At 63.4% G+C, this 57,671-nt stretch carries 50 protein-coding genes and 1 pseudogene; 12 read left to right on the top strand and 39 right to left on the bottom strand.

Features of this window, described 5'->3' with window-relative positions:
• Positions 1–570: 570 nt before the first annotated feature.
• On the bottom strand, positions 571–1,398 hold the full coding sequence (locus AC1DZY_RS22950; protein WP_476822476.1) for a transglutaminase-like domain-containing protein: 828 nt from the start codon (positions 1,396–1,398) through the stop codon (positions 571–573).
• Positions 1,399–1,480: 82 nt separating this feature from the next.
• On the opposite strand from AC1DZY_RS22950, the gene AC1DZY_RS22945 reads away from it, so the two are divergent.
• From AC1DZY_RS22945 to AC1DZY_RS22935, 3 genes are all read left to right on the top strand, one after another.
• Positions 1,481–2,755, top strand: a complete 1,275-nt coding sequence (locus AC1DZY_RS22945) for a sensor histidine kinase (protein ID WP_476822475.1) — start codon at positions 1,481–1,483, stop codon at positions 2,753–2,755.
• A gap of 90 nt (positions 2,756–2,845) precedes the next feature.
• The gene (locus AC1DZY_RS22940) at positions 2,846–3,022 is read left to right on the top strand and encodes a hypothetical protein (protein ID WP_476822474.1); all 177 of its coding nucleotides are present in this window, start codon (positions 2,846–2,848) and stop codon (positions 3,020–3,022) included.
• Between the two features lie 27 nt (positions 3,023–3,049).
• The gene (locus AC1DZY_RS22935) at positions 3,050–3,409 is read left to right on the top strand and encodes a response regulator (RefSeq protein ID WP_476822473.1); all 360 of its coding nucleotides are present in this window, start codon (positions 3,050–3,052) and stop codon (positions 3,407–3,409) included.
• Here AC1DZY_RS22935 and AC1DZY_RS22930 read toward each other — a convergent pair.
• From AC1DZY_RS22930 to AC1DZY_RS22800, 27 genes are all read right to left on the bottom strand, one after another.
• Positions 3,406–4,401, bottom strand: coding sequence for a sensor histidine kinase (locus tag AC1DZY_RS22930; protein WP_476822472.1), 996 nt, complete (start codon positions 4,399–4,401; stop codon positions 3,406–3,408). The two genes, AC1DZY_RS22935 and AC1DZY_RS22930, sit on opposite strands and share 4 nt — an antisense overlap.
• A gap of 225 nt (positions 4,402–4,626) precedes the next feature.
• A complete protein-coding gene (gene hflX / locus AC1DZY_RS22925) occupies positions 4,627–6,018 on the bottom strand; it encodes a GTPase HflX (RefSeq protein WP_476822471.1) in 1,392 nt (463 codons plus the stop codon).
• Between the two features lie 425 nt (positions 6,019–6,443).
• On the bottom strand, positions 6,444–7,073 hold the full coding sequence (locus AC1DZY_RS22920; protein WP_476822470.1) for a hypothetical protein: 630 nt from the start codon (positions 7,071–7,073) through the stop codon (positions 6,444–6,446).
• A 44-nt stretch (positions 7,074–7,117) separates the two neighbouring features.
• Positions 7,118–7,480 carry a hypothetical protein gene (locus AC1DZY_RS22915; protein ID WP_476822469.1) on the bottom strand — a complete coding sequence of 121 codons (363 nt, stop codon included), beginning with the start codon at positions 7,478–7,480 and terminating at the stop codon, positions 7,118–7,120.
• Positions 7,481–7,510: 30 nt separating this feature from the next.
• Positions 7,511–7,738, bottom strand: a complete 228-nt coding sequence (locus tag AC1DZY_RS22910) for a hypothetical protein (protein ID WP_476822468.1) — start codon at positions 7,736–7,738, stop codon at positions 7,511–7,513.
• A 256-nt stretch (positions 7,739–7,994) separates the two neighbouring features.
• Positions 7,995–8,702, bottom strand: coding sequence for an ABC transporter ATP-binding protein (locus AC1DZY_RS22905; RefSeq protein ID WP_476822467.1), 708 nt, complete (start codon positions 8,700–8,702; stop codon positions 7,995–7,997).
• Position 8,703: 1 nt separating this feature from the next.
• Positions 8,704–9,444 carry an ABC transporter ATP-binding protein gene (locus tag AC1DZY_RS22900; protein ID WP_476822466.1) on the bottom strand — a complete coding sequence of 247 codons (741 nt, stop codon included), beginning with the start codon at positions 9,442–9,444 and terminating at the stop codon, positions 8,704–8,706.
• Positions 9,441–10,493: a branched-chain amino acid ABC transporter permease gene (locus AC1DZY_RS22895; protein ID WP_476822465.1), complete on the bottom strand. Its 1,053-nt coding sequence runs from the start codon at positions 10,491–10,493 to the stop codon at positions 9,441–9,443. The genes AC1DZY_RS22900 and AC1DZY_RS22895 overlap by 4 nt, the downstream gene beginning before the upstream one ends.
• On the bottom strand, positions 10,486–11,376 hold the full coding sequence (locus AC1DZY_RS22890) for a branched-chain amino acid ABC transporter permease (RefSeq protein ID WP_476822464.1): 891 nt from the start codon (positions 11,374–11,376) through the stop codon (positions 10,486–10,488). Before AC1DZY_RS22890 ends, AC1DZY_RS22895 begins: the two co-directional genes overlap by 8 nt.
• 71 nt (positions 11,377–11,447) lie before the next feature.
• The gene (locus tag AC1DZY_RS22885) at positions 11,448–12,614 is read right to left on the bottom strand and encodes an ABC transporter substrate-binding protein (RefSeq protein ID WP_476822463.1); all 1,167 of its coding nucleotides are present in this window, start codon (positions 12,612–12,614) and stop codon (positions 11,448–11,450) included.
• Between the two features lie 92 nt (positions 12,615–12,706).
• Positions 12,707–13,510, bottom strand: a complete 804-nt coding sequence (locus AC1DZY_RS22880; protein ID WP_476822462.1) for an enoyl-CoA hydratase/isomerase family protein — start codon at positions 13,508–13,510, stop codon at positions 12,707–12,709.
• Between the two features lie 35 nt (positions 13,511–13,545).
• Entirely contained in the window at positions 13,546–15,087 is a 1,542-nt protein-coding gene (locus tag AC1DZY_RS22875) for an AMP-binding protein (RefSeq protein ID WP_476822461.1), read from the bottom strand.
• The gene (locus AC1DZY_RS22870; protein ID WP_476822460.1) at positions 15,080–15,604 is read right to left on the bottom strand and encodes a (2Fe-2S)-binding protein; all 525 of its coding nucleotides are present in this window, start codon (positions 15,602–15,604) and stop codon (positions 15,080–15,082) included. The genes AC1DZY_RS22875 and AC1DZY_RS22870 overlap by 8 nt, the downstream gene beginning before the upstream one ends.
• Complete coding sequence (locus AC1DZY_RS22865; protein WP_476822459.1) at positions 15,592–16,419, bottom strand: FAD binding domain-containing protein; 828 nt, start codon at positions 16,417–16,419, stop codon at positions 15,592–15,594. Before AC1DZY_RS22865 ends, AC1DZY_RS22870 begins: the two co-directional genes overlap by 13 nt.
• Entirely contained in the window at positions 16,416–19,376 is a 2,961-nt protein-coding gene (locus AC1DZY_RS22860) for a xanthine dehydrogenase family protein molybdopterin-binding subunit (RefSeq protein WP_476822458.1), read from the bottom strand. The genes AC1DZY_RS22865 and AC1DZY_RS22860 overlap by 4 nt, the downstream gene beginning before the upstream one ends.
• 137 nt (positions 19,377–19,513) lie before the next feature.
• Complete coding sequence (locus tag AC1DZY_RS22855) at positions 19,514–20,359, bottom strand: helix-turn-helix transcriptional regulator (protein ID WP_476822457.1); 846 nt, start codon at positions 20,357–20,359, stop codon at positions 19,514–19,516.
• Positions 20,360–20,628: 269 nt separating this feature from the next.
• A complete protein-coding gene (locus AC1DZY_RS22850) occupies positions 20,629–25,548 on the bottom strand; it encodes a P-loop NTPase family protein (protein ID WP_476822456.1) in 4,920 nt (1,639 codons plus the stop codon).
• Positions 25,549–26,094: 546 nt separating this feature from the next.
• A complete protein-coding gene (locus AC1DZY_RS22845; RefSeq protein ID WP_476822455.1) occupies positions 26,095–26,940 on the bottom strand; it encodes a cation diffusion facilitator family transporter in 846 nt (281 codons plus the stop codon).
• Between the two features lie 69 nt (positions 26,941–27,009).
• Positions 27,010–27,378 (bottom strand): cytochrome o ubiquinol oxidase subunit IV, encoded by a 369-nt coding sequence (gene cyoD / locus AC1DZY_RS22840; protein WP_476822454.1) that lies wholly within the window; start codon positions 27,376–27,378, stop codon positions 27,010–27,012.
• The gene (locus tag AC1DZY_RS22835) at positions 27,375–28,013 is read right to left on the bottom strand and encodes a cytochrome c oxidase subunit 3 (RefSeq protein WP_476822453.1); all 639 of its coding nucleotides are present in this window, start codon (positions 28,011–28,013) and stop codon (positions 27,375–27,377) included. Before AC1DZY_RS22835 ends, cyoD begins: the two co-directional genes overlap by 4 nt.
• Positions 28,010–30,016, bottom strand: a complete 2,007-nt coding sequence (gene cyoB, locus AC1DZY_RS22830; RefSeq protein ID WP_476822452.1) for a cytochrome o ubiquinol oxidase subunit I — start codon at positions 30,014–30,016, stop codon at positions 28,010–28,012. The genes AC1DZY_RS22835 and cyoB overlap by 4 nt, the downstream gene beginning before the upstream one ends.
• 2 nt (positions 30,017–30,018) lie before the next feature.
• The gene (gene cyoA / locus AC1DZY_RS22825; RefSeq protein ID WP_476822451.1) at positions 30,019–30,954 is read right to left on the bottom strand and encodes a ubiquinol oxidase subunit II; all 936 of its coding nucleotides are present in this window, start codon (positions 30,952–30,954) and stop codon (positions 30,019–30,021) included.
• Between the two features lie 53 nt (positions 30,955–31,007).
• Positions 31,008–33,293 carry an FdhF/YdeP family oxidoreductase gene (locus tag AC1DZY_RS22820; protein WP_476822450.1) on the bottom strand — a complete coding sequence of 762 codons (2,286 nt, stop codon included), beginning with the start codon at positions 33,291–33,293 and terminating at the stop codon, positions 31,008–31,010.
• A gap of 48 nt (positions 33,294–33,341) precedes the next feature.
• Positions 33,342–33,773 carry a pyridoxamine 5'-phosphate oxidase family protein gene (locus AC1DZY_RS22815; protein ID WP_476822449.1) on the bottom strand — a complete coding sequence of 144 codons (432 nt, stop codon included), beginning with the start codon at positions 33,771–33,773 and terminating at the stop codon, positions 33,342–33,344.
• Between the two features lie 433 nt (positions 33,774–34,206).
• Positions 34,207–34,956: an SGNH/GDSL hydrolase family protein gene (locus AC1DZY_RS22810; protein ID WP_476822448.1), complete on the bottom strand. Its 750-nt coding sequence runs from the start codon at positions 34,954–34,956 to the stop codon at positions 34,207–34,209.
• Positions 34,953–36,083, bottom strand: a complete 1,131-nt coding sequence (locus tag AC1DZY_RS22805; RefSeq protein WP_476822447.1) for an OpgC family protein — start codon at positions 36,081–36,083, stop codon at positions 34,953–34,955. Before AC1DZY_RS22805 ends, AC1DZY_RS22810 begins: the two co-directional genes overlap by 4 nt.
• 136 nt (positions 36,084–36,219) lie before the next feature.
• On the bottom strand, positions 36,220–37,440 hold the full coding sequence (locus tag AC1DZY_RS22800) for a DUF2254 domain-containing protein (protein WP_476822446.1): 1,221 nt from the start codon (positions 37,438–37,440) through the stop codon (positions 36,220–36,222).
• A gap of 229 nt (positions 37,441–37,669) precedes the next feature.
• Here AC1DZY_RS22800 and AC1DZY_RS22795 point away from each other — a divergent pair, with 229 nt between their 5' ends.
• Positions 37,670–38,920 (top strand): cation:proton antiporter, encoded by a 1,251-nt coding sequence (locus AC1DZY_RS22795; RefSeq protein ID WP_476822493.1) that lies wholly within the window; start codon positions 37,670–37,672, stop codon positions 38,918–38,920.
• 212 nt (positions 38,921–39,132) lie between these two features.
• Here the strand turns inward: AC1DZY_RS22795 and AC1DZY_RS22790 are convergent, their stop codons facing one another.
• From AC1DZY_RS22790 to AC1DZY_RS22780, 3 genes are all read right to left on the bottom strand, one after another.
• Positions 39,133–40,266: a sugar ABC transporter substrate-binding protein gene (locus AC1DZY_RS22790; RefSeq protein WP_476822445.1), complete on the bottom strand. Its 1,134-nt coding sequence runs from the start codon at positions 40,264–40,266 to the stop codon at positions 39,133–39,135.
• A 40-nt stretch (positions 40,267–40,306) separates the two neighbouring features.
• Positions 40,307–41,644 (bottom strand): sensor histidine kinase, encoded by a 1,338-nt coding sequence (locus AC1DZY_RS22785; protein ID WP_476822444.1) that lies wholly within the window; start codon positions 41,642–41,644, stop codon positions 40,307–40,309.
• Positions 41,645–41,786: 142 nt separating this feature from the next.
• Positions 41,787–43,733, bottom strand: coding sequence for an AI-2E family transporter (locus AC1DZY_RS22780; protein WP_476822443.1), 1,947 nt, complete (start codon positions 43,731–43,733; stop codon positions 41,787–41,789).
• A 568-nt stretch (positions 43,734–44,301) separates the two neighbouring features.
• On the opposite strand from AC1DZY_RS22780, the gene AC1DZY_RS22775 reads away from it, so the two are divergent.
• From AC1DZY_RS22775 to AC1DZY_RS22765, 3 genes are all read left to right on the top strand, one after another.
• A complete protein-coding gene (locus AC1DZY_RS22775) occupies positions 44,302–45,879 on the top strand; it encodes an OpgD/OpgG family glucan biosynthesis protein (protein WP_476822442.1) in 1,578 nt (525 codons plus the stop codon).
• A gap of 816 nt (positions 45,880–46,695) precedes the next feature.
• Positions 46,696–48,186, top strand: coding sequence for an ATPase domain-containing protein (locus tag AC1DZY_RS22770; RefSeq protein WP_476822441.1), 1,491 nt, complete (start codon positions 46,696–46,698; stop codon positions 48,184–48,186).
• On the top strand, positions 48,183–50,726 hold the full coding sequence (locus AC1DZY_RS22765) for a response regulator (RefSeq protein WP_476822440.1): 2,544 nt from the start codon (positions 48,183–48,185) through the stop codon (positions 50,724–50,726). Before AC1DZY_RS22770 ends, AC1DZY_RS22765 begins: the two co-directional genes overlap by 4 nt.
• Before the next feature lie 34 nt (positions 50,727–50,760).
• Here AC1DZY_RS22765 and AC1DZY_RS22760 read toward each other — a convergent pair whose 3' ends face one another.
• Positions 50,761–51,114, bottom strand: coding sequence for a response regulator (locus tag AC1DZY_RS22760; RefSeq protein WP_476822439.1), 354 nt, complete (start codon positions 51,112–51,114; stop codon positions 50,761–50,763).
• Positions 51,115–51,558: 444 nt separating this feature from the next.
• Between AC1DZY_RS22760 and AC1DZY_RS22755 the strand changes: the two genes are divergently transcribed.
• On the top strand, positions 51,559–51,984 hold the full coding sequence (locus tag AC1DZY_RS22755) for a response regulator (protein ID WP_476822438.1): 426 nt from the start codon (positions 51,559–51,561) through the stop codon (positions 51,982–51,984).
• A 193-nt stretch (positions 51,985–52,177) separates the two neighbouring features.
• On the opposite strand, the pseudogene AC1DZY_RS22750 reads toward AC1DZY_RS22755, so the two are convergent.
• A pseudogene (locus AC1DZY_RS22750) lies at positions 52,178–52,834 on the bottom strand (transposase); the annotation flags it as partial.
• Between the two features lie 129 nt (positions 52,835–52,963).
• Here AC1DZY_RS22750 and AC1DZY_RS22745 point away from each other — a divergent pair.
• Both AC1DZY_RS22745 and AC1DZY_RS22740 read left to right on the top strand, forming a co-directional pair.
• On the top strand, positions 52,964–53,155 hold the full coding sequence (locus tag AC1DZY_RS22745) for a VOC family protein (RefSeq protein WP_476822437.1): 192 nt from the start codon (positions 52,964–52,966) through the stop codon (positions 53,153–53,155).
• Positions 53,098–53,412, top strand: coding sequence for a VOC family protein (locus AC1DZY_RS22740; protein WP_476822436.1), 315 nt, complete (start codon positions 53,098–53,100; stop codon positions 53,410–53,412). The genes AC1DZY_RS22745 and AC1DZY_RS22740 overlap by 58 nt, the downstream gene beginning before the upstream one ends.
• A gap of 29 nt (positions 53,413–53,441) precedes the next feature.
• On the opposite strand, the gene AC1DZY_RS22735 is transcribed toward AC1DZY_RS22740, so the two are convergent.
• The gene (locus AC1DZY_RS22735) at positions 53,442–53,687 is read right to left on the bottom strand and encodes a hypothetical protein (protein ID WP_476822435.1); all 246 of its coding nucleotides are present in this window, start codon (positions 53,685–53,687) and stop codon (positions 53,442–53,444) included.
• A 167-nt stretch (positions 53,688–53,854) separates the two neighbouring features.
• Here AC1DZY_RS22735 and AC1DZY_RS22730 point away from each other — a divergent pair, with 167 nt between their 5' ends.
• Together AC1DZY_RS22730 and AC1DZY_RS22725 are read left to right on the top strand one after the other, a co-directional pair.
• Positions 53,855–54,712 (top strand): SDR family oxidoreductase, encoded by an 858-nt coding sequence (locus AC1DZY_RS22730; RefSeq protein ID WP_476822434.1) that lies wholly within the window; start codon positions 53,855–53,857, stop codon positions 54,710–54,712.
• 454 nt (positions 54,713–55,166) lie between these two features.
• Positions 55,167–55,433 (top strand): hypothetical protein, encoded by a 267-nt coding sequence (locus AC1DZY_RS22725; protein ID WP_476822433.1) that lies wholly within the window; start codon positions 55,167–55,169, stop codon positions 55,431–55,433.
• A gap of 644 nt (positions 55,434–56,077) precedes the next feature.
• Here AC1DZY_RS22725 and AC1DZY_RS22720 read toward each other — a convergent pair.
• From AC1DZY_RS22720 to AC1DZY_RS22700, 5 genes are all read right to left on the bottom strand, one after another.
• Complete coding sequence (locus tag AC1DZY_RS22720; protein WP_476822432.1) at positions 56,078–56,326, bottom strand: hypothetical protein; 249 nt, start codon at positions 56,324–56,326, stop codon at positions 56,078–56,080.
• A 70-nt stretch (positions 56,327–56,396) separates the two neighbouring features.
• Positions 56,397–56,621: a hypothetical protein gene (locus AC1DZY_RS22715; protein ID WP_476822431.1), complete on the bottom strand. Its 225-nt coding sequence runs from the start codon at positions 56,619–56,621 to the stop codon at positions 56,397–56,399.
• Positions 56,618–56,797 (bottom strand): hypothetical protein, encoded by a 180-nt coding sequence (locus AC1DZY_RS22710; protein ID WP_476822430.1) that lies wholly within the window; start codon positions 56,795–56,797, stop codon positions 56,618–56,620. The genes AC1DZY_RS22715 and AC1DZY_RS22710 overlap by 4 nt, the downstream gene beginning before the upstream one ends.
• Positions 56,798–56,949: 152 nt before the next feature.
• Positions 56,950–57,123: a hypothetical protein gene (locus AC1DZY_RS22705; protein WP_476822429.1), complete on the bottom strand. Its 174-nt coding sequence runs from the start codon at positions 57,121–57,123 to the stop codon at positions 56,950–56,952.
• Positions 57,124–57,333: 210 nt separating this feature from the next.
• Positions 57,334–57,671, bottom strand: a 338-nt coding sequence (locus AC1DZY_RS22700; protein ID WP_476822428.1) for a hypothetical protein, incomplete at its 5' end; no start/stop codon positions are given.

The following is a 57,671-nucleotide window of genomic DNA, read 5'->3' as shown; positions in this document are numbered from 1 at the left end:
CATTTCCCAGGTCTCCGGCGTTCCCGCGATACGGTTTCCCATAAGGTCGCCGCTGTTTTAGCGCCGGCATCGTAACGCCGTACAGAGCCAAGGGCGGGCTGAAGCCAGTCGGCGCGGGCGCGGCGCTGGATTACCAATGGTCGCTCTTATGGACCACGCGACCCTGACGTTCGGGCTTGGTGCGACCTACTCTTTCGCGTGGGGACAGTGACGAACAAGGCCCATCTGGTTGTGGCGAGGGCGGGCGCTTGGGAACCTGGCATGTGGGCCACGCCTACTAGCTATGGAGACGCCGACGCCGAGTAGGCTCTGCTGCCAAGGCTCGCCGGATTAAGGCGCGGATGGCCTCGGACCGGCAGGAATGCCCCATCGCCTTGGCATATACGTCGATCATCCGACGCTCGTCGGCGGTGAGTTCGGCATCGACTCTCACCAGCGCTTCGAACGCGAAGGATCGGTTCTCTGTCATCCAATCGGCTCTCTTTTGGCTTTGGTGCGGATAACGAGCTGCAGGCTTAAATGTTCAAGGAGCGCGGACGACCTCAGACCCATGACTCTCCGCGCTGCCTGTCAGGCGGCGATCACCTCGTCGGTAATCACCTCGAAGCGCCGGAGAATGTGCGGGCCGAAAGTGTGGATCATCGGGATGTCGGCGGCATCCCTGCCCCTGGCGACCAGGATTCGACCGATTCGCGGCACGTTATGCCGGGCGTCAAAAGCGTACCATTTTCCGTCGAGGTAGGCCTCAAACCAGGCGTTGTAATCCATAGGCGCCGGGTCGCGAGGGACGCCAATGTCGCCGAGAAAGCCGTTGCAGTATCGCGCGGGGATGTTCATGCAGCGGCACAACGCGACGGCGAGGTGAGTGAAGTCCCGGCAAACGCCGACGCCTTCGGCCAGTGCCTGCGCAGCGGTTCGGGTGCTTCGCGCCGACTGGTAATCGAATCGCAGTTGGGCGTGCACGTAGTTGCATATCTGCTGGACGCGGTTCCAGCCCGGCGCGTAGTTGCCGAAAAGCCCCCACGCCGTCGCAGCGATTTCGTCGACCTCGCAGTAGCGGCTCGACAGCATGTACTCGAAGACCTCCGACGGCAGGTCGCCGGGGAATATCTCGCGGGCGTTATGATCGAAATGGTCTGGCTCGCCCGAATCCCGGATAATCATGTCGTTGGTGAACTCGACGCCGCCTGATGGGACGACAAGCCGTCGGCAGCGGTTGCCGAAACCGTCCGTGTATTCAGCGGTCGATACTTCGCTGCCGTCGTTGAGCGACCTTACGGCTGTCGCTGGGGTCGTCACTCGGTCGCCATCGCGACTTGGGTGAGGGTCGAGAAGGAGTAACGCCGGCGTCGGCTGATGAGTGACAATCTCGATCCGATAGCCGACGCGAATTTCCATGTAAGCAGCCCCCGCAAGGTTCTCCGGAAAACGGCAGGGAAACGGGCTGGTTCCTCGATGATATGGCGAGATTTTAGCCGACTTGATCGTTTCGTTGGCAGCAGGCGAAGTGATTTACGACCTCGCCGCCGGCTTTGGCTATCCCGCCGGCAACTCCGACTATCGGTCGATCAGAGCGTCAACCGGACGACCAGAAACGCGGACCTTTGCTTGTGATTGCCAGAAATGCGATCACCCACCCGGGACACTTCGGGAATTGACATTGAACGTTCAGAGTCGTGAAACCGAGCGGCTGGCGGCGCTGGCGAGCTACGACATGCTCGATACGCCGCGAGAGCGGGACTTCGACGAAATCGCCGACTTGGCGTCTCGGATCTGCGGGACACCGATCGCCGTCGTCAACCTGATCGCCGATGGCCGCCAGTTCTTCAAGGCCGAGGTCGGGCTGGGAGTGCGCGAGACCCCGCTGGACAGCTCGTTCTGCGCGAAGGCGATCCTCGAACAGGACTTCCTGCTCGTCCCGGACGCCACGAAGGATCACCGCTTCGACTGCAATCCGCTGGTCACCGGCGAGCCCGGCCTGCGCTTCTACGCGGGCGCACTGCTGAAGACCGAGGAGGGCCACGCGATCGGGACAGTCTGCGTCCTTGACTATCAGCCGCGCGATCTCACCGTGCTGCAGCAGGACACCTTGAAGGTGCTGGCACGTCAGGTCATGCGGCAACTGGAACTTCGCAAGGCGCTGACGGACCGCGACGACGCCCAGCGTCAGCAGGCTATGCTCAACGCCGAGATCGCCCATCGGATGAAGAATACGCTCGCGATGGTCCAGGCGATCGCGACCCAGACGCTGAAGGGCGTGACCGAACGTGACGCCGTCGCCGCCTTCAGCCAGCGCATCTCGGCGATGGGGCTGGCTCACGACCAACTGCTGCAACAGGATTGGGAAGCCGCCTCCCTGCGCGGGGTCGTGCGTCCGATGCTCGCCCTCCATGGCGACGGCGGCCGCATCGTGGCTTCCGGGCCAGACGTCGAGCTCGGGCCGAAGGCGACGGTCTCAATTTCGCTGCTGCTCCACGAACTGGCGACCAACGCCACCAAATACGGCGCGCTGTCTGTGCCGACTGGAAAGGTCGATCTGTCCTGGGTGGTCGACGAAGGCGGCGCCGAGCCGATGCTGAGGCTGACCTGGGAGGAAACGTGCGGTCCTGTCGTCAGCGAGCCGAGCAAGCGCAGCTTCGGTTCCCGGCTGATCAAGATGGGGCTTCTGGGCCAGGGCGGCGTCGACAAGAAGTGGCTTCAGACCGGGCTGGTTGCGAGGTTTGAGGCGCCCCGGGCCGACGTCCAGCGGCTGTGAGCTCGCGATTGTTCAACACTGGATGTGAACCATCCCCGTCCCACGGAATTGAGACGTCGCGGGGTAGGGGCGTGGTGAGGGCAGGTCGCGATGGCCGTCGTGTTGGTGGTCGAGGATGACGCGACGTTCCGGGTGACCGGCACCTTTTGGACAAGGAGGATAGCGTGGCGCATTTCAACGTCGTCGTCGACGGGCAGCCTCAAGGTTGACGAAGCGTTAGCGATTCCCTCGCACATCTATGCAACCATTCCCGACCCCGATAGTTAGATTGGGTTGGACCCTTGAAAGCTCACCATGACGAAAACAGTCGTTCTAGTCGTGGAAGATGAGCCGATCATTCGCATGAATGCCGTCGCCTTGATCGAGGACGCCGGCTACGATGTCGTTGAGGCAGCTGACGCCGACGAGGCCATCAGGCAGCTTGAGACGCGGCGCGACATCGGCGTCGTCTTCTCCGACATCGAGATGCCTGGCGGCTCCATGGATGGGCTGAAGCTGATCCATGCGGTCCGCAGGCGCTGGCCGCCGGTGGTCCTGATCCTGGCATCCGGCCGAGTAGCCCCGCTCGTGGCCGAGATGCCGTCCGATACGGTCTTCCTCAAGAAGCCCTATTTCGAGAACGAGCTGCTGAAGGCATTGCAGCTCGCGGCCTAGTTGGCGAGCTTCGCGGCCTTGATCTTGAGCGTGACGATCAATCCACCCTCGGACCATTCGTAGTCGATCGTGCCGCCGAGTTGGCCTGACACGCTGCGCTCGACCAGGCGGCTACCATAGCCCTTCGGGCGCTCGCCTTCCGTAACCGGCGGCCCACCGCGCTCCGTCCAGACGATCTTGATGTCATCGCCTTCGCTAGAGCCGGAAATATCAAGCTGTCCGGTATCGGCTGACAATGCCCCATATTTGAGGGAGTTTGTCGCCAGTTCGTGGAAAACCAGAGCCAGTGTCGTCGCGGTCGCTTCCCCGACGCCCATCCGAGGGACGGCAACCCTTATGCGGCCGCTGAAAGCTCCCGTGTCCTCGTAGGGCGACAGGAGGACCGCAACCAGATCGCCAAGAAGCGCAGCGGTCCCCTGATGTCCAGGCAGCGGGCGAACCAGGTCGTGCGCCCGTCCCAGCGCGGCCAGGCGGGCGATCAGGTCGGTGGCCATCTCCTTGGCCGTCGTGGTCGAGCGTGAGGTCAGCTGGGTCAGGCCCATCGCGATGGCCAGCAGGTTCTTGACCCGATGGCTCATCTCACCGGCGAGAAGCTCATGCCCCTCCTCGGCCTGCTTGCGGCCGGTCACGTCGAGGAAAATCCCGTAGGCCAGTCCCATGTGCACGGCCGTGTCGTCGCCGATGCCGCGCGCCGAGATCCACCGGATCGCGTCGCCTACCATGATGCGGAAATCGATCTCATAGGCGCCGACGATGGCACGGGTCGCGACGAAAGCGGCACGCACGCGCTCGCGGTCGAGCGGGTGCACATGGGCCGACAGGTCCTCGAAGGTGACCGAGTCGCTGACCGGCTGGTTCCACAACGCGAATCCCCGCTCATCCATCGCGAACTTGTCGTTCGTGACGTTCCATGACCAGAGGGCAACGCCGGCCGCGCTGATAGCAAGGCGCAGGCTGTTCGCGCTCCAGGCGCTCGGATTGGATTGGGGCAATGGAGCTTTTTTCCTTCAGAGCAAGCGGCCAGCTTTCGATGTATCCGAAATGCCGGCCATGCCCTACGGCTTTGATGTCGTAAGCTTCGTGGATGGTATGCGCGTGATATGCGCCAAAGCTGAACTTGGCGCGGTGCCCGAAACCAGACGTTCTTGGCGTTGGTAATTCTCGCTTGGTAGTGAGGCTCTCGGGCGCCGTTGTTGACGATGTCCGAACCGTTCGCATCAGTGTGCGGCAAGGCTCCGACGCAGCCGTGTGATGGCGCCTGGCAAGCCACGCACCTTCAGCACGCGGCCAGTCTCGTTGTGTTCCTCGGACAGGACTCGCGCGCTTTCGTACACCTCGCCAATCAGCCCTTGTTTCGCATAAGGCAGCACCAGTACGTCTTCTACCATCGACGCCTCGAAGAAGGCGACGATGGTGTCCCGCAACGCGCTCACATCTTCAGGCGCATGGGCGGACAACAAGATCGCGTCCGGATGCCTATCCATCAGGGCGGCGCGCCCGGCAGTGTCCACCAAGTCCAGCTTGTTGAGCACAAGGCGGGACGGCACCACATCCGCCCCGATCTCGCGCAGCGCGCTACGGCTGACCTCCAGCTGCGCTTCATAGGTCGGGTCCGAGGCGTCGACCACAAACAGCAGCAGCGAAGCTTCCAGTGCCTCCGCCAGGGTGGAGCGGAACGAAGCGACCAGGTCGTGTGGCAGTTGCTTGATGAAGCCGACCGTGTCGGAGATGAGCACGCGGGGCCGGGTCTCCGGCTGCAAAATACGGACAGTGGTGTCGAGAGTGGCGAACAGCTTGTCCTCTACCAGCACTTGGCTGCCGGTGAGGGCGCGCATTAATGAGGATTTGCCCGCATTTGTGTAGCCGACCAGCGCCACCCGCAACTGGTCGCGGCGGGCGGATCGACGCTGGTCGCCGTCGCGCTGCACCGCTTCCAGCTGGTCCTTCAGCTCTGAGATCCGATCGCGGATCTTACGGCGATCGAGGTCCAGAGTGCTTTCGCCGGCACCCGGGCCCTGCTGACGCCCGCCGCCTGCCGAAGACTCCCGCATGCGGGGGGCCACGTATTTCAGGCGCGCCATCTCCACTTGCAGCCTCGCCTCGCGGGTATTGGCGTGGCGGTGAAAAATCTCGACGATGACGCCAGTTCGGTCCAGCACCTCGGCGCCGGTGGCGCGTTCCAGGTTGCGGATCTGGCTAGGCGAAAGCTCATGGTCGACGATGACGAAAGCGGGCTTGCGGGCGGCATCCGGATCGGGCCGGACCGCGTCGGCAGTCTCGGCTGCGCCTTCAAACCGTTGCCGGGCCTTTGACTTCGGAGGCGGAGCCATCGAACTGACCACGCCGGTGCCGCCGGTCAACGCTGCTAGCTCCGCGAGCTTCCCGCTGCCCAGCAGCAACGCGGCGCCGGTGTTCTCGCGCTTCTGCGATACCGTGCCGACCACTTCATAGCCCAGGGTTTTCACCAGGCGCCCTAACTCCTGAAGGCTGGCTTCGTGCTCGACATCAAGGATATCGGGCGTCTGGATGCCGACGAGGACAGCCAGTGGAATCGGGGCTTTAGTTTCCATGAAGAGCTGAGTAGCACGGACGCGCCGAAGCTTCGACACGCCGCGTTTGGCGCTTGAGCCAACGCCGCGACGACCTTGGCAAGGCAGCAGGCCAGCGGGACCGAGGTGCCGGGCGACCTCCGCCAGTCGAGGACGTTTAGGAGTTGGCCGGGAGGTCAATCATGGCTCGCGTATGACCCAATGGGCCAACTTTACCTGTTTAACTGACGGGGGCATGTCTCGGAACCTGCTGAGGAATTCCAGACAATATTGCCCTTGATGCTCAGGCGGAAACCGCCGGATATCACCGTGGCGCTAGTTCGGACTAGCGCCACTTCCTGACATTGGCGCTCTGCCATGAAGCGGACGATCGGGATCGAGGCGCGCTCGCTGCATCGACGCTGTCCTCGGCTGTCGTATCTTTGCTCGAACCGGAGATATGCCAGTTGCCTCACTGCGATCATTGAGACACGCGCGGCATCGCCTTAGCCGCATTTCTGACTGTACTGCTTCGCAACCAGCTTTCCGTCATCGCCGAGGGCGATCGTGCTTGCACGCTTCTCGCGCTTACCCACGGGATTATCGCAACCGTCGGTGACGACATCCTTGAGACTTTGCCGGATGGCGACGCTTCCGTTTGCACCGAGCGCAACGAGATCCACCGAGAGGACGGATTGTCCCATATTGTAGAAGACGGCTTCGAGAAGCAGCTCGCTGTGACCGTTGCGGTTGGCATCAACGGTGCCGGCGATGCGCTGGTAGCGCAGTTCCGCCGGCAGCTTCCAGACGGAGGTCTTGCCGTCCTTGATCGTCACCAGGAGCTGAGCCGGTCCCTGGGCAAACGGTTCGGCGGCAACAGGCGCTTTGTCGGCAACCAGGTAAATGTCTTCGCTCGTTGCGGCATTCGAGACGCTACCACGGATGTGGCTCAGCACGGCAACATCCTTCTGATTGTCCGGAAGGGCGCTGGTGAGAGTGGCTCGCGTGTTCGCCGTCACAATCGGCGGTCGCTGGGAGCTCACTTTACGGTAGTCCAGAACGGTCTGCTCTGCAGCGCTCGCGGGCAGCGCTTGCGCGAGCAAAAGCAGGCTGGTCACGACGCGTAGATCTTGCATCGACATCTCCTATTGCGAAATGGAGGATTGGGCGGGGGGGGTGGCTACCCCGGCCAGTTGAGCCCCAGCACGATGAGCCATGACGCGAGCGCGCCGAGCCACAAGACGGCGAGATACGCCAGCCAACGCGTTCTGTTCGACGCGTCAGCCGCCTCAAGCCTCAGGTCGACGATGCCAGCGATCAGAAAGCTCAGCGACCAGAGGATCGCGACGCCGACCAGGACTGGCCAGACCCATGGGCCCCGCCACATCGCCATCGGAGGATACACTTGCGTGAGCACCGGCGAGACCACGCCGTACAGAGCGAGGCTTACATAGCCCAGGCTCAGGAAACTCAGCGCAAACGCCGCGACGAAACCTAGCAGCGAGGCCTTCATCGCCCAGAGACCGGCGAGAAGCGCTTTCAAGCCAGGGCTCCGAAACACGCGAGAAGGGCACTAATCGAGAGTGGGAATCGCGTCGCAGACGGCCGCGATACAGTCACCGGTGACACGAAGGCCATTCATGACGACGCCGCCGAGTTCGATGATCTGGTCCAGACTGTCGAGCTGGGTGGCGGCGTCGCCGATCGTATCGACGATGGAAGGCTGGGCTGCGGCCTGCCTGGCTCGCTCGACTTCTTCGGCATTCGAGCGCGCGATGAGTTCAGTCAGGTCCGGCTCCATCACATCTCCGTTCCGTCATTGAGGCAGGGAAAATAGCGAAGCCGGTCCGCGTGGTGATTTTGTGACCTCGCAACGCCGGGACGATGTGGACGGCAGAGTTCCACCAGTCCAATTGCGATATGCTTCGCCATCGCGCCAGTTCCTGACATTGCTTCTCTGCCATTAAGCAGACATTGCAGCGCAGCGCAGCGCGAAGCCAACAGGCTCAGGATAAGGCGACAAGAGTTTTTTGGGCGACCGATAGCGGCCCTTTGATTTAGACCGCGATGAGTTCCAGCAGTCGCTCGCGATCCGGCGGATGCTCGGCCTCGCCACTGAAGACGATCTGACCGCGCTCGACGACATGGAAGCGATCGGCGACGGACAGCGCTTCATGCACGTTCTGCTCGACCAGCAGGATGATCGCGCCCTGGTCGCGCAATTCGCGCACGATCGCGAAAATCTCGGCGACGATCATCGGGGCAAGGCCCTCGCTCGGCTCGTCGATCAGGACGAGGCGCGGCTTGCCGACCATGACCCGCGCCATCGCCAGCATCTGCTGCTCGCCGCCAGACAGGGTCGTGCCGAGCTGGTGGCGACGTTCGCCAAGGCGATGAAAGCGGTCGTAGATGCCCTCGATCGTCCGCTTCTCGTCCTTGGACGACCGGTCCTTGACCTGGAGCAGGCCAAGCGAGAGGTTCTCCTCGACGGTCAGTCCAGGGAAGATGCGCCGGTCCTCCGGTACGAAGCCGACGCCGGCATGGCAGATGCGGTCGGGCGTCAGCCCTGCCAGCGTCTTCCCGCCGAGCGAAATCGTGCCCTCGCTAGGTTTCAGCCAGCCGGCGATGGTCTTGAGCAGCGTCGTCTTGCCGACGCCGTTGCGGCCGAAGATGCCGATTACCTCGCCCGGTTCGGCAGAGATGTCGATGCCCTGAATCACGTGGCTCAGGCCGTAATGGCTGTGCAGTCCGCTGATCTGAAGCATGTCAGTGATGTCCGAAGTAGGCGGCCTGCACCGCGGTGTCGGCGCGCACCATGTCGGGGGTGCCCTCCGCCAGCTTGCGGCCTTGATGCATGACGACGACGTGGTCGGATAGGCTCATGACCAGGCCGATATCGTGCTCGATGAGCAGGATCGTCACCTCCTCGCTCAGGCTTCGGACGAGTTTGGCGGTGTCGGCGGTGTCGCCGTGGCTCATGCCTTGGGTCGGCTCGTCGAGCAGCAGGATTTTGGGCTCCGAGGCGAGGCAGACCGCGATTTCGAGTCGCCGCTGATCGCCATGCGAGAGATTACCGGTCAGCTCGTCGCGTTTGTGGGCGAGCTGGAAGCGCTCCAGCATCTGGGAGGTCTTGGCCAGGGCGCGCTGCGAGCGGTGGATCGGCAGGAAAGCGCGCGAGGCGGGTTCGAGCACTTGTGCGGCCAGCCTGAGATTCTCGGCGACCGTGAGTTCCGGGAACAGGCTGGTGATCTGGAACGAGCGTGAGAGGCCCGCGGCCTTGGTGCGTCCAGGCGAAGCGCCGGTCATGTCGACGCCGTCGATAAGGACCTGGCCGCGATTGGGCTTCAATGCTCCGCTGATTAGGTTGAACAGCGTCGACTTGCCGGCGCCGTTGGGTCCGATCACGGTCGTGATCTTGTGCCGCTGTGCCTGGAAGCTGACCTTATCGACGGCCTTCAGGCCACCGAAGGCGATGCCGAGGTCGCGGATATCGAGGACGGGACTCATGTGGCGCTCCCGGATTTGGCGATGGCCTGTGTCAGGCCGATCGGCTCTGCCGGAACCGGCGCCGCCTGTGGCCGGCGCGACAGCCACATCTCGATGCGAGGCCGCACGAACCCGACGAGCCCCTTGGGCAGGAACATCACGCAGGCCATGAAGAGCGCGCCGATGACGATGAGATGATGCTCGGTCCAGCTGCCGATGATCGATTTCAGGACGACCAGAAGCACCGAGCCGTAGATCGCCCCGATCAGAGTGCCGACACCGCCGAGAATGACCGAGATCACTGCATTGCCCGAGGTCGCGAAGAACATCAGCTCGGGCGAGACAAAGCCGCGCAGCATCGGATAGAGCGCGCCTGACAGGCCCGCGATTGACCCCGCCAGCACATAGGCCGCCATCCGGGCACGCCAGACCGAATAGCCCAGGAACGGCACGCGCTTCTCGTTGGCCTTCAGCGCGCTGAGGACGCGGCCGAACGGCGTGTCGAGGAGATAAGCGGTCAGCGCGTAGAGACCCATGATAATGGCGAGCACGATAAGGAAAAAGCCGACCGGGTTGCCGGCCGAGACCGAGAACGGGCCAAACCCGATCTCGATCACCGGGATGCCGATCATGCCGTCCGAGGCGCCCAGTTCGCGCGTGTTGTAGACGACCTTGGCTATGACCTGGGCAAGGCCGAAGGTGATGAGCGCGAAATAGACGCCGCGCACCCGGTTGGCGATCAGTCCGCCGATGACGGCCGCAACCAGCGTCGCCAGGAAGGCCGCCCCCATGGCGAGCCAGAAGGAGGGAACCTTCATCAAGGTCAGCGCCGAGACATAGGCGCCGATGCCGAAATAAAGCGCCTGGCCCAGCGAAAGCGCGCCGGAATATCCCAGCAGCAGATCGACCGAGAGCGCGAGCCCCGCGAAGATCAGCGCTTCCGTGCCGAGCCTGAGATAAAAGGTGTCGCCGGTTGCGGCGCCGAGGGTTGCAAGGCCGACCGCCGCGATGACAAAAAGCAGCGCGAGCAGATGGCTCGCGCGCATGGATTGCGTCAGCCGGTCATGCATGGCCGAGCCTCCCGAACAGGCCCTGCGGGCGGAAAACCAGAAAGACAACCATCGTCCCGAACACGATCGGATCGGTCCAGACCGGCGAGATCACGAGGCTCGCCAGCGCCTGGACCTGCGTCAGCAGGAGGCCGGCGACGACCGCGCCCCAGATCGAGCCCATGCCGCCCACGATGACGACCGTGAAGGCGAGCAGGATGAAGTCGCGCCCCATTGTGGGGAAGACTGAGTAGATCGGCGCAAGCAGAACCCCGGCCAAGCCCGCAAGCCCGACGCCGAACGCGAAGGTGCCGGCATAGACCAGCGAGACCGGCACACCGAGCGAGGCCGCCATGTTGCGGTCGAAGGCGGCAGCGCGGACCATCGCGCCCAGCCGCGTCTTGTAGACCACGAAGGCTACGGCCAGCACGATCGCCGCGCCGACGACAATGAGGAAGAGCCGGTAGTTCGGCAAGATGATGCCGAAGAACTCGCTGGCGCCGGCGATCGGCGTCGGCGGTCGCTGCGTGTTGGCCCCGAAGATCACCTTCAACATGTCCTCGACGATGAGGCCGAGCCCGAAAGTCACGAGCAGCGTGGTGACATGGCGGTCCTTGGTGTCGAAGACCGGCCGGATCAGCAGCCGTTCCGCGGCCATGCCGAGCGGGATCATCAGGACTGGCACCAGCACCAGCAGGAACCAGAAGCCGATGCCGGCCGCGCCGAGCGCAAGCGCCGCATAGGCTCCGATCGCGTAGAATTCGCCATGGCTCATATTGATGACGTCGAGCATGCCGAAGATGATGGTCAGCCCCAGCGCCACCAGCACGACCGCGACCCCGAGCGCGAGCCCGTTGACGACCTGCGGGGCGAGGACGAATTGAAGATAGTCGACGGGGGTCATGGCGGGGCCTCGGATAAGGGTTCGGCGCGATTGCCCCTCCCCACACGGGGGAGGGATCGTGTCGCGGCGGCTCAGAACCGCGTGCAGGCGTCGGGGCCGATGGCGTTGTCCGCCGAGACATTGTCGATGATGTCGAACTTGCCCTTGGTGACGCGCACCACATACATCGGCTGCATGGCCTGGTGATCACCGGCGCGGATGGTCTTGGTGCCCTGCGGGGTCTGCCAGCTGAGCCCGCGCAAGGTCTCGCGAACCTTGTCGGTCTCGGTCGAGCCCGCCTTCTCGACTGCGGCCTTGTAGGCGAAGAGCACGCCGTAGCTATCGGCGCCGTAGAGGTCGGGGTCGGTCTTGTTGGCTGCGCGGAACGCTTCGACGAAGGTCTTGTTCGCGGGCGAGTCGATCTGCGGGGAATAGCCGACGCCGGTGGCGAAGCCTTCCGCAGCCGCGCCGATTGCGGTGATGTTCTGCGAGGTCACGGTGCCCGATGCGCCCACGACCATCAGGCCGGAGAGCAGGCCGAAATCCTGCAGCTGCGTCAGCAGCCGTACCGTGTCGTTGCCGGCAACCGATGTGTAGAGCACTTGCGGGCGGGTCGCGCGGATCTGGCCGAAATACTGGGTGTAGTCCTTGGAATCAAGCGGTGCGAAGACCTCGCCGCCGGTCGCCGAGCCGGTCTTTTCGGCGCTGCTCTTGAAGGCGGCGACGGTCGAGCGGCCCATCTCGTAGTCTGGGCCGAGATAGTAGACCTTGGCCTTGGGCTTCTCCTTGGCGAGCCAGGCGGCGAGCGCCACCGACTGCTGTTCGGCGCGTGCATTCACCCGGAACATGTTGGGCGAGCATTTGTCGGTGGTGATCGAGTCGGCGAAGGAGACCGTCGTCGCTGCCAGCTTGGCGTTGCGCTCGGCGAGCTGAGCTACGGCGAGCGTCGAGCCGGAATTGACGGTTCCGGTCAGGAAATCAACCTTCTCGACCTGGAATAGCTTCTCGGCCTTCTGGACGGCGACGGAGGGGTTGGCCTCCTCGTCTTCGAACAGGAGATTGACCTGTCGTCCGGCGATGCCGCCGGCCGCGTTGATCTCCTTGGCCGCCAGTTCCAGCCCCCAGCGGACCTGCTGGCCGATCGGCGTATAGGTGCCCGAGAGCGGCGTGACGACACCGATCTTTATCGGGCCGGACTGAGCAAGTGCACCGCTCGTCAGGGCTGTGGCGGCAAGCAGGGCCGCGGTAAGTGTCGTCATGGTTGCGGTCTTCATGGTCGTTTCCCTTTTGGCTTATTGTTGTTGGACGGCGTGGGCGACCGCGCGGCGTGTCCTTCGCCGCGCGAATGGGCTCAGCTCCCGGTAAATTTCGGGGCGCGCTTGGCATGGAAGGCCTCGACGCCCTCGCGGAAATCGTCGGACTGGCGCAGGCGGCTGTAGCAGTGACCCTCCAGCTCGATCGCGATGGCGAGCGTCGAGTCCTCGGTGTCGTTGAGGAGTTTTTTGGCGGTGCGCTGGGCGATCGGCGAGAAGCCGCGCAGTTCGTCGACCAGCCTGTCGGTCGCGGCTTCCAGCTCGGCGTCGGGCACGCATTCGGTGGCGACGCCCCAGTCATAGGCCTGTCGCCCGGAAATTCGCTTCGAGCGCATCACGATGTCCTTGGTCCGGGTGATGCCGACCATCTTCTGCAGCCGGGCGGAGCCGCCCGAGCCCGGGATTTGGCCGAGCTTCTGCTCCGGCAGCGCGTATTGGCAGGTCTCGGAGACGATGCGGAAATCGCAGGCGAGCGAGATCTCGAAGCCGACGCCGAAAGCGTAGCCGCGATTGGCGACGATCACCGGCTTGGTGCAGCGCGCGGGGGCGGCGATGTTCCAGGCGAGCTTGGAGACATGCTCGGGCGACGCTTCGAGAAAGCCCTTGATGTAGCCGCCGGAAGAGAAGTTCTCGCCGATAGCGCGCAGCACGATGACGCGGACGCGATCGTCCTCGTCCAGCGCCTCGAACACCTTCCGCAACTGGTCGCGCTGCGGCATCGAGATGACGTTCATCGGCGGGCGTCCAAGGATGATATCGGCGCGCTCGCGGGCGGCGTCGATCTCGACGCTGAAGCCGTCCAGATCGGCCAATGCAGGATGAAGCGGGGTCGGGGCGTTCATAGGGCTGGTCTTTCGCTCGTTGTGAAGGGAGACGGTCATCCGGCGGTGGCGGGCTGTTCGCGTTCGTACGCGCCGGCTACCAATTCGCGGCGCAGCAGCTTGCCGACAGGCGATTTCGGGATCGCCTTGACGAATTCGAAGCGGCGCGGGCGCTTGAAGTTGGCGAGCCCGGCTGCCTTGCAATGCTCGTTGAGTTCGTCAGTGGTGACCGGGCCTGCGCGCTGGACGAAGGCGACAACGATCTTGCCCCAGCGTTCGTCGGGCAGGCCGACGACGGCGACCTCGGATACGCCCGGATGCAGTGAGAGGCAGCTTTCGATCTCGACCGGGGAGACGTTCTCGCCGCCGGTGATGATCAGGTCATCGACGCGGCCTGAGACGTAGAGGTCGCCATCGCTGTCGAAATAGCCGGTGTCGCCGGTGAAGTACCAACCGTCGCGCAGGGACTTGGTGTCGGCCTCGGGGCGCTTCCAGTAGCCCTCGAAGGCCTCGTCGCTTGCCGCCAGCGCGACGATCTCGCCCTCTTCGCCGGCGACGGCAAGTTCGTCAGCCGAAGCCGCGCCGAGCTTCACCACGCGGATGAGCTGGTTAAGGCCGGCCTTGCCGGCACAGCCCGGCTTGCGCGCGGCCTTCTGGTTGATCGTGAAGGTGTAGATTTCCGACGAGCCGTAGTGATTGACGAAGAGCTCCGGGGCAAAGGCCTCGGTGAGCTTGCGGAGCAGTCCGTCCGTCATCGGCGCACCCGCGAAGCCGAGCTTGCGCACGCTGGTCACGTCCGTTCGTGCGAAAAGCGGGTGGTGAACGACGTCATGATAGAGCGTCGGCACGAGATAGAGATTGGTGATCGCCTCCGCCTCGATCAGCGCCAGCGCCTGGCCGACATCGAAGCGCGGCAGGCAGACGAAGACGCCGCCGATCAGCGACATGGCGATGAGCGAGCGCACGCCCATGGTGTGATAGAGCGGCATCACGCCGAGCGTGCGTTCGCCGTTTGCATAATGATTCTGGGCGACATGGGCGAGGCCGGCCATGCGCTCGGCTCGGTGCCGGCGCGGCACGCCTTTGGGCCTGGCCGTGGTCCCGGAGGTATAGAGCATCAGCGACCAGGCATCGGCGGCAACGCGCGGAACGACTGTGTCAGCAGGCTCCGCCACCATCTCGGCGAAGCTCACCTCGGCTTGGTCAGCATCGGCACCCACAGTGATGCGCGGGATGGACGATGCGAGCCGGCTCCCGCCGATCGCTAGCTCGGCGACGGCTTCGAACGCGATCGCTCTGGCGCCGCAATTCTCGATGACGAAATCGATCTCGTCGGCTTTGGCGCGCCAGTTGATCGGCACGATGATCAGGCCCGCGAACTGGCAGGCCCAGTGCAGGGTCGCAGCCTCCCAGCGGTTCTGCAGCACGGTCACGAGATGCTCGCCGGCCTTCAGGCCCATGCCGTCGAAGGCTGCGACCAGCGACGAGATCCGCGCAAGCCATTGCGCATAGCTCAACCGGACATCGCCATCGACGATCGCGAGCGCATCGGGATCGCGCGCGACGCTGGCCATGAAGCTGGTGCCGAGATCAAACATGGGCAGGTTCCGGGAGAGATGGCGTATCGCGCAACTGGGCGGCTGCATCGAGCGCGGCCCGGATGATCGGCGTGTAGCCGGTGCAGCGGCAGAGATGTCCACCCAGGACCTCGCGCAATTCATCCTCGCTCGGGTGAGGCTGCTCGCGCAGGAAAGCGTCGAGCGAGATCATGATGCCGGCGGTGCAGAAGCCGCATTGGAGGGCGTGGTGGCGGCGGAAGGCCGCCTGCATCACCGACAGCCTGTCGGCAGCGGGGCTCAGACCTTCCACTGTCGTGACATCACGACCTTCGAGCTGCAGCGCCAGCGTCAGGCAGGCACGCGCGGGTGCACCGTCGATCTGGATGGTGCAGGCCCCGCAGACGCCGTGTTCGCAGCCGACATGGGTCCCGGTGGCACCAAGGCCATGACGCAGGGCATCGGTCGCGAGCAGGCGCGGCTCGGCCTCCAGCGACACCAGCCTGCCGTTCAGCGTGAAGGCGACGCGGTGGCGCGTCGCGGCGCTCAGGCGCGGCATGACATGGCCTCTGCGATCGTGTCGCGGCCGAGCGAGCGCACCAGGTCGCGGCGCAGCCGGGCGGTCGCATGGAAATCGTCGCGTGCGTCGAGATCCCAGGCGAAGGCGTTGAGCGCATCGGAAAGGGCAGACCCGTCCAGCAAAGGAAAGCTGCGGCGCTCCGGCTTGTCGGCGACGCCTGCGACGGCGAGATGGATCGCATCCGCCGTTACCAGCGCAGCACAGCCGACGATGGCGAAATCGCCGTGTCGGCGCGCGACCTCCTGGAAGGCATGGCCGGTTCCAGGTCTGGCGACCGGGAAGACGACCGCTTCGATCAGTTCGTCGTCGCCCTTGTCGGTCACCATCATGCCGGCAAAGAAATCGCTCGCTTTCATGTTTCGGCTCTTCTTGCGCGAGCGCAGCCGGATCTCGCCGTCGAGTGCGACGAGGCAGAGCGGAATCTCGGCGCTGGGATCGGCATGGGCGGCCGAGCCGCAGACGGTGCCCCGCGCCCGTGTCTGGTAGTGCCCGAGCCAGGGCAGCGCAGCCGCCAGCAGCGGCAGTTCGGCGGCAAGCTCTGGCCGCCGCATCAGCGCGGCCTGACGCACCCCGGCGGGCACCACGATGGTGTCACCCTCGCGCCGAACCTGGTCGAGCCCGGGAATGCCCATCACGTCGATCAGCACGGCTGGCTTCGCCAGCCGCATGTTCAGCATCGGCAGCAGCGACTGTCCGCCAGCGATAATGCGGGCGTCCGCCCCATTCTTGCTGAGCGCATCGAGCGCCTCGGAAAGATCGCCGGCGCGGATATAGTCGAAAGCGGCGGGTTTCATGCGCGCCTCCGCAACAGGCGGGCGAAGAAGCCAGTCTTTGCGCTTGCGGGGGCCGCCTTGCGCGCGAGCGCTGCGAAAAACTGCCCGATGATCGCCTTGGCGGCGCCGTCGAGCAGGCGCCCGCCAATGGCCGCGACCTTGCCGCCGACCGCCGCCTCATAGGTATAGGAGATGACGGTGAGCCCGCCTTCGCCAGGCGACAGGCTGACACGGCCGGAACCGCCGCCCGTGCCGAGCGCGCCGGAGACCGAGCCGGTCAGCGTCGCGGCCTTTGGCTCATCAAGGTCCGAGAGCCTGATCTCGGCCTCGTAGCGGCCCTTTACCGGGCCGACACCGAGTGTAACGTCGGCCTTGAAATGCGTGTCCGAAAGCTTCCTGACGCCATGGCAGCCGGGGATGATCGACGCCAGCTTGTCGGCGTCGAGCAGCATCGCCCAGATCGCTTCCGGCGTGGCCGCGACGCTGGCATGCCCTTCGCCGCGCAGCGTGCGGTCGCCGGGCCTGGCCGCCCCCAGTGCCGCCGCCCGGTCGCGATGGGCCTCGGGTGAGGCAGGCTCCGGAGCGGCAATGAGCGCTGCGACGCGGGCAGGCGTCAGCGGCAGGTTCAGTTCCGCGACGCCGAGCGCGTCGGCCACCGCATTGGCGAGGCAGACCGGCGTCGACATGCAATTTCCTTCGCCGACGCCCTTGGCACCGAGCGGCGTGAAGGGCGAGGGCGTCTCGATATGCAGGATCTCGATATCGGGCGTCTCGGTCGCGGTCGGCAGCAGGTAGTCGGCGAAGGTGCCGGTCAGGAAAGCGCCATCGTCGGCATAGGCAAGCTCCTCGTAGAAGGTCGCGCCGAGGGCCTGCGCGAAGCCGCCCCTGATCTGCCCTTCGACCATGCCGGGATGCAGCACGCGCCCGCAATCATGCATGGTGACATAGCGGTCGATGCGAACCTTGCCGGTGTCGAGATCGACCTCGACTCCCGCCATGTCGAAGATGAAGCCGTGGCAGAGCGAGGAGTTGACCTGGTCATCCTGCGTAGGCGCGGAGAGCTCCGGCGGCGTCCAGAAGGCGGTCTCTCGGATCGCCTGATCGACGCCGTCGGGCAGCAGCGCCGGCGACCAGTGTGAGAGCGCGGCGACGCGGCCGAAGGGCAGTGTTTTGGTCGCGTCGCCCGTCGCGAAGACGGCCCCGCCCGCAAAGCCGATCTGTGAGGGCGTGACTCCGAGCTGGCTCGCGGCGATCGCTGCCAGCTTGTCGCGCAGGCGGGTCGCAGCCAGATGCGCCGTGCCGGCGACGGCCGCCGCAAAGCGGCTCGAATAATTGCCCGATGCGATCGACCAGGCGTCCTTGCCCGTATCGAGATCGACGACGACGCTGATGGCCTCGCGCGGGAGGCCGAAGACATCGGACACGACCTGCGCCAGCACCGTGCGATGGCCCTGCCCCTGCGGCACGGAAGCGACATGGACGCTGACCGAACCGACGGGATCGAGCGACACGGTCGCCGTCGCCTGCGCGCCGTTCTTAGGGCCGGCCTTCTGCCGCTCGGCTGCGGTGAGAACCGTGGTGATGTAGCCCATATTGGAGACGCTGGGCTCGACGGCGGCCGCAAAGCCGATGCCGTAGCGCCTGCCGGCGGCGCGGGCCTCATTGCGTCGCCTCTCCAGCTCGGCGAGCCGGTCGTCTGCCACGGCGAGGTCGATGGCCCTCACATAGTCGCCGGAATCGTAGAGCGCGCCGGAGGCCGTGCGATAGGGAAACCGCCCGCGCTGAATAAGATTGGCGCGGATCACGGCCAGCGGATCGAGCCCGAGCGCGACGGCGATGCGCTGCATCAACCGCTCCAGCGCATAATAGACCTGCGGGCCGCCGAAGCCGCGGACAAGGCCGGTGGGGGCCTTATTGGTCAGCACGACGCGGTTGCGGATAGCGAGATTCCGGATGTCGTAGGCGCCGGTCATGTTGCCGTGCATGCGGTAGAGCGTGGCGGGCTCGGGTGCGCGCGGATAGGCGCCGCAATCCTCGACCTGGTCCCAATCCAGCGCCGTGATGCGGCCCTCGCTGGTGACGGCCGCCTTCAGCGTCGTGACGCGGTTCGTCGCCGCCACGGCGGCGCTCAGATGCTCGAGCCGATCCTCGATCCACTTGACCGGGGCGCCGGCCAACCGCGCGGCGACGCCGATCAGCACGGCATAGGGCGCGACGCCCTGCTTGACGCCGAAGCTGCCGCCGGAATCCGGTGGCATGCGCAGACGCAGCCGGTTGCCGGGGACCTTCAGGCAGCGCGCCATCACCGCATGGATGCTGAACGGCCCCTGGAAATTGGCCAGGATCTCGTAGGCGTCCTCATGGGGATCGTAGTCGGCGACGACGCCGAAGGTCTCCATCGGCGAGCCGGTATTGCGCGGATAGGCGATGGAGACTTCGACGCTGTGCGCTGCTTCCGCGAAAGCGGCCTCCGGCTCGCCATAGCGAAAGGAACGGTCGCTGACGAGGTTGGCCCCGGCTTTGTCGTGAAGGACCGGCGCATTGGCTTCCAGGCTCGCCAGCGGATCGACGACGCAGGGTAGTGGGCCGTATTCGATCTCGATTGCGTCGAGCGCATCCTCGGCCAAATAGCGGTCCTGCGCGACGACGATCGCGACTGGCTCGCCGACATAGCGCACGCGCTCGACCGCCATCGGCCAGTTCTCGACCGCGACCTTGAGCCCGGCGACCATCGGCGTCGTCAGCCTCGAGAGGTCACGGCCCGTGACGATCGCGGCGACGCCCGGCATGGCTGCGGCCGCAGCGCTGTCTATGGAGAGGATGTTGGCATGCGCATGGGGCGAGCGCAGAATGGCGGCATGGAGCGTGCCGGGCCTGACCCCGAGATCGTCGATGAAACGGCCACGGCCGGTCAGCAGGGCCGCGTCCTCGACGCGCTCCACCGATTGTCCCGTCCATGAAATCGTCTCTGGCCGCACCGACGCCTGCTCCCTATGACGCGCTCTTGATGGGCGTCTAGGGCGGAAGGCTCGGCGATCACCTGTCGCCGCGCGATCCCGCAGGGTCTCGCGACTTACCGAAAAGTCTCAAAATGACGCGGCGGCGGAAAGGCGGTCTATCGGCCCAGCCGCGCGACCTGCCTGAAGGCGCTCGGCGCCACGCTGCAATGGTCGCGGAAGAAGCGCGTGAAATGCGCCGGCACGCTGAAGCCGAGCCGGTCCGAGATCGCCGAGAAGGTCTCCTCGCCCTCGACAATCGCCCCCACCGCCATCTCGACCTTGACGACGTTCAGGAAGACATGCGGCGTCACGCCGGTCGAATCCTCGAAGACGCGGAAGAAATGGGCCCTCGACAGGCCCGCCTCCTTCGCCAGCCTGTCGACGTTCAGCGGCGCCGCCAGATCGGCGCGCATCAGCGAAATTGCCTTGCCGACACGCCAGTCGATCGCATTGGCGCGCGCGATTTCGCGCAGCGAGGCGCCGACCGTGCGCCAGGGCGTGAAGCGCTCGATCACCGCGATCATCAGTTCCGACAGCAGGGCCTCCTGCCGGCGCGAGGCGCCAGGCTCGTGAACCATCTCGGCTGCGAGATCGAGCGCGGTCTGGCGGATATGGGCGGAGACCTGGCCGGCCGAGTGTTCGAAGAAGCCCGGAGCGCCGCTCGCGGCCCAGTTTGGCCTGAAGCTGCGCAGCCAGTCGGGCTCGATATAGAGCGCCAGGATCAGCGCATTCCTGCGGCGTGGGTCGTGGATATAGGCGTGGCTCTCCCAGGCGTTGACCAGCACGGCGAGATCATCGGTCAGCGGCGCGACATGGTCGCCGACAAGGAACTGGGTGTCGTCGCCATCGACCTTGAGCAGGACATGGCAATGGGGGTGCGCGTGCCGGACCAGGCTCCGGTCCATGTCCAGCAGCGCCACCCGCCCGAAGGCTCCATGCGCGATGCGCAAGGCATCCGACATGCCGTTTCCTCGGTAAGGCTGATTTCCAGCTCTGGTTCCCCAACTGCATAGTAGGAGGCGGACCGCCACCGCCGCAAGCGTCGTTCCGGAAACGCTCTGTGTGACCGGCCCGTTAGCACGGCCGTAAATTGGGCAGGAAGGGTCGACTGAATCCGGCTCGCGCCACGAGCTGACATTGGGCTATTGCCCGACAGCAGACGTTCGTCTTCGCGCCCCATGTCGTTCGTTGAATGCGCTTGCCGTGGGCATCGTCATAACAATTCCGACCGCTAACGTAGAAGGTCGGGCAAGTCGTAGAGCAGCTTGAGCGCGTCGGCCCAACCGACGTCGGAAAAGAGGCGGAGAATCTCCACTAGTTGGGCCCGGCGTGCATCGTCTTCGAAGATCGATCGGTGATCAGCGACATAGCGTTTGATCATCCGCACAATGACCGGTGCAGCCAAGCTTTCATGATGATAGCCCTCTCGCGCCGCTGATCCAGTCAAGAGCGTATGCAGCGCGTCAAACACGCGCGCGGGATCGCCTGCAATAAGGAATTCATAAAGTTCGACGAGATGGTGATGCGTCGAGGGCTCGTGCGAGGCCGCCAGCAGCTCCAGCATCGGCCGATAATCGTCGAGAAAGCTCCGCATGGTCTCCGCGGACATCAAACCGAATGTCGCCTCACGATTGTCGGCATGCGCGCCCGATCCAAAATAGATCTGGTTCATGAGGTGGCCGATGATCGATTCCGCCGCGCGATAGGTTGCCACCGCGGCATCGCGCTCAACGCCCTCTACGGCCTCGGCCGTCAAGGCCTGATGGCTGCGCGCAGCTGCCGCCGAACAGGCATGCAGTATCACCATCGCCGCGTGCTGCGAGCGATCGGTGAGCCCGGCATCTCGCTTCTCGCCCGAGGCGTAGCGCGCGAAGAAGGCGCCGCGCAGCATAGAGAGGAAGGACGTAAAATATTCGCGGTGAGCGGCGGGGTCGCTTGCACAGTCGGTAAGCCATCGCAGCGCCTCGGCTTCCTTCTGCCAGGCCCAAAGCTGCGCGGTAAGGCCGCCAAGCTGTTCGGCAACCTGGTCTCGCCCGGGCTTGTCGTCGCGCTCGATCGCCTCGCGGCGCGCTCGGACGATCTCGATGATCGTCTTGACCTTTGCGACATCGTGCCAGGTAAAGCGCGGCAGTACATGGTTGAGGAACGAGCTCAGCACACTGGTGTGGGGCTCGTCTCTCGCGACGCGCTCGGCGAGAGCCCACATTCGGTCGAGCGCGATGCGGCTGAGCACCTGCAAGTTTTGCGCGGCCTGCAAACGGACTTGCGGCGCGGGATCGGCGAGAATGGCATTAAAAACGTCGATAATCTCGCCATGTGCCTCGCCGAACCGATCGGCGAGCGAGACATAGGCTTGGACGGCATAGACTCGCACTTCCCAATTGCCCCAACTGAGGCTCGAATCCTCATCCTTGGTTTCGGGGAAGCGGCTCGCCCAAAGCCGGCGCAGGACGCTAAGCAGCTCAACGATCGACGGCATCCCGTTGGTGCCGGGCACATAGGACTTGGCCCGGGCGATGCGCTCGACCGCATTGCTGATATGCCCCCAGACGGGCTGCTCGACCTTTTCATGCAACGTGCCTGCATTTGCGTCGTAGAGATCAATCGTGGCCCGTGTCGCAGCCCATAGCTCGCAGAGCGCCGCCGTATCGCTTGGCGACGGCGTTGCACCGACCCTCTCATAGAGCGCTTCCGACTGGGCGAGCATCTGGGCATCGACGCCCACATCGACATCGACGCCCTCGCCAGCGAGCAGGCTACGCGTCACGCTGCGGGACGAGCCCCAGCGCACGGACATCGAGCGCGGCGGCGGATTGCCGGCCAGCTCGTCAGCGGTAGCAAGCTCCTCGCGCAGGGCCCGCATGGCGTCAGTCGCCAGGGCGGCTGCATCGATCAGCGAAAGAAAGCGGCTAAGCGTACTGCGCCACCAACGCCGTTTCGCCTCGTCGGCGAACAGGTCCGGCCGCAGGGCCTCCGCTTCGAACGTTATGCGTTCATCCATCGTCCGTAACGGATAGGCAGCTGCAAGGAAGCGGACCGCATCGCGCACGATGTCGCTATGGCCAAGAATGGCAACATTGCTTGCGAACGGCCACAGCAGGTCGGCGACCTCGCCAACGCGCTGCGTGCCGACACCCAGCAGCCGCGTCCAGACCGCGGGACCAGCATAGTGGCTCGCGGCCGCCTCGATCGTCTCGGCAAAGGCGGCGGGTGAACACCCTTGAAGATGCGCGACTAGCTGTGCGAGCACATCATCGTCTTGCGTGCCGTGCCGCTCTTCGGTGTCATCCCAGCTCTTGTAGCTGCGGTCGTGGCCGAGCAGATCGAACGGCGCGCGTCCCGCAACGGCGACGCGCTCGCGATTGTCGCCGAACGGCGTGTCACGATCGGTATCACCGAGCGAAGCCTCGATGATCGCGCGCGTGCCGAGTTGCGGGGAGAGTTCGATTAGACGACGGACTTGGCGGCCAAGATCATAGCGGCAATGGCGATAATCCTGACTGCGGCTAGATGAGAGCGGCATGATACGGCTCATCTGCCCGCCGAACGACGAGGTCGTGTCGTCGTTGATGTCACGCGAATAGAGCACGCGATAGATTTCGATCGCGAAATCGCCATCGACCCTTGCGATCGGCATGATCTGCTCCGAGAGCCATGTCGCCTCGCGATCAGCATGGGCCGAGAAATGCGGGTCGCGCAGCGACCGGTCGAGCAATGCGCGCGAGGCCGCGGGATCCGACGCGAAGCTCTTGCCAACGAAGCGGATAGCATTGGTCGCGGTCTGCTGCATCGGCGGATCGGCGGCCCAGGCAGAGGTCAGAAGTGCGCGGGCCGCACGGCCGAAGACCTCAAGCAGCGCACCATCGGCGAGATTGCCCTTGTCGAAGAGCGTATGAAGCAGAATGCGTGTCGCATCGGTGAGATCGCGGATCCCGGTGGCGATGGCCGCGTCGGCGACGAGCGCCCAGGCGAGCGCTTCGCTCGGCGCCACGCTGCCGGCTATATCGGCCGAAAGGCCCACAAACCGTGCGAGACGCGACAACATCGTCGCCATCGCCTCGTCATTGGCGCGCGCGGCGATGAACTCGCTGAGGCCCGCGATATCGGCGGGCGATGCGACGCGTTCGATGACAGTGCGAAGCGCGACATTAGCGAGCACGGGATCGACGGCGGGATTGGCATAGATGTCCGTCACTAGACGCCACACCTGCGCCTTGCCCTCGGCATCCTGACGCCAAAGGCGCTCGATGGCGAACCGGAGGGCTGGCGCGAGCATCAGCGCGACCGAGCTGTCGCCGCCGAGCTGGGGCATCAGGTGGGCTGGATCGTCCCACTCAAGATAGAAGCGGCCCGCGACATGGTCGAACAGCACATGGTGCGAGAAACTAACAAGATCGCCGGATTCGGCGAGGACGCCGGTCTGGATGACCGCGTCGAGCTGGTCATGGGCAACGACCACTTTGCGCACGGCGAGCCGGCGACGATGCACCATCGCATCGACGCTGGCTGCGGCGGCCTGGCGCAAGGCTGTACCGACGAGCCGGCGATCCTCATACGCGTCGATCAGATCGGACTGGGTCGCGACCGTGCGGATGCTGTCGGCGGTGGCGCCGTCGGTAAGGAGTTGCGCGGCGAGCGAGAGGTTGAAGACGTTGCGCAACAGGTCGCGCAGGTTGTCGGGCGCGGCGGCCAGCAGCGTGCCGAGTTCGGCCGCGGCGGCGCCGGCAGCGTCGAGATCTACGTCTGCGAGCCGCGGCACCTGGAAGTGGCGCACGCCGCCAAGCGTGGCTTCTGCAAAAGCGGGATCGGGTGGCGAACCGGGCATCGCGTCGCGAAACCGCCGCCCATTACGCAGATCGAAGGTGCGGATCGACGCGACAACAGCCCATTCCGAGCCAGCGGATGCACCCAATGCCTCGATCAGTTGCGCGAACACGGCTTCGGCGGGGCCGCCGCGCGCCGCATCGAGCGCATCGATGACCAGCAGCTTGCGCGCCGAACCCGGCGCGGCCGCGAGCACCTCGGTCATCGGATGATTGAGTGCGAGCTCGGACTGGAGATCGGCCGCGAGACCAACGCCGGGGAAACGGTCAACCGAGAGGAACACTACGGTGTCCCCCGCCGCGCGCCGCGCCTGAGCCAAGGCGACGAGAGCTCCGGTCTTGCCGGCCCCCGGTTCGCCGATCACGATCAGCGAACCTGAAGCGACCGCGCTCGCTAGCGGGCCGTCGCTCTGCCGCGCGATCGGAATGCCAGCGGCGATGGGCAGCTTTGTATGTCCGGCAAGGCGATCGAGTTCAGCCTCGGTGGTTCCCGACAGGCGCGCGAGATCGGCGGCATAGTCGGCCGCACCGACATCCTCATGACCAAGGGCTCGCAGCGCGCGGAGCAATCCGGAGCGGTCGGCTGGAGCCCCGTTGCCGATCATGCCGCGGACAATGCCCTTTAGATCACGCAGCGGGGCATCGCCGGCGGCTTCCGAACCGTAAAGCCTGGTACCCAGAATACGCGATGCCTCGCGCCAATTGTCCTCGCCTTCGTTCATCGAGAAGCGCACGATGCGGAACAGCCGCGCCATTATCGCCAGTTCATCCTCGTTCGGCGGCGTCGCCGAATGGGCAGCGAAAGCGTTTTTGGCGTGGGCGTCAAAGAGATCGAGCGCTTCGCGCTCGGCCTTAGACCGCGACGCCTTGGTCGTGGCCCAAGAGCCGCCAAGGTCGAACGCGCGGCAGCCTCCTTCTAGCGCGTCTAGCGTGCGCGGCGCGCTCGCGGCGACAGCGAGCACGGCCCGCGTTTTCGCTGGATCGACCGCGCCCCCCGCGGCGCGCGCCTCGATGATGACGCGGGCTAGCTGACTGATGGTCTTGCCGAGCGGGCTCTTGGCACTGGTCGTTAACCCCGCGCTGGTCTTGCTTTGCAAATCGATGCGGCTGTCGTCCGCCTGGCCAAGACGGATGTCGTCAAGTCCGTCGCCGGTCTCCAACTGCAGACTGATGGGCAAGGGGGTGTTGGCCAGGCCAAAACGCCCTCCGACCGGCAGCCGCGCAAGCAAGTGTGCAGCCAGCCACGCCCCGACCTCGGCTTGAAAGTCCATGCCGGCCTCGGTCGCCCGGCCGCCAGCACGCATAGGCTCCGCGTTCAGGTCACTCATGCTCGAATCTCGGGCAAAAAATCAAATAGGCGAGCAGGTAACATCATGTGCGGTACATGGGACAATGATGTCGGACGAGCACTTATGCCCGGCGCGCCATCGCCTCAGTCTATGGAGCTTTGCGATGCGCTTTGCTGGCTGACTTGCTCTGCCCTAAACCGGACGTCCGCAACTTCCGCCAAGGGCCACAAACGCCCATAGTTCGTGCGTGCTGGCAGCGCTAAGTCGATGCAATCGCGGTCATTCACTTTTGGCAAAGTTAGCTCAAGGCCTTTTGGGAAAAGGCCCTGAAGAGCCAATCGGCGGGGAACGGGGGGACCGGGTTCGGCGCGCAAACGGCACGCCGATTTACAAACTGTTCACCGATCTCGAGGGGAGGGCTAGATGACGGCAGTGTCATCGGCGATTGAGACCAAGCGCAGCGCTCGACTCATCAAGCAGGGCACCTAATCATCCAGCAGGGCTCTCCGCTTTCGCCAGGTCGCCGAGGTCTGAGGTTTGACAAAGACCGAAGCGATATCCGAGCGACCTTCTCTGAGCCTGGCCTCAATCCGTTCGACGCAGGCCTCGATGTCGCCGGTCGAACGGGCGTCCTTGAACTCGAGGCTCAGCGCCACGACGATCTGGTCGGGACCGAGATGGACCGTCGTCATCCCGTTGATCGCCTCGATGTCGGGGTCGCCGCGTACCGCCGACATGATGTCCTCCTGGACATGCGGCAAAGGCGGCCTCGCCGAGCAAAAGCGCCTTGCTTTCGCGAGCGAGCAGGATCGCAATCGCTGCCAGGATCAACCCGATGACGATCGAGGCGACGCCATCCAGTTCGGGACTGTCGAAATAGGCCGCAGCCGAGATCCCAAGGAAGGCCACGAACAGCCCCAGCAGTGCAGCGGTGTCCTCCAACAGCACGGTGAAGACGCTTGGATCCTTACTCTGCCTGACGGCGGCCAGATAGCCAAGCGAACCCTTGGCTGATCTGAACTCCCTGAACGCGACGGACCATGAATAGCCCTCGAACAGCGCCGAGAGACCCAGCACCACATAGTTGACCTTCAGGTTGGTGGCATGGCTTGGCGTGACGATGTGGGCCACGCCCTCATACAACGAAACACCTGCGCCGACGGAGAACACGAGGAGCGCGACGATGAAGCTCCAGAAATAGAGCTCCCGGCCATGGCCGAACGGATGGGTTAGGTCGGGCGGCTGGGCAGCGCGGTGCAACCCGTAAAGCAGCAGCAGGCCGTTGCCGGTGTCGACCAGGGAATGGACGCCCTCCGACATCATGGCGGAACTGCCGGTCCATGTCGCGGCGATGAACTTTGTGGCGGCGATCAACAGATTGCCTGCGACCGCAGCGTAGATCACAGTCTTCGACCCGGAATGAGATGCCATGTCAATTCCCTCGGTCGCAGGCTCTGATTCGGTAAATGCCGCACTCAGCCCCACAATCGCATTGGCGACCTACCCGTTCATCGGCGCCATGTTGGCGTTGAGATTGGCCATGATCCAGAGCGAGCCCGCCCCGACCAGCACGATCACCAGAACGCCGAAGGCTACGGCCAGCACATTGTTGCTGTTGTCGGGACCGCTCGTCAGATGCAGGAAGAAGACGAGATGGATGCCTATCTGCGCGACGCCCAGGACGCATAGCCCGATCGCGACGCCCGGCGGCCAGAACAGGTCAGTCGATGCGACCCAGAACGACATCGCGGTCAGCGTCGCGGCCAGCGCAAAGCCGAACAGATATCCGCGCAGGCTTCCGAGCGCGGCATCACCGGGTGCCCGGTCGACCGCCGGATCAGCCAAGCCGGAAGCGGGAGGTTTGCTCATGCTCGCGCTCCCAGCAGATAGACGATGGTGAAAACGCCGACCCACACGATGTCAACCGCGTGCCAGAAGAGGCTGAAGCAGGCGAGCCGTCGCATGATGTCAGCGCGGAAGCCCTTGGCCAGAAGCTGCGCCATCATCGTGCCGCACCACAGGATACAGACCAAGACGTGCAGCCCGTGGCAGCCAACCAACGCGAAGAAGGCCGACAGGAAGGCGCTGCGTTGTGGCCCTGCACCCTTGGCGATCATCTCGGCGAACTCGCGGATTTCCAGCATGAGGAAACCGAAGCCGAGCAGGCCGGTCACGAACAATGCGGCTTGCGCCCAGACCATGTGTCTGGCGTGTGCGGCGAGCATGGCCATGCCGCAGGCGAGCGTCGACAGCAGCAGGAGAGCGGTCTCGATCGCGACCATATCGAGACGAAATAGGTCGCGCCCCGACGGTCCACCGTCCGTTGCGGTCACCAACACCGCGTAGGCGGCGAAGAACCCCGAGAACATGATGATGTCGGAAACCAGAAACAGCCAGAAACCGTAACTGGTGACGATGGCTTTAGGTGCAATTCCGCCGTCGTAGCGGCTGCTGTCGCTCTGGTGGCGCCCGAGCTGGTGAGGATCATCCGCGACGGCGCTCATTGCGGCAGCTCCCAGCCCCGAAGGTGCTCGCGATGTGCGAAGCGATGCGGATCGTCCGCCTCCGCCAAAGCCGCTGCCGAAATGTCGAAGTCCGCTTCGTCGCGCCAGGCGAACACGACGAAGGTCGCGAAGGCCCCGAGCAGCCCAAGCGCTACCATCCACCAGATGTGCCAGATCACCGCGAAGCCCATCAGCGTCGCGAAGAACGCGGTGATGACGCCCGTTGGGCTGTTGCGCGGCATCTCGATCGGCTCGTAGTCGGGAGCAGACGCAGCCTCCGCCTCCTTGTTGGCCTTCGCCTTCATACCCCAATAGGCTTCCGTGTCCTCGACGTCCGGCAGTACCGCGAAGTTGAAGGAAGGCGGCGGAGACGCCGTGGCCCATTCCAGCGTGCGCCCGTTCCAGGGATCGCCGGCACGGGCCCGGCGTGCCTCGCGCGCGCGGATCGAGATGACAAGCTGGATGATCTGGCAGGCGATGCCGCACAGGATCAGGCCCGCGCCGGCGGCCGCCACATAAAGATAGGGCACCCAGCTCGGATCGACCGTGTGCTGTAGGCGCCGCGTCATCCCCATCAGGCCCAGCGCATAGAGCGGCATGAAGGCGACGTAGAAACCGATCGTCCAGAACCAGAACGCCGCCTTGCCCCAGGCCTCGTCGAGTGTGAAGCCGAACGCCTTGGGAAACCAGTAAGTATAGCCAGCGAAGGCCCCAAACAGCACGCCGCCGATCACGACGTTGTGGAAGTGCGCCACGAGGAAGAGCGAATTGTGCAGCACGAAATCGGCCGGCGGCACGGCCAGCAGCACGCCCGTCATGCCGCCGATGACGAAGGTGACGATGAAGGAGAGCGCCCACATGAGCGGCACCGAGAAGCGCACGCGCCCGCCATACATCGTGAATAGCCAGTTGAAGACCTTCACCCCGGTGGGCACCGCGATGATCATCGTCATGACGCCGAAGAAGGCGTTGACGTTGGCGCCGGCGCCCATCGTGAAGAAATGGTGCAGCCAGACCACGAAGGAGAGGACGCAGATCGCCATGGTCGCCACGATCATCGAGCGGTAGCCAAACAGCGGCTTGCCGGAGAAGGTCGAGATCACCTCCGAGAAGATGCCAAAGGCCGGCAGGATCAGGATGTAGACCTCGGGATGGCCCCAGGCCCAGATCAGGTTGACGTACATCATGGCGTTGCCGCCGCCGTCATTGGTGAAGAAGTGGAAGCCGAGATAGCGGTCGAGTAGCAGCATTGCGAAGGTCGCGGTCAGGATCGGGAAAGCCGCCACGATCAGGAGGTTCGAGGCGAGCGCCGTCCAGCAGAAGATCGGCATCCGGGTCATGCTCATCCCCGGCGCCCGCATCTTCAGGATCGTCGTGGTCAGGTTGATGCCCGACAGCAGCGTGCCCGCGCCCGAGATTTGCAGCGCCCAGAGGTAGTAGTCGACACCGACGCCGGGCGAATAAGCGAGCTCCGACAATGGCGGATAGGCCAGCCAGCCGGTGCGCGCGAACTCGCCGACGATGAGGCTGAGATTGACCAGCAGCACGCCGCTGGCGGTGAGCCACAGGCTGACCGAATTCAGGGTCGGAAAGGCGACGTCGCGGATGCCGAGTTGCAGTGGCACGGCGAAGTTCATCAACCCGACCATGAAGGTCATCGCCACGAAGAAGATCATGATCGTGCCATGGGCCGAGAAGACCTGGTCGTAGTGCTCGGGCGCGAGATAGCCTTGCGCGCCCGCCGTCGCGAGCGCCTGCTGCGAGCGCATCATGATCGCGTCGCTGAAGCCGCGAAGCAGCATCACGGCCGAGAGCAGGCAGTACATCACGCCGATGCGCTTGTGATCGACCGAGGTGATCCATTCGCGCCAGAGATAGGGCCAATAGCCGCGCTGGAACGTCCAGCCCAGCAGCGCCGCCAGCACGATTGCGACCAACCCCGACACAGCGAGCGGGATCGGGTCGTTGAGCGGGATCGCGTTCCAGCCGAGCTTGCCGAACATGGTCAGTGCTTCCGGTGATCGGCAGGGGACGCAGCAGGGGACGCAGCAGGGGACGCGGCGGCGGATGCGGAGGCCGGCGCCATGTCAGGCGAGGCTGCCGTGATCTGCATGATCGTGTCGAAGAGGCCGGGAGCGATGCTGCCGTAAAGCCGGCCGGCGGGTGACTGGCCGGGCCTGGCAAGTTCGCCGTAGCTCGCCTGATCCAGCGTCGCGCTTTGTCCTTTCGCCTGCGCGGCCCATGCCGAGAAGGCATCCTGCGCAAGCGCTTCGACCTTGAAGTGCATCTTGGCGAAGCCGGCGCCGCTGTACTGGGCCGAGATGCCGTCAAAGGTGCCTGGCCGACCGGCCAGCAGATGCAGCCGGGTTGCCATGCCCGCCATGGTGTAGATCTGGCTGCCGAGCTGCGGCACGAAGAAGCTGTTCATCACGCTTCCGGAGGTCAGCCGGAATGCGATCGGCGTGCCGGCCGGTATGACGAGGCGGTCGACGCTTGCTATGCCTTGCTCAGGGTAGATGAACAGCCATTTCCAGTCGAGCGAGACGACTTCGACGGTCACCGGCTTGATCTCGGACGCGATCGGCCTTGCAGGGTCGAGCTCGTGGCTGCCGATCCATGCGATACCGCCGAGCAGCAGTACGACCATGGCCGGCACCGCCCAGACCACGAGTTCGATCTGACCGGAAAAGGTAAAATCAGGCCGATATTTTGCACGCGGATTTGACGCCCTGAACCACCAGGCGACGGCCAGAGTGCCCAGAATGGTCGGGATCACGACCGCCAGCATGATGGCCAGGGAGTTGAGCAAAATCGTGCGTTGTGCCGCGCCGATCGGTCCTTCCGGCGCCAGCACGCCGCGCTGGCATCCTGTCAAGACAAGGAACGCGGCGGCGCAGGACGCCACCGAGGCTTTTCGAATCCTCCTGCAGGATTGAGGCATTGCTTGATGGTGTCCAGCTGGAAGCGGTCCTCAAGAAATACGTCGGACGTCAATCAGTCCGGAACGATCCGTACCGGCACGGATTTCGACGCCGGGGTCTTGGACAGCTCGTCGTGATGGCCCACCGGAACGAGCACATTGCACTCGGGATAATAGGAGGCAACCGTGCCGCGCGGGATGCGATAGGCGGTCAGCGTGAGACCGCCGAGTTGCCGGTCGACACCGTCGTCGACGTCGGTAACCAGCCTAACCGCCTGGCCGTTCGTCATGCCGGCTGCCGCGATGTCGTCGGGGTTCATCAGCAAGACGTCGCGGGTCCCCTCGATGCCGCGATATCGGTCGGAATAGCCATAGATCGTCGTGTTGAACTGGTCGTTCGATCTCAGGGTGATCAGTCGGTAGCGTCCCGGCGCAGTCTTGAAGCCAAGCGCATTGAGGTGGCCAGTCGTCGTAAAAACGGCTCTGCCAGATTCCGTTTTCCAGATCCGCTCATGCGCCCCGTTGCCCCGGTAGAACCCCCCGGGCTCGAACATTCGCTTGTTGAAATCGTGAAAATCGTCCGGATAGGTTTGTTCGATCAAGTCGCGCACAAGCCCGTAATCGCCGGTCCAGGCGTCCCATTTCAGCCGTTTGTTCGGTTCGAGGGCTGCTTTGGCGATGCCGGCGACGATCGCAAGTTCGCTTCTGACCTCGCTGGAGACCGGCGCCCGGTGGCCCAGCGACCCGTTGATCATTGAGAAGCTGTCCTCGGTCGTTACCGCCTGCTCGCCGCCAGCCTGCCGGTCGGTCTCATAGCGGCCAAGACAGGGCAGGATATAACCGTGCTTGCCCGGAAAGAGATGGCTACGGTTCAGCTTGGTCGAGACCATCACGGTCAGGTCCTGTGCGGCCCAGGCCGCTTCCATGCGCTTCTGGTCGGGCACGGCGCGCAACAGGTTGCCGCCTAGCGAGATAAAGGCGCGCACCTTGCCCGCAATCAGACCCTCGACCGCATCAACGATGGTCATGCCGTCCTCGCGCGGCGGCTCGAAGCCGAACATCGCCTTGAGCTTGTCAAGCGGCACGAGATGCGCTTTTTCGGCAATCCCGACCGTTCGCTGGCCCTGGACATTGCTGTGCCCGCGAACGGGACAGCAGCCCGCACCGGCACGCCCGATATTGCCGCGCAGGAGCAGCAGGTTGACCAGCATGGCGATGTTGAGCGACCCGTGGGTATGCTGGGTCAACCCCATGCCGTAGACGCCAATGACGCGTTCAGCTGCGATATAGATCGACGCCGCATCCCTGATCGCCTTTTCGGTGAGACCGCTTTCCTGCTCGATCTCCGCCCAGTCCGTCGCCCGGCAGGATCCAACGAAATCGTCGAAGCCAGTCGTGTGCTGCTCGACGAATGCGTGATCGATCACCTCTGTTCCACCAGTGCTCCTGGCTGCGTCGTCGGCCTCGACGACGCATTTGCAGAGGCCGAGTATCGCTGCGACGTCGCCGCCAGCTTTGAGCTGGTGGTACTGGTCTGAGATCGTCGTCGCCTTGCCGGTCAGCATCGCGGCCGGGCTTTGCGGGTCGACGAAAGACACCAGCCCCTGTTCGATGATCGGGTTGAAGGTGACGATCTTGGCGCCGCGATCCTTTGCCGCCTTCAGAGGGTGAAGAAAACGGGGGCTGTTGGTACCGGGATTTTGCCCGAAGAAGAAGAACGCATCGGCCTTCTCGAGATCGTCCCAAACGATCGTGCCGACGGGGGAACCGATCACCTTGGTCAGCCCGACCGATGTAGTCTCGTGGCACATGTTCGAGCTTTGCGGCAGATTGTTCGTCCCAAACGCTCGCGCCAGCAGGGCGTAAAGATAGGACGCCTCCAGCCCGGCATGGCCCGAGGCGTAGAAGACCGCCTCGTTGGGCGCGATCGGCTTGAGCACGGCCCCGATATCGTTGAAGGCCTCGTCCCACGTCACGGCGACGTACCGATCGCTCGTCTCATCGTATCGCAACGGGTGCGTCAGTCGCCCGGTCATTTCGAGATCGTGGTCGGTCCAGCCGCGCAGTGCCGTGACGCTGTGATCCGCCTCGGTCCAAAATTCCGGTTTGCAGCGCGCGCTGGTGAGCTCCCACAGCGTCGCCTTCGCACCGTTCTCACAGAATTCGAAGGGCGAGTAGTTCGCCGGCTTTGGCCAGGCACATGACACGCACATCACGCCCTTGGGCTTGTTCAATTGGCCCAGCGTGCCAATAGCGGCAGGGCTTGACCAGCTCTCCCCGAATATGCGGGCGATGCCCTTCAGCGAACCCCAGCCGCCGGCGGGACCCGACGAATGGGTTAGCTCACGCTCATCCGTCATCTTTGATCTCCATCGAGCAGATAGCAGAAGGGGCGGCTGGCGCGGCTGCTAAATCTGGACCTCGCCCTGATCTTCGCCGTCCCAGTAATGAATATGTTTTGCGTGCACCTTGAGCATGACCATGCCTGGGGTCTCGATCCCGTTCGGGAACCAGCGCTCTAGATCATCGACCCAGTGCGCCGAAAACTCGCCCTTGTCGCGAATGAGGCTGGCTTCTCCTGCAACGCTGATGAAGATGCCCGGCTTGCCTAGCAGGCTCTTACCCGCCGAAAACGTCAGGCCGACGTTGGGGTCATCCGCGATCTCCCCGACGAACGCGGCGGTCTCGTAGGCAAAAAACCAGGAATCGCCGTCGTATTCGACTTCGCCGTTGTTACTCATGGGCCGGCTGGCGAGCTCTCCGCCGGCCATCTTCGTGGACAACATGCAGAAGTCGATGTCCTGCATTTTCTCGGAAATGTCCTTGATGCTCATTGTCATGAAGTGGCTCCAAAGCAGCGGGTTGGCACGCTGGTTGGCGAACGGCCTATCACCGCTTCTGTTCCTGACCATGACGATTCGACGCACCGCGTTCTTGCTCGCTAGTGCGCGGTTTATCACAGCGGAGCTAGTGTGGCGGTTGCCTTCAGCGAGCGTTTTCTAGCTGGCAATGAAGGGGTATCGCAGTATCGCTGGAGCCGGACGCAGCAAACTAGCGGAACTGCGAGCTCCGGAACCTGAGCCCCCGACCAATCGTTCCGGAGGTAGCGGAAACCAGATGAACCAAAACCTCCGTTCCGCACCAGCGGGTTAGATCACCGAGCATCAGAGGCGGCTTACGTGCTGTCCGGCTCGTCAGCAGGGGCTACGTACTGTTTACGTATGATCGTCCCGTCAGCGAACAGCTACAGCCCGGGGAGTTCACGAGCGGTGGTCAGGGCGGCATCATTCTACCAAAAAGGCCTGCAGCGAGCGCTCTGGCAACCGTTTCGGCCATGCAGGCATATCCGGAACTGGTGGCGTCGAAGTCGTCGGCGGATTGGCCCAATCGTGCTTTGGCGAGCGCCTCTCCGGCTTCATAGCGTCCAATCCGCAGAACGCCCTGTTCAGCGGCGACCCGCCGTACGGCTTCTCTGATGGCTTGGTAGGTCGCGTCGGTCTCCAGACTGCGAACATAATGCAGGCCGATAAAAACCAGATCGATCTTGTGTGCCCGCAGCCATTTCGCCGTCTCGGCAAGGGTCTGCGCGATCTCCTCCGGAGCAACCCGCGCAAGAGCATCGAACGTTCCGACTTGCCAAAGGACGAGGTCGACGCTGTCCAGCGCAACCTCGAGCTTGATCCGCTCTGCCGCATCGCGGGCTAATTCGCCCGAGACGCCCCGGTCGAGGATCTCGACGTCCAGGCCCTTGAACATCCGTTCGAGATAGCGCTCGATGATGTCGTAATAGTCCCGCGACGGCGTACGGCTGGCGGCCGAGGCTCCGATCGTCAGAATGGTGAGCTTGCGCTTGTTGGCCAGCGCGTTGCCAATCTGCGGCAATCGCACTTCGGCCGCTGCAACGCCGGTGCCGGCCATACAGCCTGGCGCGGCATCACTGGACGGCAGGGGGGGAACTGTCTGCGCCACGGCCGCGCAACACATCGCTAGGGCGGCGATGCCGAGCGCGAGGGAGCCCTTCATGCTGTTTTGCCCCCTAGGCGATCACGCCATTCCGACAGCCACGCAGTAAAACCCAATAGCGATATACCGACAAGCATGATGACTGTGTCGAGCAGGATGCTCGCCCCCGCCGAAACGCGCACGATCTGGGCCATAAGGCTCAGCAATGATCCGGCGCAGAAGACGTGCAGCGAGTTCCGGCCGAGGAGCGCGAGGCAACCGACCACGCGGCCTGCGTGTCTCACAATGAATGGATAGACGGCGGAGAAGAGCGCAACCAGTGCCAGGAACTGGATCAGACGCAGCGGTGTCACATAGGTTTTGCTGACGAGGAACAACAGCCGTGGTGACGGCACCTTGGTCGGGTCGGGCCACCAACTGAACCACATCATGACGCCGCAACCGAGGATGATCGGCACGGCCAGAAGCTGGATGAGGTGGAGATGCTCACGGGCGATCCGGCCTGGGCCACGCTCCCGGGCCAGGGTGAACCCAAGCACGAAGACGAGCTGCCAGCACAACGGGTTGAAGAACCACTGACCCCGGGTCGGCCAAGTCGGCAGATTGATCCGCAGAACGATCGCGAGCAGGTAGAGCGCGAGCGACATCGGTAGGAGCCAATTGGGTGCCGACCGGTGAACCAGCACCATCACCGGCGCCATCAGCATCAGCACCACATACAGTGGCAGGATATCGAAATAGCCCAACTGCAGGCTCAACATCGCCAGCCCGAGATGGGCGTCCGCCGGATTGTAGAAGATCGGCGCGGCGTTGATCCATTCGAGGATCAGTGGGTTGTCGAGCCCACGCGCGGTCGCGCCCAGCATAGCGATGGCGATGAGGACGATCATCGCCTGCGCGGCGTAGAGCGTGACCGCCCGGCCCAGGACGCGCATGACGACCTGCTTAATGGGGACTTCGCTATCGGCTCGCCCCACCGCGTAGCGCAAGCCCCAGCCCGCCAGGAACACAAACAGGTCGGCGGAATCGGACAGTGAAATGTTGCGATGCGTAAACCGCTCGTAAAACAGCCCGGGAACGTGATTGATGAAGATAGTGATCAGGGCGAAGCCGCGCCAGAAATCGACTGCGTTAGGCTGGCGCATGGCAAATCGTTCTTTCTTTTTGACGACGATCATCGCCTGCATCGACGTGGGTGCGTCAATGTATCAATCGCTATGTCGTTCACCCCCCCCACCGGGGCCCAAACCTAAGCCCGTCCAATGAGCCTCAGCTTACCGGCTGAACTTGGCACGTTCCCCGGCACGTCATCGCGGAAAAACGCTAAATAAGACGATCTTGGCGCACGCCTTCGATCTTGGCCGCAAGACTGCGCAGCAAGGCGATGTCGTGCTCGACCGCTAGTGCGGTCTCGGCACGCTTCAGCGCCAGACCCGAGTGCCGCGCGGCATTTTGGGCGAAATCCTCCGGGCCGAGCTGCGACAGGATCTTGAGCGCCTTTTGCAGTCTGATCCCGACTTCGACGATGCCGGCGCTATCCCTGGCGATGGGCGTGAAGAGGTCGTCGAAGAGATCGGCCACATCGATAGCCGGCACATGCACCCTCGGAAATCGCGTTTCTCGCTGCGGATCAACCGGTTCTGCCCGGATCGAAAGAATGCGGACAGCTCTGCCGATGACGTCGATCGCGGTTCCCGGATCGTTGATGGCTGGCGACAGGGCGCGCGATGCGATCTCGGCCAGAACCGACGCGCCAAAGCGCGGATCCTGATCGAATGAGCGGACGTCATCGATCGTGAAGCAGCCGCGTATCGCGCTCTCCTGATCGTCCTGGTCGAGGGCCTCGGCCCAGGCGATCGGCTCTGTCGGGCTGACGAAGGCACCTGGAGTGGCACCCGCATATATTGTCCCACCGGCGCTTTCGGCGATCGTCGACAACTGACCCATATCGAGATGCTGAACATAACCGATCTGGGACGAATAAATCGGCCGGGCCGCCCTTGGGATTTCGGGCATGGGTCGCCCGCCCATATAGGGGCTCTCGTGGCGCATACGCATGGCATCCGCCGCAGCCTTCTCCACGCGCGCAGTGGTCTCCGTCACCCGCCCGAGCCGCGACAGGTGATCGATCCAGCGCAAAAGTGTCACCACGATCAGAACGATGACGCCGGCCGTGACGACGAACAGTACGACGCGACCGGTGCTGCCATAGGCACCGGTGCTAAGCGCGATGATGCCGACAAGGCTGTAGAGAAAGGAGCCGACGAAGGTCGCCAGCACGTTCTGCGTGGTCGTGTCCTCCATCACCAGCCGCGTCGCCCGCGGCGTGACGTTGCTTGTCGCGGCCGAATAGGCTGAGACCATGGTGCTCAGCGAGAAGGTGGTGACTGCCAGCATGCTTGAAGCGATGATGCCGAGGATGTTGTCGACCGCGTCGGCGCCGATCTTCGTAGGTAGGTCGCTGGGGATGTAGGGACCCACCACGATCGCGATCAGCGCCGTGGCAACCGCCAGTATCGAGAACAGCGTGGCGCGAAACCACATCCGCCGGGTGAGTTGAGACGCAAGCCAGAGCCATCGCGACGTCATGAAAGTGCCGAATGCATGCTGGGTTCCTTCTCGTATCGCAGGCTCGCGCCGACGCCTGTTCCTTTAACAGGCGCGCACGGCATCGGGTTGCGATGCCTCGCCTGATCGGCGATGAGCGTTGCGCTGGAGCCCCAATCGTCACGCTGCGAGCCGCTTTCCCGCACTTTCAGGAACACACGTAGTGCTGTCCGCCTTCGAGCTCATCGCCATCCTGATCGTCCTGACCGCTATCTTCGGGTGGTTGAACCACGTCTTCATCGGTTTTCCGCACGCGATCGGCCTTCTCGTCATGGGGCTCGCTTCATCGTTGATCCTGATCGGGGGCGAGATCGCCTTGCCGAACATCTCACCCTACGATGATCTCCGGCGCCTGCTGCGGCAGATCGATTTTCAGGAGGCGGTGCTGAACGGCATGCTGGCATTCCTGCTGTTTGCCGGCGCGCTCCACGTCAATCTCGCCGTTCTTAAGAGCAGGGCCTGGGCGGTCGGCCTGATGGCGACCGTCGGCGTGGTAATCTCGACAGTCGTCGTCGGCGTCGGATTCTGGTGGCTGTCGGCGTTCCTTGGCGCACCGGTTCCTCTTGCCTGGTCGCTGGTCTTTGGCGCCCTGATCAGCCCGACCGACCCTGTCGCGGTCCTGAGCACGCTCAAATCAGTCAGCGTTCCAAAGACGCTCGAAGCCGACATGGCCGGCGAATCGCTCTTCAATGATGGCGTCGGCGTCGTGATCTTCACCGTGATCGTCGCGATTGCGACAGGGGCGAGCAGTGGTGCCGTTGAGGTCACGCAGGTCGCTCATCTGTTCGTCTTCGAGGCGCTCGGCGGCGCCATTCTCGGCTTGATCACAGGCTATGTCGCCTATCGCGCCACGCGCGCCATCGACGACTACCCGATCGAAACCCTGATCTCGCTTGCTCTCGTGATGGGCACCTACGCTCTGGCGTCGAAGCTCCACATGAGCGGACCGATCGCCGTCGTGGTCGCGGGCATCCTGATCGGCAATCAGGGCCCACGCGACGCCATGAGCGACGAGACGCAGCGCTATCTCTTCGCGTTCTGGACCCTGATCGACGAGGTGTTGAATTCGGTCCTGTTCCTGCTGATCGGCCTTGAGGTTCTGGTCCTAAGCTTCGACCGGGCCTTCCTTTGGCCTGCGCTCTGCGTCATCCCGCTCGTGCTGCTGGCGCGTTTCCTGGCCGTGTCGATCCCGGTTATGGCGCTACGCTCGCGCACCGAATTCGTAAAGGGAACGATCCCCATTCTGACCTGGGGCGGCTTGCGCGGCGGCATCTCGATTGCGCTGGCCCTGTCGTTGCCTGGGTTTGCCGAGAAGCCGATCCTGCTGGCCGCGACCTACGCGGCCGTTATCTTTACAATCGTAGTCCAAGGCTTGAGCCTGAGAGCTGTCGTCGAGCGGTTCTCAGGGCCGCGCTGAGAATGCTAGGCTGCCCGGGCTATCGCCTCTCCGCGTGTGACATGCAGCAATTCGATGCCGTTACTGGTCGGAATGACGTCTAGGACACGGGTCTGGGTCATCACCGTCACGGCATGCTCCCCATTCGCCATTCCAGTCGCGACAGAGCAGGTCGGCCGCGAGACTGATGGACGCCTGGAGGCGTGGTTGCGCATGCCTGCCAGTTCTTCTGGCTACTCTTTTAATTCAGAAGACCAGCCGAAATCGACGAAGTCGGCCCGACTGTCATAGCAACTGTTTCCGTAGGCGCGCAGATAGGCATCGCGACGCGCTCGGTCCTGATAGACGGCGGCCGGGTCGGCCGTGTCACGCTCGAATTGGCTGATGTTTTCCCGAACGACGAGACTCGGCAGGATATCTAATCCTTGGGGCACGGATCGTCCCTCCAGCCAATCGGCGGCGTGCTGCGCGAGAGCGTAGCCAAATATAGGCGAGGCTAAACTGACGCTGGCCTTATAAGGCCCACCCCTCCTCATCTCCGCAAAGGCCTCTGGCTCGCCGTCGATGCCACCAATGAATTGGTCGTCGCGCGCAAGGCGCGCATCGCGGAGCGCTGCCAACGCGCCAAGGACCACAGTATCTGCTCCGAGCACGACATCGACGCGGGAATGCGCGAGGAGGATGGTCCGCATGATCGCCTGGCCGCCCTCCTTGTCGACTGTTTTTGGCGAAATATCGGCGATGACGCGCGCCCCCGGGACCGCCTTGAGAGCAGCGCGTATCGCCACAAAGCGCTGCGCCAGAAACTGGTTCGTATCGTGGGTCAAAAGCACCACGCGAGCTTCGCCGCCCAATCGGGTTCGAATGTAGGTCGCAGCGGCGTCACCCAACGCTTTGCCGGTTGCAAGTTGAGGTGCATTGAGAATGGTCGTCGCCGGAGGCGGAACGATCGATCCGACATATCCCCCTTGGGCGATGAATTCCCTGATCGCTGGTGCAAGTGTTGCCACGTTGATCGGTGCGGCAATGAGAGCGCCGACGCGGTCGGCGATTGCCCGACGGACGTGGCCAACCATTGCGTTTGGATCGTTGTCGGCCAGCGCGATCTCAAAAGCGAGACCCCGTTGTTGGGCAGCCCGCGCCATCCCGCGCGCGGCGCTCTGCACGAACTCGCGCTGATTGTCCTGCGCGAAGACAAGGACCTTCCTGAGCGCGGGCGGAGCCGCGCAGCTCGCGGCATCCGCGTTGAAGCTGCCGAATTTTTTTGGCGTGGTAATGCCGAGAGGAGCATCTTGCGACCGGCCTATGGAAGGCATCGCAGCGCTCAGACCCAGTCCCCCTAAAACCGCTCTGCGCGATAGTGTCATGAGAGCGCTCCGAGGAACCTGAGTGAAATTGGGGCCATCGCTAGGCGGGATCGAGCGACATCATCAGACGGGCTTCCGTGCCCGGATTACGGCTGACGTAATCGACCTCGGCCTTGAGCGACCGCGCGATCGTCGTGACGATCTTGGAGCCCACGCCAGTGCCCCGCGTCGCTTCTCCGATCGACATGCCGACACCATCATCTTCGACCGCGACGAGAAGCTTGTCATCGAGCTTGCGCGCGAGGACGCGCACTTGGCCGGTCTGCCCGCCATAGGCGTACTTGAAGGCGTTGGTGACCCACTCGGTGATGATGATACCCAAGCTGATACTTGCGCTGGTCGAAACGCGGATCGGTTCGATCGCGTGCGTGATCGAGGCGCCGAATCCCCCTGAAGCAAGTGTTTGCTCGAGCTGCGTCAACAGCGCGGTCATGTAGGTGTCCAGAGCGACCGACGTGACGTCGCCGGTCGTATAGAGGTGCTTGTGAATCTCTGCGACGGCTTGGATGCGTGAGCTAGTCTCGTCCAAGGCGTCCTTTGCGGCTTTGTCCGGGATCGCCTGGCGTTGCAGGCGGATAAGCGCGCCGACGAACGACAGGTTGTTGGCAACGCGGTGATTGACTTCGGTGAGCAGTACCTCGGCTCGATCTCGTGCCCGAAGAAGATCGTCAGTGCGTTCTTCCACCCTGATCTCGAGGCTGGCATTCGCCCTTGATAGGTCATCGCGCGCTTGCATGATTTCGCGGGTATAGCGCGTGAAGGTGACCACGACCCCGCCGACTACGCCCAAAATCAGCAGACTTGCCAGGATGGTCCCGACGCGAAGCGCCAGGATATTCGTAGTCTGAGTCAGAAGGCGGTCGGTCAGGGTATCCTCAGCTTCGATTACAATGGCCGAGAGAAAAACTTCGACCTCGTCCATTAAAGCTTTGCCCTGATTAGTGGCGATGATCCTCAAAGCGTCCGCGGCGCTGCCTTTATTTTTTGCCAGCATCGAGCTGTCGAGATCAGTGATCCTCTGATCGACCAAGCCTTTGAGCTGTGGCAGCATGGTTTGGAACCGGCCGCTTTCAGCGAGATCTGACGTCAGTTTGGAAATTTCCTCCTGCGCAACGAGCTTGGCGTTTTCATACGGCGCCAAATATATTTCGTTGCTCGTGAGGATGAAACCTCTTTGGCTTGATTCCGCCGCAAGCAGGGCCTCCCGCACGCCGACTGCTCGATTCCTTAGCAGCCGCTGGCTATCGACAATCGACGCGTCGGTCTGGGCTCGTTGGCTTAACCACACGGTCGCAACGACCAGACACAATAGCGCGGCAGCCGCAGTAAGCAGGAAAATCAGCGTAGACGTGACGAGAAATCGTTGTGAGATCGGCATTCTGTCACGCCTCGATCCAAGCGCGGCTATCCAGAATGGCAATACGAGGGATCACCCGTCCCACGATCAACAGCGCAGCAAAACTGTAGCGGAAACAGGCCAGCGAGCAATGTCATTTCACTACGAATACGGGCGGCAGTCGTCAGAGTTTCTGAGCGGCCTGACCCTCAGATTTGATAAGCTCAGGCTGACTAATGGCCGCGATAGAACGAGCCGTCGCGTCCTCCAGACAGTGTTCGACTGCCTCGCGGAACGTAACGGCGACGCGATCGGGTTTCGTCGCCTGCATGAGGTTCTCGCCAGTTTCGCTGGGAGCGAGCGTCAGCGCAACAATCATGATCTTCGCCTCGGGCATTTTCCGGCGAAGCCGCTTCACGGCGTAACGCATGTTCGCGATGCTGTTCCCGTCGAGATAGCAAAGGCAGACGAGCGCCACTCCATCACCGCTGAGCTTGAAAATATTGCGTGTCGATAGGCTGTCGGAAGGTTCGACGCGTGCTGCGACCCCATGTTTTTCGACGATTTGCGCCAACATCAGTGCGATGGCTTCGTCGAGCTTGTTTTGCCCTGCTAGGAATAGGATAGGCTGCGGCGTCCTATAGCCCTCGGCCAACTCGTTGGCGGTCAAGACAGGTAGATCCGCCGTGCCCTGCAACTCGTTTGTCTCGTCGATGGTCGCTTCGGTCTCGGCGTCCGTCTGTGTTTTGCCGTCAAGCGGTTTCCTGTCGTCGTGATCGGCCAGATCGTCGATAACCTCGCGAACAGTTTCGAGGATGCCTGCCATTCTGGCGTCGTCGAGAACGCCGCGGATGCAGTCGGCCGAGGCCAGTCGCAATCCCTCCAGGGCGACGGTCTCGTAGTAGGCCGATAGCGATCTCTCCTTCAAAACCTGCTCGGCCTTGTCGGCTGCCTCGGCGGGGTCGCCGGCCAAAATGCGCTGGTAGAAAATTTCTGGCGCCGACAGCGCTGGACGGTCACCCAGAAGTACGTCGAGGAACTCGAGTCGCTCGACGTGCCGGCCAAGGACGACAAGACAGACCGTCAACGGCGTGGCGAGGACGAGGCCGATCGGTCCCCAGATCCATGTCCAAAACGTCGCGGCGACGACGATCGCGACGGGGGACATGCCCGTCGATTGTCCATAGATCAGCGGCTCGATCACATGCCCTGCGACAGGTTCAGCGATCATGAACAAGGCTGCGGTCCAAAGCAGCATTGTCCAGCCCGGATCGACCGCAGCGGCGATAGCCAATGGAAAAGCCGCGGAGAAGATCGCGCCGATGTATGGGATGAACCTCAGAACTGCCGTCAGGATGCCCCATAACGCTGGACTTGGCACGCCGATTGCCCAAAGACCAAGGCCGATGACTACGCCAAAACCCGCATTCACCGCCAGCTGGGTCAAAAAGAGTCGGCTCAGGCGCTTGGCGGCATCGTTGAACGCGGCCGTTGTCTTCTGCAGATCATAGGTGCCCGTCAGCCGGATGAAGCGGTTTCTGAGATCCTCCCGCTGGAGCAAGATGAATATGACAAAAATCACCACGATTCCCGTCGTCGCCAAAGGGTGTATCAACGGGACCAGAAACGCCCTTAGCGTTTCAAGTGCGCCAGGGTCGGGCTGATGAACCTCGACGGGGATAGGGCGCTGCTCCGGAGCCGCCTTCGGCGTTCCAAAGACCTCGGGAACGACGGGCTCAGGCGACTTGTCCAACTCTTTGCTGAGGTCTTGCAAGACGTCTGCCGCTCGCGACAGGACCCCACCGCCAGGACCGGAGCCGCGCAAAGATGCGATTTTTTCGCGGATTGTGTTTTGATATTGCGGAAGATCAGACGCCAATTGCGTCGCCTGGGTGGCCATCATCATCGCCAGAGCGCTGACCCCTGCGAATGCGACGACGACCACGGTTACGACGGCCAGCGAGCGCGGTATCTTCAGGCGCTGCAGGACCTTCACCAAAGGTGCGAGCACAAAACTGAACAGGATCGCCAAGGCTACGGGGACGAACACGTCGCGACCGACGTAAAGAGCGGTCACGATCAACGCGATGACGCCAAAGGTCGCAAGACCGGCGCCGATAGGTAAGAGCATCTTCGTGTCCTGGCTTGGACCAGGCCTGGCCGGAAGCGTCATCGAATTCCCCCTCGTGCCGTTGGCTCAGTCGCCGGCGCCGCTCCTGCTGAACGGCAGGTGGTGATCGATGTTCCCTTCGACAGGCGTGGGCGCGATCGCGCAGATCGCTCAGTTGAAACCGCCGGAACATTAAAGCCCCGAGCCAGTTCTCGTCGCATGTTGGCGATTGGGGTAAGATTATGAAAACTCGTATTGTTTTCCTGGCCGCCGTTGCGATCGTCGGCTTTTCGGGTGTGGCCGTTTCGCAGGTCGATCGGCCTATTGCACAGGCAAAGCGAATATCGGTCGTTTTGGTCGACCAGCCTGTCCGCGCCCTTGTCCCATCATCGCCGGTTCAGCGACAGGTCGTCGCGCCGATTTCAACGGATACGTCGAGCATAGCCACCGACGCTCGCACAGTCCGGGTCGTTCTACCGTCACCGTTTGCGCGATGACATCGTCTATCCTGACAGAGGATGCGGCTCGGCGCGGTTCTCTCACTGCTACGCGAAATTCGAGCGAACGATTGCTATCGCGTAGATCGGCGTTGGCTCTGCTTGCGTCGACCGCCTTCGTCAGCGCGCCTGATCGCGGCCACGCCGTCCCAACCGGGGCCAATCGCGGCGGCAAATTCAGCTACGAGGACGTCGTCAGCCAGGCGCGCGCATTGGGCGAGCGACCCTTCGATGCAGAGGGTCTCAAAATCCCCGCAGAGCTGACGCGATTGACATATGACAGCTATCGAGAAATCCGGTTTCGGCGCGAAAAGGCATTGTGGCGTGATGGTGGATCTGACTATCGCCTCCACCCGTTTCACCTCGGATTTCTCCACGACAAGCCTGTCCAACTGCACATCATTAGGGAGGGCATCGCAACGCCGATCCCCTTCACGACGGGCCTCTTCGAATACGGCAAGGTCCCGGTCCCCGAGCGATTGTCGCCCTCTTTGGGGTTTGCCGGGTTTGCCGTCACGACGACGCTGAATAACCCGACCGTTCAGGACGAGCTGATCGCATTTCTCGGCGCCAGCTATTTCCGCCTCATCGGCCGAGGTCACCGATATGGGCTGTCGGCCCGTTCACTCGCACTCGATGTCGGCGGCAAGGAACCCGAGGAATTTCCGTTTTTCCGCTCGCTTTGGCTGGAAGAGCCGACACCCGGCAGCCCGGAGCTCGTGATCTACGGTTTGGTTGATTCCCCGTCAGTCGTAGCGGCATATCGCTATGTCGTCTCGCCGGGAAAGCAGACCACCATGACGGTCACAGCGACGATCGTGCCGCGTAGCGTGATACCCCGGATCGGTCTGGCGCCGTTGACGTCAATGTTCCTTGCTGGCGAGGGCGACCTTGGACAACGAGCGGATTTTCGCCCCGAAATCCATGATTCGGATGGTCTGCTGCTCAAGACTGGCGTGGGAGAGTGGATCTGGCGACCGATCCGAAATCCGAAGTCTTTGCAAATCTCAAGTTTCGCCGATCGTAGCCCGGGCGGCTTCGGCTTGATGCAACGCGACCGCGAGTTCGGCCACTACCAGGATCTCGAAGCGCAATATCACGCCCGACCAGGATACTGGATCGAACCCTTAGGCGACTGGGGTGAAGGCCGCGTCGATCTGATCGAAATCCCGACCGACGGGGAAGCGTTTGACAATATCGTCGCCTGCTGGACACCAAGCAAGCCGATCGAACCAGGAAAGCCTGCGCAGTTCGTCTATCGCCTATCTGCTTTGTCGACGACCGAGGCCCTGCATCCGCAGGGGCAGGTTCGCAGCAGCTTCGGCGCCTCCGATACCCAGGATGCCGGCTCCAACGGCACCGGCACGCGCCGGTTTATCGTCGATTTCGCCGATGGCGATCTTGAGCATTATCTGGCTGATCCGAAGCGCGTCGAGCTGCACGCCTCTGTCACTGCCGGAACGATAGCGGCAAAAAGCATCGACCCCCATCCCGCGATCAAGGGATTTCGGGTGATGGTCGATGCAACCCTCAATGCTGGCGAAACAGCTCAGATGCGTATTGTCTTGAAATCGCGGTCGCAAACCCTGACCGAAACATGGACGAGTTCATGGTCAGTCGCGGCGGTGCCGAAGAGCGGACCAGGAACCGACACCGTCAGCAAAAACTGACGATCCCCGAAGCCCGATCGGGCAAGCGTGACAAACGTATTGAACCCCAGATCACGAGCCGAAAACAGAACGAATAAGCCGGCCTCTCTGCGATACTTAGGCATCAAAACTGTGAATAGGCGTTGAGGAACTAGGACTGCGGCACGGCGTTGATTGCGCGAGGAGGAACAGCCATGTCCGACAAACCCATCAATGAGGCCACGTCCGGTCAGCCACGCAGAGCCAGCGACAGCCGCCCGCGACCCGGCACCGGAACGCCGTCATCCGATCATAGCGGAACCGGCGAGGCTAAAACCCGAACAACAACAGAGAGCGATCCGAAGCCGTCCGCTTCAGAGAGCGCGCTTGATCCAGGGCGAAAGGTCAAGAAGTAGAACGCTCTCTTGCAGATCGAGCGGCGAAACAGATGCACGGACAACTGCGTCGCAGATCACTGGAGATCGTCACCTGCACGGAACGCGCGCTGCATTGAAAGGTCGCCAGCGATCATGAGCGGTCCGACTTCAGCCGCATGACATTCCCGCCACGCGAGCCTTCTACGCTCGGAGCGCGTATCGCACTCGGCAACGAGAGGCTCCTGCGATTGAGATTGGCGGAAGCGGAGTGACGGTGTCGGCATCGCCATGATCGACAAGGTAGGCTCGGCCGCGCGCACCTTGGCATCGTCACGCCGACCAATGTCTTTTGCCATTGCTTGGCCAGGCGTGGCCGTGCTCATCGACCCAGTACACATCAAACGCTAACATCGAAATTGGGCGACGCATCGTTGGCTCGCCTCGATCGAGCGTTGCATCTTGAACGAAAGCGGAGTCGAGCGTGTTGGAGCCATTGGATAAGCAGGCCCCAACTGGGGTCGCCGGATTAGACGACGTGCTCGGCGGCGGGCTCGAAAGGCACCGGCTCTTCCTGCTGGAGGGCAACCCAGGCACCGGCAAGACAACCATCTCGATCCAGTTCCTGGTGGCCGGCGCGATGGCGGGCGAGCGCTCGCTCTACATCACGCTGGCCGAGACGGAGGAGGAGCTGCGCGCGGGCGCGACCTCGCACGGCTGGGACCTCACCGGGATCGACATATTCGAGCTGGTCCCTCCCGAGACCCTCCTCGACGATGACCAGCAGCAGAGCCTGCTCTACTCCTCCGACCTTGAGCTCGGGGAGACCACCAAGCGAATTTTCGAGGCGTTCGAGCGGGTGCGGCCCGACCGCGTGGTGCTGGACAGCCTATCGGAGATCCGGCTGCTCGCGCAGAGCTCGCTGCGCTACCGGCGCCAAATCCTGGCTCTGAAGCACTACTTCGCCAGACAGGGCGCGACGGTGCTGATGCTCGACGACCTCACGACCGACGTCAACGACAAGACCGTTCATAGCGTCGCCCACGGGGTTATCCGATTGGAGGAGACTTCGCCTGAGTACGGCGGCGACCGTCGTCGCCTTCGCGTCGCGAAGTATCGCGGGCGACGCTATCGTGGCGGCTACCACGACTTCGCCATCCTGACCGGGGGCGTGCGCGTCTTCCCCCGCCTGGTCTCGGCGGAGCACAGAACGCAGTTCGCTCGGGACGTCGTGAAGAGCGAGATGACGGAACTTGACGCGCTGCTCGGGGGTGGGGTCGAGCGCGGATCGAGCGTGCTTATCCTGGGTCCTGCCGGCACGGGCAAATCCCTGCTTACGCTGACGTTCGTCCAGGGCGCCGTCGGCCGCAGAGAAAAGGCGGCGCTGTTCGTCTTCGACGAGGAACTTGGCCTCCTGTTCGCACGGGCCGCCAAACTTGGCATCGACCTGCAGGAGATGATTGATGCCGGCGACCTGTTCGTCGAGCAGGTCGATGCCGCCGAGTTGAGCCCTGGAGAGTTCTCCGAGCGGGTGCGCCGCTGCGTCGAGGCGCACGGGGTTGGGACAGTGGTCGTCGACAGCCTCAACGGCTACCAGGCCTCCATGCCGCACGAACAGGCGCTGGTCCTGCACATCCACGAACTGCTGCAATACCTCAATCGGCAGGGCGCGACGACCTTCCTGACCGTCGCCCAGCACGGCCTCGTCGGCGACATGAAGTCCCCGGTCGACGTCACCTACCTTGCCGACACCGTTATCCTACTGCGCTATTTCGAGGCGCTTGGCCGCGTGAGGCGCGCGATCTCGGTCGTCAAGAAGCGCACGGGCGCGCATGAGGATACGATCCGCGAGTACCGGATCGGCGGTCGGGGGATGACGCTCGGCGAGCCTCTCGTCAACTTCCAAGGCGTGTTGCGAGGGATCCCGACCTTGGTAGGCGACGGCCCGGAGCTTTTGCGGGCAGGCCAGGCGTGAAGCGTACGACCGTTTCCAATCGTGCGCTGGTCCTGGCCCCGCGGGGAAGGGACTCGGTTATTGCCGTCGCCGTGCTCGGTGAGGCGGGACTGGCCGCTGATGCCTGCGCATCGCTCCCCGACCTAATCGGCGAACTGGATGTCGGCGCGGCGGTGGTCGTGGTCACGGAAGAGGCTCTGGCGACAGCCGATCTGAATCCGCTCGCCGCGTGGATCGCGGATCAGCAGGAATGGTCGGACCTGCCCTTCGTGTTCCTCACGGGCCATGGCGGCGGGCTTGAGCGAAACCCGGCAGCGCGCCGTTATCTCGACGTGCTCGGCAACACGACCTTCCTTGAGCGCCCGTTCCATCCCACCACCCTGGTCAGTCTGGTCCGCGCCGCGTTGCGCGGTCGGATGCGGCAGTACGAGGCTCGTGCGCGAGTTGAGGAGCTCCGTTTCCTGAGCGAACTCGACGAGGCCATGCGACACGCACACGACGCCCCGGGGGCGATGCTGACGGCGGCCACGCGCCTTGCGAACCGGCTCGGCGCCTCAAGATGCGCCTACGCCGACGTGGACGCCGACAACGACCGCTTCTTCATTCGCGACGACTACACCGTGCCAGGCGTCGCGAGTTCTGCCGGTACGTATAGCCTCGACCTGTTCGGTCCCCGCGCTGCGGCCGACATGCGAGGCGGGCACACGCTGGTGGTTCGCGATGTCGCCACCGAACTCGCTCCTGGCGAAGGACGCGAGATGTTCCTGGCGATCGGTATCCGCGCGATCGTGTGCCGCCCGCTAGTCAAGGCAGGTCGCCTAGTGGCCATGATGGCCCTCCATCAAAGCGACCCGCGAGACTGGCAGGCCAACGAACTTGCCATCATAGGGACAGCCGTCGAGCGCTGCTGGTCGCATGTCGAGCGGGTGGGCGCCGAGGCCCGCCTCCGCGAGAGCGAGGAGCGCTTGCGTTTGGCAACCGAGAATGCGGACATCGGCTTCTGGGACGTGGACACCATCCACGACGTGCTGGTCTGGCCACCCCGGGTCAAAGCGATGTTCGGGATCTCCCCCGACGTCCCGGTGTCGATGCAGGATTTTTACGACGGTCTCCATCCGGACGATCGGGAGGCCACGGCCGCGGCCTACGCCGCCGCCGCCGACCCGATGCGCCGGGCGCTCTACGACGTGGAGTACCGAACGATCGGCAAGGAGGACGGCCTCGTTCGCTGGGTGGCAGCGAAGGGCCGTGGCGTTTTTGAGGGCGACCGCTGCGTGCGGCTGCTCGGCACCGCCATCGACGTCACGGCCCGCAAGGCGATCGAGGAGCGGATACGCGACCTCAACGAGACCCTGGAGCGCCGCGTTGTCGACGAGGTGGCCGAACGGACCAAGGCCGAGGACGCGCTTCGCCAGGCGCAGAAGATGGAGGCGGTCGGCCAGCTGACGGGAGGTGTCGCGCACGACTTCAACAACCTGCTGACCATCATCAAGAGCTCAACCGAACTGCTCCGTAAGCCCAATCTCGCGGAGGAACGCCGCCGGCGCTATGTCGATGCCATCTCCGATACCGTGGACCGCGCGGCCAAACTCACCGGGCAGCTCCTGGCCTTCGCCCGTCGCCAACCCCTGAAGCCGGAGGTCTTCGAGCCGTCTGCGCGCGTCGGCTCCATCGCCGAGATGCTCCGCAGCATCGTCGGGTCGCGGGTCGAGATCGTGGCCGACATCCGCGCGAAGGCATGCTTTGTGGAGGCCGACGTCAGCCAGTTCGAAACGGCGCTCGTCAACATGGCCGTGAACGCCCGCGACGCCATGGAAAGCGAAGGTACGCTGACGATCGCGGTCGAGGACCTGTCGCGGATGCCGCCGATCCGCGGCCATGCCGGCGGCACGGGCCCCTTCGTCGCCATCTCGCTGGCCGATACCGGCGCGGGAATCCCGTCCGACAGGCTCACGCAGATCTTCGAGCCGTTCTACACCACGAAGGAGGTCGGCAAGGGAACCGGGCTGGGTCTCTCGCAGGTCTTCGGCTTCGCCAAGCAGTCGGGAGGAGATATCGCGGTCGAGAGCGAGTTCGGCCGCGGCTCCCGCTTCACGCTTTACCTTCCCCGCGTCGAACGCAAGCCGGTCGTCCCGAGCAAAATCGAGGCTTCCAGTCCCGAGACCATCGACGGCGGCAGCGGCCGGCGCGTGCTGGTCGTCGAGGACAACGTCGACGTCGGGACGTTCTCGACCCAGCTCCTGCGCGACCTCGGCTACGAGACCACTTGGGCGGCCAACGGCAACGAGGCTTTGAACGTCTTGTCCGGGACAGATGGCTTCGACGTGGTGTTCTCCGACGTCGTCATGCCCGGAATGAGCGGCATCGAGCTGGGCCTGGAAATCCGGAGGCGGTATCCCGGCCTCCCGGTCATCCTCACCTCCGGCTACAGCCACGTCCTCGCGGATGAAGGCCACCACGGTTTCGAGCTTCTGAAGAAGCCCTATGCCGTCGAGGACCTGTCCCGAATCCTGCGCTCGGCGACGCGCGGTAAGACGGTTAGGAGATCGGAAGGTCCTTGAGCTTACGGTTCGCCGACCTCGCCTCCAGCCGCCGTCAATGGCCGAGGCATGCCCTGAGCGCTTCCTCTACATGCTGGATCGCGTAAGGCTTCGCCAGCATCCGGCAGCCGTCAGGCAGATCGGATACGTCACTGCCATAGCCCGTCGCAACGATGACCGGCACGCCCCTGGCGCGGAGAGTTTCGACCAACGGATGCGCCATAGTGCCATTCAGGTTCAGGTCCACGATGGCGGCGTCGCAGGTTCCCCGCTCTAGCAGCGACTGTGCCTGGACGAGGTTCATGGCCGGCCCAATGACCCGGCAGCCGAGATCGGTGAGGAGGTCGTCGAGCATCATCGCGATCATCGGCTCGTCCTCCACGACGAGGATCGCCTTGTCTTGCAGCATAGGTTCGCCCCCCGCGCGGCGTGTTGACCATGCGGCGAAAGCGCCGCCTGTAATCGTGTCTTGCACGGGACGCAGCCCGACGTCCACGGTTCGAACGCAGGAAACGAAAAGCCCCGGGCGGTGAATTCTGGGCCGTTCGATCATAAGATGGCGGTAGGCCGGCTGGCGGCCGGGCCCCGCTGATAAGGATCGGCTTTCTTATTTAACCGCGTCCGGCCGTTATGACGATACTGGGCGGTAGGGGGCGTCACGGTTGATCGGCGTCGCGCGGTCGATGTCGCTTCACTGAACAAACGCAATGCGAATACCCGAACTGGGACACTCGATGCCCGCCGCTTCGCACGGCAGTAACCATCTCACATAAAATTGAAGCTCGACTGTCTGCTCCAGCGAACTAATTGAGAAGCGCGACGTTGTGACGTCTGCTGTATGGGAGACTGGCATATGACGCCGCTGCGCGTTTTGGTAATCGAAGACGAGCCGCTGATCTTGATGGATGTGGAAGCAGCGCTTGCCGAAGCCGGTTTTGAGGTTGTCACCTCTGCGAGCGCAGCTCAGGGCATCGCTGTTTTCGATGAGCGCAGTGCCGAAATCTGTGCCGTCGTAACTGACATTCGCCTCGGCAAGGGGGCGAGCGGTTGGGATGTCGCCAGGCATATCCGTGAGAACATCCCGACACTGCCGGTCGTCTACATGAGCGGTGACAGCTCAGGTGAGTGGACGGCGCAAGGCGTTCCAAATAGCATCATGATCGCCAAGCCGTTCGCGTTTCCGCAGCTCATCACCGCGATTTCGACCCTGCTCAACAAGGCGGATAGCCGACGCTGTGGAGTTACCCCTCAAAGTCCGGATACGTCCCACGCGGTTTAGCGGTTTGCGATGAGCTCTCGCAGTGAGGGTACCCGCGCGCGTTTTGCGGGTGACCACGCTGGAAGCGGGACTGTTCGAAGAACGTCATTTTCCGTTCGTGCTCAGCATTCCCGGCGTAGGATAGAGGTCGGTGGTCAGAGGTCGGCTCGGCCTTGAGGCGTGCAGTCCGCGTGTTGGGGGCGTCTGACGTCGCTTAGGCCACTGCTGTTCGGTTAAGCCAGACGAGCCGGCGGATGTTGTAGGCGAGATTGGCGATGCCGATCTTGGTTTTGGCCCTGGCGATGCCGATGGTGCGCACGAAGAGGCCCATTCTCGCCTTCTGCTGCGCGAAGACATGTTCGACGCGGGAGCGGACCTTCGACTTCGCGTTGTTGGCGTGCCGTGTCGCCTCTGGCATGGGCCTGCCCTTGGGCTTCTTGCGATGGATCTTGCTGACGAAGCCGTGCTTGTCGAGGAAGGCCTCGTTGGCTGCGGAGCGATAGGCGCTATCGGCCCAGACGGCCTTGGACGTGTTGATGGGATCGAGCAGGCCCTCGCGTAGCCGCGCGCCCTCATAGGCGGCTGCATCCGTCACCAGCCAGCGCCGGATCAGGCCATGCTCGCGGTCGATCGCGATATGGTTTTGATAGCCGAAGGCGGGAATGGCGATGTCGACCGGCGGCATTGTGCCGTCCGCCTGCGGCCTGGCCTTGGCGAACTTGACGGTCCAACGCGCGTCACGATCCTTCTGCCTGAGCTTGGCCGGGCGTTCCTTCCAGGCCTGGGGAATACGCCTGGCCTTGATCTCGTCCTTCTCCTCTTTGGTGTTGCGCTGCCTTGGTGCCGCAACCAGGCTGGAAACGACAATCTGTCTGTGTTTCGGCGTGCAAGTTTGGACGCCGATCGGGGGGCAAAATATTGCGCGCCGTTTGACACCGTCGAACGAAAAATGGCGCCCGACGTTAAACTCGCGGCAGATCACGAAGCGGGAGAGAGAGACATGACGGAGAAGGGCAAGCCGAGGCTGGTCGGCATCAACCATGTCACGCTCGAGGTCGGCGACGTGGCTGCAGCGCTCGATTTCTATGGCGCGATCTTCACGTTCAGCCATCTCGACGATGCGGTGGTCTCGCCATGGCGTTCATCGACATGGGCGACCAGTTCCTTGCTCTGGCCCGCGGGCGCCGCCTAGGGCCGGACGAGCAGCGCCATTTCGGCTTGGTGGTCGATGACCGCGCGCATGTACTGGAACTGGCTTCAGCCGCCGGCGCGACGATGGTCGAGGGCCCGTTCTGCGATGTCCTCGATCCTTGGGGCAATCGCATCGCGGTCGTTGCCTACGGCGATGTCCAGTTCTCCAGGACGCCGGCGGTGCTGAGTTCCATGGGCCTTTCGCGGGAAAAGTACGACAGCGCGAAAGCCCAGCTGCGCGACAAGGGCATGGCCTAAAGGCGCGCGCTACGCTGTAGGCATCGACCTCAATCCTTGTAGAGCTTGCCGAGATTGCCGGGAAGCCCCGAGATCGAGAGGTCGTCGGGGCGGGTCAGGCTCGATGCGTCCTCGATGCCGTTTGCGTTCTCGCCTTTATGGGCCTCCTCCCATGCGCGGATGGCACCGACCAATCCGGCGAGTTCGCGCGCCGCGGGCGTTCCTTCCGGTGCGTCGCTTATAGCGTTGGCCCGCTTCGCTGCGGCGTCGTAGTCGGCCTTGTCCTTAATCTTCACGAGACGTTCTCCTCCGTTGGCTGAGCCTCCGCGTAACGGAGAGGTGCCCCCATGAGTTCCGCCACCTCGGCCTGGAGTCTGAAACGTCGGAAAATCTGGGATCAAATGCGTGGCATGCAGCGTTACGGCCAGCATCCCAACTTTGAGGTGTAAAAGGAGCGCCCGCGATGAACGCCTATCCTAAGCCGCCATTTTCCGAACAGCAGCAAACGATGCCGGGACAGACGGAAGCGATGGACCCGCGCCCCGACCATGGCGAGGAAAGCTATCGCGGCTCGGGGCGCCTGCAAGGCAAGCGTGCGCTCATCACCGGCGGCGACAGCGGCATCGGGCGCGCGGTGGCGATCGCATTTGCCCGAGAGGGGGCGGACATCTTGATCTCCTATCTCAACGAGGACGAGGATGCCCGCGAAACCGCCCAATGGGTCGAGAAGGCAGGCCGCAAGGCCGTGCTCGTGTCAGGCGACATCCAGTCGCCCGAGCATTGCCGCAAGCTCGTCGAGCAGACGGTCTCGGATCTCGGCGGAATCGATATCCTGGTGAACAATGCCGCCCATCAGGCGACGTTCGACGACATCGCCGACATCAGCGACGATGAGTGGCAGCTGACCTTCGCCGTAAACATCCACGCGATGTTCTATCTAACCAAGGCTGCGGTCGCGCATATGCCGGAGGGCAGCGCGATCATCAACACGGCGTCGGTCAATTCCGACATGCCCAACCCGACGCTGCTAGCCTATGCCACGACGAAGGGCGCGATCCAAAATTTCACCGGCGGGCTGGCCCAGATGCTGGCGGAGAAAGGCATCCGCGCCAATGCCGTGGCGCCGGGCCCGATCTGGACACCGCTGATCCCCTCGACCATGTCGCCCGACCGGGTTTCGAACTTCGGCAAGCAGGTGCCGATGAAACGGCCGGGCCAGCCTGCGGAACTGGCGACCGCCTACGTCATGCTCGCCGATCCGCTCTCGAGCTATGTGTCTGGCGCCACGATCGCGGTGACCGGCGGCAAGCCGATCCTCTGAACGAGCGTCGGCATGGGGAACACTCCGGGGGACCGACGATCACGGGAGCGGCGATGGGCCTGTCGTGCCACCCCTAGCGATTTTTACCGCTCTTTCGTGCCGGGCGTGAGAGAATTCAGCAGGGAGCGCGCCGTACTCACGATCACATTTCCCGCCTCGAGATCGCCGCTTGCCAAGGCTGACGCGAACCCGCCGGCCTGCGCCAGCGTGATGTGAGGCGGCAGGGGCGGCACATTGGGGTCGGTCGCCATATCTAGGACGAAGGGTCGCGACAGGTCCGCATCCGCCTTATGAGCCAGATGACCCCGAGGGCCTGGCGGCCGGCAAGCACTCCGGAACAGAGGGGCCTGCAGGTGCCCACAAGACGCCCGAGACCGGTCTCATGGGCCCGAATTTCTCGATAATCGGCGGCAATTGAAACTGCCTTACGATCAGGCGAAGGAAGGACAAGCCGATGCCCGCTTACAACGATTATCTCAAGAAGCCCGAGGACCGCGACGAAGCAAAGCTCGACGTGGCAAACGCTCAAGGTGGCCAAGTCTCCAAAGCCACGAACATTCATGACGAAGGCAGTGACGCCAACGATTCGAGCGATGGCCTGACGGAGTCGGAAGAGGCTGTGCGAAAGGCGGCTGAAGATGTCCCTGCCGGGCAATCGCCGACTGGAAAAGTGGATTCGGTGCCGGTCTTCGATCGCGGATCATTGCCGCCGAAGGTCTGACATCGGGATCGCCGGAGCCACGGCCACGGCGTTCGGGACCGGCCGGATCCGGTGTAGAGCCCTGATTGGGCGTTTCCTCCTAAACTWGGGCCGCCGCTCCCAGAGGAACGACGGCCCTTTTTCGTCGKGGGGAACCACGTCCGATTGGCCAGCGTTATCCGCGTGGCACAATAGGGAGGTTGATYATGCGCTCGATGGGACTTTGGCTTTTAGGCGTKCCGATCCCGATCATYATCCTGCTCTGGTTTTTCATGCGGTAGATACCGCCGTCTTCGCTCGACAGTCATCTGGCCCGACGCTCCGAAAGGGGTGCCGGGCCTTTTGCGTTTGGGCGCGCAGCGTGTCTAAATCCTRATCATGCCGTTCCGATCGWTSACMGCTGATCCTCAGGAACTCGCCARGTTAGGCGATGCGTTCGACGCTGCTTGGATTKCGGTAAGCGAGATCGAGCCGGTGGACGTTTTGGCAGCCTCCGGAGCGCGAGAACGCCTCGCGCATATCRTCGCCGGATTATGGCAGACCAACCCAACCGGCCCGTTGATCGGGCCGGCTGTCGAACTCTACCTAAACACCAAAACGGTTCTGCCCACCGAAACCCAAAGTGAGACTGCGCTAGGCTAAATCGGCAAATTGAGGCCGCCACTCTAGAGGCCGGCCCGAAGCGTTCTGATCTCGTCGTCGCTCAGCGGCACCTGGCCAACGGTGATTGTCTCGACCCGGCCCGCTCGGAGGTCATCGCCGACCCCCGCCAGCGCCTCCCTAAGAGACGCATAATCCATGCGATAGGTCGCCAGCATCTCGCCACCGCGCTTTACATTCTGGCGCAGCATCACCGAACATTCTCCGGTATGGCGCGCGAGGATGTCTTCACCGGTCACTGTGACGGATTCCATCGTTTTTCTCCCAGCGTCCAAAAGCCGACAGCAGTTCGTCCAACTCGCTCTCGTCGGTCGAACCAGCGCATCAGTTGTCGCAGCGCGTGAGTTCCCTGCCGGTATCGACAACCGTAAACCCGCACTCATCGTCGTAATGGACTTCCGAGCCGTCCTCCAGCGTGTAGCTGGTGAACGGCATCGGTGGCTGGTCCTGCCAAACGATAACCGTGTAGGGATTGCCGTCTGCGTCCTGGCAAGCCTCGCGCCGGAGCACGCAACGTGTAGGCGCCCTCTCGCTGCTGACGACGCTCATCGGCTGGTCCCCTGTTCGTCTCGAATGACGATGGTGCAGCCTTCGCGCAGCTTGGCCATTTTCGCGGCGGTCGCTTCCGCTTCGGATCGCTTATCCGTCTGACCCCAGAACGCCCCGGTCCGGTCTTTGACGGCCCAATCGCGGCCGAGGCGACACACCTTCAGCACTTCACCCATGACGCCACCTGACAAACGCTACAATGGCGACTCAACGATAATTGGGTGAGACGGTTCCCTGCAGCCCTATGCCGTCCATAAAGCCGCTGAGATGATCCGAGACGATGCAGATTGTCATCAAAGCGAGCCAGATTCTCCAGAACAGCCGCGCGTCAAAGCCACCGCGTTGCGTCGTCGTGCAGCTTGTCCCATTCCATGACAGCCGCGACGAGCCAAGCAAGCTCTTCGGCTTCTGGGGTCCCTTCTTTGGCATCGCTTAGCTCGCGAATGCGCTGCGTCGCCTTTTCATATTCGTCGAGAGACGAAATGGCATTGTCATCGGTCATGTCGGCCTCCTGAGGGTCTCAACAGACCGCCGAGGCGTCAGGTTCCAAAGGTGGGGCAGGCCCGCAAGCCAGTTTGGCGTAGGCGGCCGACGCCGCCCTCCTTGGCGAATGTCGCGCCGCCACCGATTCGCTTTAGCCCAGGCAATAACGTGCGGCATGACGAACTGCCGTGGCACGTCGCGGCCCAGCCAAGACGCGGAGCCGGTACGCTCACTGAACCGGATTGTTTTTGGCCTGCTCCATGCTTGCCTGCGCCAGCATGGCTTCGAGCTTGGCCAAAAGCTCGGGAGCAAGGATCACGTGCAGGTCGGAGTTCCCGTCCAGTTCGAAGGCAATCTCCGCCACGGCGAGGCCATCGCCGCTGACCGTGATCTGCTTGATATCCCGCGCCGCGACTTTTACCGCTGTACTTTTTCGATCTGGCATTTTCGCCCTACGCTTAAAGACGGCGGGAATAGAAACTCGATTTTTTCGGCCACGCAACAGGGTTCGGCATTCGCCCCCGTGCGTATGATAAGCGGTAAGAAATTGGAAAGATTTCTGCTGTC

The organism is Allobosea sp. P2_A10 (genome assembly GCF_056405115.1).
This window is presented reverse-complemented; position numbering and strand designations above follow the sequence as displayed.

Excerpts from the sequence above, each read along its gene's own strand:
- AC1DZY_RS22820 (WP_476822450.1), bottom strand. The coding sequence starts at position 33,293 with ATGACGGATGAGCGTGAGCTAACCCATTCGTCGGGTCCCGCCGGCGGC.
- AC1DZY_RS22935 (WP_476822473.1), top strand. The coding sequence starts at position 3,050 with ATGACGAAAACAGTCGTTCTAGTCGTGGAAGATGAGCCGATCATTCGC.
- AC1DZY_RS22910 (WP_476822468.1), bottom strand. The coding sequence starts at position 7,738 with ATGGAGCCGGACCTGACTGAACTCATCGCGCGCTCGAATGCCGAAGAA.
- AC1DZY_RS22730 (WP_476822434.1), top strand. The coding sequence starts at position 53,855 with ATGAACGCCTATCCTAAGCCGCCATTTTCCGAACAGCAGCAAACGATG.
- AC1DZY_RS22835 (WP_476822453.1), bottom strand. The coding sequence starts at position 28,013 with ATGAGCGCCGTCGCGGATGATCCTCACCAGCTCGGGCGCCACCAGAGC.
- AC1DZY_RS22850 (WP_476822456.1), bottom strand. The coding sequence starts at position 25,548 with ATGAGTGACCTGAACGCGGAGCCTATGCGTGCTGGCGGCCGGGCGACC.
- AC1DZY_RS22885 (WP_476822463.1), bottom strand. The coding sequence starts at position 12,614 with ATGACGACACTTACCGCGGCCCTGCTTGCCGCCACAGCCCTGACGAGC.
- AC1DZY_RS22740 (WP_476822436.1), top strand. The coding sequence starts at position 53,098 with ATGGCGTTCATCGACATGGGCGACCAGTTCCTTGCTCTGGCCCGCGGG.
- AC1DZY_RS22950 (WP_476822476.1), bottom strand. The coding sequence starts at position 1,398 with ATGGAAATTCGCGTCGGCTATCGGATCGAGATTGTCACTCATCAGCCG.
- AC1DZY_RS22790 (WP_476822445.1), bottom strand. The coding sequence starts at position 40,266 with ATGACACTATCGCGCAGAGCGGTTTTAGGGGGACTGGGTCTGAGCGCT.
- AC1DZY_RS22870 (WP_476822460.1), bottom strand. The coding sequence starts at position 15,604 with ATGCCGCGCCTGAGCGCCGCGACGCGCCACCGCGTCGCCTTCACGCTG.
- AC1DZY_RS22785 (WP_476822444.1), bottom strand. The coding sequence starts at position 41,644 with ATGCCGATCTCACAACGATTTCTCGTCACGTCTACGCTGATTTTCCTG.
- AC1DZY_RS22880 (WP_476822462.1), bottom strand. The coding sequence starts at position 13,510 with ATGAACGCCCCGACCCCGCTTCATCCTGCATTGGCCGATCTGGACGGC.
- cyoD (WP_476822454.1), bottom strand. The coding sequence starts at position 27,378 with ATGAGCAAACCTCCCGCTTCCGGCTTGGCTGATCCGGCGGTCGACCGG.
- AC1DZY_RS22710 (WP_476822430.1), bottom strand. The coding sequence starts at position 56,797 with ATGGGTGAAGTGCTGAAGGTGTGTCGCCTCGGCCGCGATTGGGCCGTC.
- AC1DZY_RS22865 (WP_476822459.1), bottom strand. The coding sequence starts at position 16,419 with ATGAAACCCGCCGCTTTCGACTATATCCGCGCCGGCGATCTTTCCGAG.
- AC1DZY_RS22805 (WP_476822447.1), bottom strand. The coding sequence starts at position 36,083 with ATGCAGGCGATGATCGTCGTCAAAAAGAAAGAACGATTTGCCATGCGC.
- AC1DZY_RS22745 (WP_476822437.1), top strand. The coding sequence starts at position 52,964 with ATGACGGAGAAGGGCAAGCCGAGGCTGGTCGGCATCAACCATGTCACG.
- AC1DZY_RS22920 (WP_476822470.1), bottom strand. The coding sequence starts at position 7,073 with ATGCAAGATCTACGCGTCGTGACCAGCCTGCTTTTGCTCGCGCAAGCG.
- AC1DZY_RS22890 (WP_476822464.1), bottom strand. The coding sequence starts at position 11,376 with ATGACCCCCGTCGACTATCTTCAATTCGTCCTCGCCCCGCAGGTCGTC.
- AC1DZY_RS22705 (WP_476822429.1), bottom strand. The coding sequence starts at position 57,123 with ATGACCGATGACAATGCCATTTCGTCTCTCGACGAATATGAAAAGGCG.
- AC1DZY_RS22800 (WP_476822446.1), bottom strand. The coding sequence starts at position 37,440 with ATGTGGTTTCGCGCCACGCTGTTCTCGATACTGGCGGTTGCCACGGCG.
- AC1DZY_RS22760 (WP_476822439.1), bottom strand. The coding sequence starts at position 51,114 with ATGCTGCAAGACAAGGCGATCCTCGTCGTGGAGGACGAGCCGATGATC.
- AC1DZY_RS22815 (WP_476822449.1), bottom strand. The coding sequence starts at position 33,773 with ATGACAATGAGCATCAAGGACATTTCCGAGAAAATGCAGGACATCGAC.
- AC1DZY_RS22940 (WP_476822474.1), top strand. The coding sequence starts at position 2,846 with ATGGCCGTCGTGTTGGTGGTCGAGGATGACGCGACGTTCCGGGTGACC.
- AC1DZY_RS22780 (WP_476822443.1), bottom strand. The coding sequence starts at position 43,733 with ATGCTCTTACCTATCGGCGCCGGTCTTGCGACCTTTGGCGTCATCGCG.
- AC1DZY_RS22755 (WP_476822438.1), top strand. The coding sequence starts at position 51,559 with ATGACGCCGCTGCGCGTTTTGGTAATCGAAGACGAGCCGCTGATCTTG.
- AC1DZY_RS22895 (WP_476822465.1), bottom strand. The coding sequence starts at position 10,493 with ATGCATGACCGGCTGACGCAATCCATGCGCGCGAGCCATCTGCTCGCG.
- AC1DZY_RS22900 (WP_476822466.1), bottom strand. The coding sequence starts at position 9,444 with ATGAGTCCCGTCCTCGATATCCGCGACCTCGGCATCGCCTTCGGTGGC.
- AC1DZY_RS22875 (WP_476822461.1), bottom strand. The coding sequence starts at position 15,087 with ATGTTTGATCTCGGCACCAGCTTCATGGCCAGCGTCGCGCGCGATCCC.
- AC1DZY_RS22725 (WP_476822433.1), top strand. The coding sequence starts at position 55,167 with ATGCCCGCTTACAACGATTATCTCAAGAAGCCCGAGGACCGCGACGAA.
- AC1DZY_RS22855 (WP_476822457.1), bottom strand. The coding sequence starts at position 20,359 with ATGTCGGATGCCTTGCGCATCGCGCATGGAGCCTTCGGGCGGGTGGCG.
- AC1DZY_RS22810 (WP_476822448.1), bottom strand. The coding sequence starts at position 34,956 with ATGAAGGGCTCCCTCGCGCTCGGCATCGCCGCCCTAGCGATGTGTTGC.
- cyoB (WP_476822452.1), bottom strand. The coding sequence starts at position 30,016 with ATGTTCGGCAAGCTCGGCTGGAACGCGATCCCGCTCAACGACCCGATC.
- cyoA (WP_476822451.1), bottom strand. The coding sequence starts at position 30,954 with ATGCCTCAATCCTGCAGGAGGATTCGAAAAGCCTCGGTGGCGTCCTGC.
- AC1DZY_RS22720 (WP_476822432.1), bottom strand. The coding sequence starts at position 56,326 with ATGGAATCCGTCACAGTGACCGGTGAAGACATCCTCGCGCGCCATACC.
- AC1DZY_RS22715 (WP_476822431.1), bottom strand. The coding sequence starts at position 56,621 with ATGAGCGTCGTCAGCAGCGAGAGGGCGCCTACACGTTGCGTGCTCCGG.
- AC1DZY_RS22905 (WP_476822467.1), bottom strand. The coding sequence starts at position 8,702 with ATGCTTCAGATCAGCGGACTGCACAGCCATTACGGCCTGAGCCACGTG.
- AC1DZY_RS22845 (WP_476822455.1), bottom strand. The coding sequence starts at position 26,940 with ATGGCATCTCATTCCGGGTCGAAGACTGTGATCTACGCTGCGGTCGCA.